Below are 53872 nucleotides of genomic sequence, written 5' to 3' on the forward strand. Positions count from 1 at the left end.
CCGCCTCATCTCCGGCGCCCTCATCGGCCGGCAGGACAAGCTTGCCGTCCTTCGCCATGCGCCGCCACGCCGACAGCTGGTTCGGCTGGATACCGAACCGCGTTGCAACATCGTTCACCGTCATTCCCGGCTGGAGCGTCTCGGCGACTGCCTGCGCCTTCGCCTCATCCGGCCAGCGCCGGTGTCCGGACGCGTAGATCTCCACACCGAGCGATCTGAGAAACGCATTTGTAGCGCACATTGCGAACCGCACTCCCTAACTCACGATAAGGATGCTCTCGCATTCGCCGAAACATCGCGGAAGGTGACCGCGGGACAGCGCTTACATCCGTTTCTGGCTTGCGACAACGCCAGCTCTGCCGGAACCCGCAGCCAAGGCAGCACGGGCGAAAGCAGGGGAGCGCTACGAGGCGTTTATCTCGGCTCTCGGTCGGCGCCTGGCCCAGGGGCCGAAGCTGCGGCAGGAGGTGTCGGAGGATGTGGATGAGGTCGGTGCGTGAGTCCAAAGTGGCTTTCCATACGCACGCTTGGACGAACCGGTGCTCCACAAGTGCAAAAGGCATATGGCTTCATGGATCCGAGGGATTTATAGCCGTGAGGTAGCCAACTTGTAACTGGCGAAGCAGAAAAACACTCCCAGACCAGCCTCGATCCAACGGCGGGCGGCATTGAAGATTCTGACAACTGGCTGTGTCGAGAACGCGAGGGCGTAGGTGAGATGCCCGGTTAGAGAGATGAGGAATGTGCCAGCGACTATCACCCCACCGATCCACCAAGGGGAGTTGGCATCGAGGCCGAGTGATATTGTTGCGGTCCAGGTGAGCGCTGCTTTGGGGTTTGTCATCTGGATCAACAAGCCGCGGCGAACATAGTCAAAATTGTTGTTCGAGCCAGCAAGGGGCTTCGCGGTGATTTCGCCCACAGATAGAGCGGAACGGAAAGACTTAATTGCAAGCCAAAGAAGATAGCCTGCCCCGATGAATTTGATCAACGTCATAAGAGATGCGTAGGCAATCAGAAGCGTCGTCAGTCCCGCCCACGCAAGAACACCCCATAGAAATGAACCTGATGCGATACCAATGGCAAGTGACCGGCCTTGGTCACGCCCGACAGTCATGGACGTGCCGATGATAGAGAGAATATTTGGACCTGGGCTGAACATCCCAAGCACGAACACGCCGTAGGCAAGCAGTATGCCGTGCCATGAATGGGACAGTGCTTCAATCATCTACGTTTCTCCAAGTCTGCGTCATCATTGCAAGTATCTAGCCTCTTGATAGCGCTTAAGTCTTGTTCGACATAGAGGCTAGATCACAAGCTGGCCAATCAACGGTACAATCAACGAAACCTATCGTATGGCATAATTCAGGGGGTCTAGAAGCGAGATGGCGCGGTTGACCACGGAACCGCTGAAGGAATTCCTGCCGCGGTTAATGCCTGTGTTGCCATATGCCGACGCATTCCGAATCACCATGTTTGAACGGCTCGGCGCACGGCCACACCTTCCACGGCATTGAGTTTCCCTATTATCCACGAGAAAAAGCAAGACGCGCCTCAAACTTGCGTTCGAGGGCTTTTTGGACATTGCGGACCTCAGACAATCCCGTGCTTCTTCAGCAGTTCCTGTTCGTCGCCAGATACCCAACCAAAGACTTTCGCGGTGCCGTTCAAGACTTGAACGAGATAGTGGACATCGAAGTCGATGTCTGTCTCGGGCAAATCGTCTCGGGAATAGGTTGCGGTCCAGGAGACGCGGGCCACGCAATGAAGGTCGTCTATTGGAGACAGCCGAATATCGCGTTTTCGCATCTGCCGAGTGCCGATTTCTCTATAGTTCTGATAACCTTGAATCATTGCTTGAACGAGTGTTTCGTCATTCTTCCCTGCCATAACACCGGCAGGAGTAGCCGCGATAAATTCAGAAGCGTAGAGTTCTGAGACCTCTTCCTTGTCGAAGTCGTCAGCCAGAGAACGCTTGAAGAATTCCTCGTATCTCTCGAACAGCTCATGCACTTCTTGTTCCACAGACTTGGTCCTCAACGGCAGAATGGTCCGGTGAACATCGCACCGATCGCGTCATCAAACAACGACTTCGAAGGGCTCTCAGCGGATCTTCGCAGTGACGGGGTCATGGCCACCGAAGGCCCCACGACGGTGTGCGTCTCATCTGCCGGCCGACGGCTCCGCAGAGCAGGCCTCGCATCTGATCCACAACCGGGATCGGCCTCCATACGGTCGTGGTTTTTGATGTTGAAAGGCCCGATGAAGACTTCCGCTTCCGCACTTTGTTCTCCGGAGTCCTGTGGTTCCACCGCCAGATGATCTCGTCCAGGTATCGCTGTAGGTGCTTCCGTCCGAGACGGTGATACACGCCGATCAGAGCGCGCTGGACGACCGCGTTCACGGCTTCGACTGTGTTGATATGCGCTCCGGTTTTCGTGTTGGCATACTGGCGCTTGTTGTGCTGGATCGTATGGTGACTTGCAAAAGCTGCCCCGATCTTTCCGTAGCTCGGGTTCTTATCGGTGATCAGCGCCGACGCCGGGTCAATCCAGCCCTCGATGATGGGCTTCATCGTTCGCCCTTGAGCATTCGGGATGAGCACGGCTCGAGCCTGTCCGTTTCGCGCCGCAGCAACGAGCACGATCGGTTTGCCTGTTCCTCGCCCCCGCTTGTTCTTGACGCCATGGCGGAACTTTGGCTTGCCACCGACGAAGGCCTCGTCGACCTCGACCACTCCCGACAGTCGACCGGCAATGCCCTGCCGATCATCCATCAACTCGCGGATTGCATGGCCAAGCTTCCAGGCGGTCTTCTGGTTCACGCCCAAAATGCGCGACATCACGACAGAAGATATGCCTTTGGAGGAGGTCAGCACGAGAAACATTGCGGCGATCCAGGTCCGGAGATGCAGCTTCGTCGCGTGGAGCGGCGTCTTGGTCGTGACGGTGAACTGGCTGCGGCATTCCTTTTCGATGCATTGATACAGACCGGGACGCACGGATACACCCCGCAACGGGCGCGAACTCAAGCTGCCGCAATGTGGACAAAACCGATCATCGCCCCAGATGGCGTTTTCAAGGAAGAGCCGCGCGTGACGTTCGGTCGGCATCTTCTTCCAGACATCGCGGACAGACTTCAGTTCGGTTATCATGTAGCAGCCTCGCTTTTGGGGGACCCAGAAGATTGGCTGATTTCTCCGAACCGGAAGCGACTACGTTATGGCGTAGCCTGGGCCTTTGCGAGGCAAGCAAGCAGAGCATTGCCGAATGCTCTGCTTTTTCTGGTGGATAATAGGGTTGAGTTTTTTTGAGGCGAGTTCAATTCCGCCGATCACCTGTCTTTACACGACACACTACGACGACCCTTGGAACCCTGTTGAGCCCTAGGCATTTTCGCCTTTCTTAATCGACCCCGATCCAGGGCGGCCTGTTGGAGGCGCCCGTAAGGGAACGGGGCCGGCATGGCGAAGTCCGATCAGAGACCAGAAGTGATCCGGAGAGGCGCGCGGATGCTGCGCACCGCGCTCGGGCCGGCGATCGCCGGGTTTCTGGACGACCCCATGACCGTCGAGGTGATGCTCAACCCCGATGGGCGGCTCTGGATCGACCGACTTTCCGAGGGTCTGGCCGACAGCGGCAAGACGCTCAGCGCAGCGGACGGCGAGCGTATCGTTCGACTGGTCGCGCACCATGTTGGCGTTGAAGTTCATGGCCTGTCTCCACGCGTCTCTGCGGAGCTCCCGGAAACCGGTGAGCGTTTCGAGGGGCTGCTTCCTCCCGTGGTAGCGGCTCCGGCCTTCGCCATTCGCAAGCCCGCTGTCGCCGTCTTCACACTCGAGGACTACGTCGAAGCCGGGATCATGAACTTGATGCAAGCCAAGGCGCTCCGCCAGGCGGTTGCGACCCGTGCCAATATCCTGGTGGCGGGGGGCACCTCGACCGGCAAGACCACGCTGACCAATGCGCTGCTCGCCGAAGTGGCCAAGACCTCCGATCGCGTCGTGATCATCGAGGACACCCGGGAACTGCAATGCGCCGCGCCGAACCTCGTGGCGATGCGCACCAAGGACGGTGTTGCCAGCCTGTCCGACCTGGTTCGCTCTTCGCTGCGTCTGCGCCCCGATCGTATTCCGATCGGTGAGGTGCGTGGCGCCGAGGCGCTTGACCTGCTCAAAGCCTGGGGCACCGGACATCCGGGCGGCATCGGCACCATCCATGCCGGTTCCGGGGGCGGTGCGCTGCGTCGTCTCGAACAACTCATCCAGGAAGCCGTCGTTACCGTGCCCCGCGCCATGATCGCGGAGACCATCGACCTCGTGGCGGTCCTGGCCGGGCGAGGGTCCGCGCGTCGTCTGGTCGAACTCGCCTGCGTCGAGGGCCTCGGGCCGGAGGGCGACTACCGGATTTCACCTGTCATTTCTGAACCCGCCATCCCTCACGAACCAGGAGATCCCAAATGATCCGTCACGCCCTGCGCATCCGCCAGCACATCGCCACCGCGGCCGCCGCCACCTATGTCAGCCTGTTCATCGCTCCGGCTGCGCATGCCTCCGGCTCTTCCATGCCCTGGGAAGCGCCTCTGCAATCCATCCTCGACTCCGTTGAAGGGCCGGTGGCCAAGATCGTGGCGGTGATCATCATCATCGTCACCGGTCTTACGCTGGCCTTCGGCGATACCGGCGGTGGCTTCCGGCGGCTGATCCAGATCGTCTTCGGGATTTCCATCGCCTTTGCGGCCTCGTCGTTCTTCCTCAGCTTCTTCAGCTTCGGTGGCGGGGCACTGATCTGATGTCGGTGAGTTTCGAGGCCCTCGACGCGGTGCCGGGGTTCAGCGTGCCGGTTCATCGCGCGCTGACCGAGCCGATCCTGCTCGGCGGCGCACCACGCTCGGTCGCCATTCTGAATGGCACGCTCGCAGGTGCGGTCGGCCTCGGGCTTCAGCTCTGGCTGGTCGGGATCCTGATCTGGGCCATCGGCCACATCGCAGCTGTCTGGGCGGCCAGGCGCGATCCGCTCTTCGTCGAGGTCGCGCGCCGCCATCTGCGCGTTCCCGGTCATCTCTCGGTGTGAACCCCCATGATGAATCTTGCTGAATACCGTCGCACCGCTTCGCGCCTCGCCGACTACCTGCCCTGGGTGGCGCTGGTCGGGGAGGGCGTGGTCCTCAACAAAGACGGCTCGTTTCAGAGGACGGCGAAATTTCGGGGTCCCGATCTCGACAGTGCCGTCGCGGCCGAACTGGTCGCAGTCGCCGGGCGGCTGAACAACGCTTTCCGCCGCCTCGGTTCCGGGTGGGCAATCTTCGTGGAAGCGCAGCGCTCCGAGGCCTCGACCTATCCGCTGAGCACCTTCCCGGATGCGGCTTCCGCGCTGGTCGATGCCGAGCGCAAGGCCGATTTCGAAGAGGAGGGGAGCCACTTTGTATCCGGTTATTTCCTGACGCTCCTCTGGCTTCCGCCTGCCGAGGACGCGGCGCGTTCGGAGTCCTGGCTCTACGAGGGACGCGAAACCTCGGGTGTGAATCCCTGGGAACAGGTGCGCAGCTTCATCGATCGAACGGATCGTGTGCTGGCACTGCTCGACGGTTTCATGCCGGACTGCCACTGGCTCGATGACGCCGCTACGCTGACCTACCTGCACTCGACGATTTCGACCAACCGGCATCGCGTGCGCGTGCCCGAGGTGCCGGTCTATCTCGACGCGCTCTTGCCCGACCAGCCGCTGGCCGGCGGGCTGGAACCGCGCCTGGGCAATCAGTATCTCCGCGTCCTGACGATCACCGGCTTTCCCGGCGCCACGACCCCTGGCCTGCTCGACGAGTTGAACCGGCTGGCCTTTCCCTATCGTTGGTCGACCCGGGCCATCCTCATGGACAAGCTGGATGCAACCAAGCTGCTGACCCGGATACGCCGTCAGTGGTTTGCCAAACGCAAGAGCATCGCCGCGATCCTCAAGGAGGTGATGACCAACGAGCAATCCGCACTGGTCGATACCGATGCTGCGAACAAGGCCGCCGACGCGGACATGGCCCTGCAGGAACTCGGCGCTGATGTGGCCGGCATGGCCTATGTCACGGCCACGATCACGGTCTGGGACGAGGACGTCCGCCGCGCTGACGAGAAGCTGCGGCTGGTCGAGAAGATCGTCCAGTCCCGCGATTTCACTGTCATGGTCGAGACGGTCAATGCCGTCGATGCCTGGCTCGGCAGCTTGCCCGGACATGCCTATGCCAATGTCCGCCAGCCACCGATCAGCACATTGAATCTCGCCCATATGATCCCGCTTTCGGCGGTCTGGGCGGGGCCGGAACAGGATGAGCATTTCGGCGACGCTCCATTGCTCTACGCCAGGACCGAAGGCTCCACCCCGTTCCGGTTTTCTCTTCATGTCGGGGATGTCGGTCACATCCTCGTCGTCGGCCCGACCGGCGCGGGCAAATCCGTGTTGCTGGCGCTGATGGCGCTTCAGTTCCGGCGGTACTCCCGCAGCCAGGTCTTCGCCTTCGACTTCGGCGGCTCGATCCGCGCCGCTTCGCTCGCCATGGGCGGCGACTGGCATGACCTCGGCGGAGAGCTGACCGACGCGGACGAGAACTCCGTCTCGCTGCAACCGCTGGCCCGCATTCACGAGACGTCGGAGCGCGCCTGGGCGGCTAACTGGATCGTCGCCATCCTGACGCGCGAGAACATCCAGATCACCCCGGATGTGAAGGAACATATCTGGACGGCACTGACCTCGCTGGCCTCGGCCCCTGTGGGCGAGCGGACCATGACCGGCCTCGCGGTCCTGCTGCAGTCCAACGACCTCAAGCAGGCGCTCCGCGCATACTGCGTGGGTGGGCCCTATGGCCGGCTGCTCGATGCCGAAGCCGAACAGCTGGGATCGGCGGATGTGCAGGCCTTCGAGATCGAGGGACTGGTGGGAACCGGCGCGGCGCCCGCCGTCCTCTCATACCTGTTCCACCGGATCGGCGATCGGCTCGACGGGCGACCCACGCTGCTCATCATCGACGAGGGCTGGCTCGCGCTCGATGACGATGCCTTCGCGGAGCAACTCCGCGAGTGGCTGAAGACGCTGAGGAAAAAGAACGCCTCGGTGATCTTCGCGACGCAGAGCCTCAGCGACATTGATGGCAGCGCCATCGCGCCTGCGATCATCGAAAGTTGCCCGACACGGCTCCTGCTGCCGAACGAGCGGGCCATCGAGCCGCAGATTACGGCCATCTATCGCCGCTTCGGCCTAAATGACCGGCAGATCGAGATCCTCGCGCGGGCCACGCCCAAACGCGACTACTACTGCCAGTCGCGGCGCGGCAACCGGCTGTTCGAGCTGGGTCTCAGCGATGTCGGACTCGCACTCTGCGCGGCGTCGTCCAAATCGGATCAGGCGCTGATTGCCGAGATCTGCGCCGGGCAAGGCCGAGACGGGTTTCTCTCCGCCTGGCTGACGGCGCATGGCCTCGATTGGGCCGCCGAGCTGATCCCCGACCTCACCAATCTTGCCATAGACGCTGACGGGGCCTTTCCGGCTACCGCTGTTGTCGAGGACGTCGAACCTGTCCTGAAAGAAGAGGAGATCACATCATGAATCGCAAGATCACGCACCTGTTCGCCGGCCCGTCGCTGCTCGCCCTCGCGCTGGCGATGCCCATGGCCATGTCGCCCATCGCAGCGCCGCCCGCACACGCGCTCTTCGGTATCGGCGGGGGGCCTTTCATCGTCTACGACCCGACCAACCACGCCGAAAATCTCCTGACCGCGGCGCGCACTCTGGAGCAGATCAACAACCAGATCGCACAGCTCCAGAACGAAGCGCAGATGCTGATCAACCAGGCGCGCAATCTCGCCAACCTGCCGTATTCCGCGCTCCAGCAGATCCAGCAGAACGTCAGCCGCACGCAGCAACTCCTGGCCCAGGCGCAGAACATCGCCTTCGACGTGCAGAGCATCGACCAGATGTTCCAGCAGGACTATGGCAACCTTTCCCTGACGGCGACCGACCGGCAGCTGATCGCCGAGGCTCGGTCCCGTTGGGAGAACACCGTCGGTGGCCTGCAGGATGCCATGCGCGTGCAGGCCGGTGTCGTCGGCAATATCGATACCAACCGCGCCGAGATGTCCGCGCTCGTGGGGAAGAGCCAGAACGCGGTCGGTGCTCTTCAGGCCACGCAGGCGGGCAACCAGATCCTCGCACTGCAATCGCAGCAGCTCTCGGACCTGATAGCGGTGATCTCGGCCAACGGTCGCGCCAACGCGCTGACCGAGGCCGAGCGCGCCACCGCTGCAGAACAGGGCCGCATCCAGCGCGAGCGCTTCCTGACGCCGGGCGCGGGCTACCAGCCCGGCAACGCGCAAATGTTCAACTGAGGCCGGGAGGGAAGACGATGGAGGGGAAGGTGCTGGCCCGGATCGCGGCCATCGTGTTCGTGGCGATCGCGATCACAGCCACGGTGACCGAAATGACACGCGAGGAAGCTCCCGCGCCGGCCAGCACCGCGCCCGCGCTCCAGCCGTCTGCCGATCCTCTCCCCGCGACGCTGCGCCGGTGCCAGCAGCTTGGCGAGGCCGCTTCCAGCAATGCCGATTGTCTCGCCGCCTGGGCAGAGAACCGTGACCGGTTCCTCGGCCGGACGTCTGCACCCGAAGTACCACAGCGGTCGGGAGACCAATGAGACATGGGTGGAACCGGCGTCATCGACAACTTCCTGGGCATCTTCACCAGCTATATCGACAGCGGGTTCGGGCTGCTTGGTGGGGAGGTGGCTTTCATTGCGACCACGCTGATCGTGATCGACGTGACGCTGGCGGCTCTGTTCTGGGCCTGGGGCGTCGATGACGACATTATCGCCCGGCTGGTGAAGAAGACGATCTTTGTCGGGGTCTTCGCCTATATCATCTCAAACTGGAACAACCTCGCCCGGATCGTCTTCGAGAGCTTCGCAGGCCTCGGTCTGATGGCCTCGGGCACCGGGTTTTCCGCCGCCGATCTTCTGCGCCCCGGCCGCGTGGCCCAGACCGGACTCGAGGCCGGACGGCCGCTGCTCGAAAGCATCTCCGATCTGATGGGCTGGGTCGCGGTCTTCGAGAACCTCGTCCAGATCCTCTGCCTGTTCTTCGCCTGGGTGTTGGTGATCCTCGCCTTCTTCATCCTCGCGGTTCAGCTCTTCGTCACCCTGATAGAGTTCAAACTCACGACCCTCGCGGGCTTCGTGCTGATCCCCTTCGGCCTCTTCGGCAAGACCGCTTTCATGGCCGAGCGCGTGCTGGGCAACGTCATCTCGTCCGGCATCAAGGTTCTCGTCCTCGCCGTGATCATCGGCATCGGATCGACGCTCTTCGGTCAGTTCACCGCAGGCTTCGGAGGCCTGACGCCGACCATCGATGACGCCATGGCGATTGTGCTGGCCGCCCTGTCTCTGCTGGGCCTCGGTATCTTCGGCCCCGGCATCGCCTCGGGTCTGGTGTCCGGCGGACCCCAACTCAGCGCGGGAGCGGCCATAGGTACAGGCCTTGCCGTTGGTGGTGCTGCGATCGGGGCCGGAGGGGCGACCATGCTGGCTGCACGCGGAGCCGGATCAGTGCTCTCCGGTGGCGCCGCTCTGGCACGCGGCGGTGCCACCGCGGCGGGCGCTGCCTCGAGCGCCTACACGCTCGGCTCGATGGGCGGAGGAGGTCTCCCCGGCGGGATGGCTGGTGTAGCGCGCGCCGGGGCCGCTGCCGCGGCATCACCCCTCAAGAAGGCGTCCTCTCGCGCTGCTGGCGGGATTCAGTCCAGCTACGCCGAGGGCGTCAAGGGCGGTGTTGCGGCGACGGGCGGAACCTCCTCGATGGGTTCGGTCGGCGGCACGCCGCCCGAGCCTTCTTCCGGCCCGTCCGCCTCCGATGGCCCGCCAGCCTGGGCAAAGCGCATGCGCCATAGCCAAGCCGTGAGCCATGGCGTGCGCGCTGCCGCCCATGCCGTCCGGTCGGGCGACAGCCACGGCTCGGGCTCCTCCGTCAATCTCTCCGAAAGGGACCGCTCATGAACCTCTTCAGGCGTTCCGCCACGCATTATGGCAAGTCACCTCAACCAGAGACGCCCTACCAGAGGGCCGCGCAGGTCTGGGACGAGCGCATCGGCTCCGCCCGTGTCCAGGCCCGCAACTGGCGCTACATGGCCTTCGGCATCCTGATCCTGGCGGCGGGATTTGCTGTCGCCCTGGTCTGGCAATCCGCGCGTGGCACCATCGTGCCCTGGGTCGTTCAGGTCGACGCGCTCGGCGAGGCCCAGGCTGTCGCTCCGGCTTCCGCCGACTACGAACCGACCGATCCCCAGATCGCCTTCCATCTTGGCCGTTTCATCGAACAGGTACGGTCGATTCCGGCCGACCCGATCATCGTGCGGCAGAACTGGCTGCGCGCCTATGAGTTCACCACGGATCGTGGGGCGGCGGCTCTGAACGACTTTGCTCGCGCCAATGACCCGTTCACCCGCGTCGGTCGCCAACAGATCGCTGTCGAGGTGTCCTCCGTCATCCGGGCCTCACCGGGATCGTTCCGCGTCGCCTGGACCGAGCGCCACTACGAGAACGGTCAGCTTTCCACGACCGAGCGCTGGACCGCGATCCTGACCGTCGTGATCCAGACGCCGCGCAGCGCCGAGCGCCTGCGCGCCAATCCCCTCGGAATCTATATCAATGCGATCTCCTGGTCGCGGGAGATGAGCCAATGACTGAACAGCATCTTCATGCAACCAGGTCTCCGGGCGTCAGGACGCCGATGTTGGTGGCCTTGCTGCTATCCGCATCCGTACTGGCGGGATGTGCCAGAAACCCGGTGCCGGAATTCAGCTACGACGAGTCCGTGCCGCCACTGCCCACTCCTCCCGCCTCGGCTGCCGAGGAGCGCCCTCGGCCGTTGTACACGCCGCCGGTCTGGACAGTGGCGCATGGCGGAGCGGCGGCGGGCACACCAACCGGTCGTGTCGAAAACGCCAATGCCGCCGCCCGGGTCGAACCGCGCCGCGAGGGCTATTACAATGCGATCCAGATTTATCCCTGGTCGGAAGGCGCCCTCTATCAGGTCTATGCCGCGCCGGGTCAGATCACCAACATCGCACTTGAGCCGGGCGAGCGTCTGACCGGCGCAGGCCCGATCGCCGCGGGAGATACCACGCGCTGGATCATCGGCGACACGGAGAGCGGGACCGGATCCAACGCCCGCGTCCACATCCTCGTCAAACCGACGCGGGACGACATCTCGACCAATCTGGTGATCAGCACTGACAGGCGGGTGTATACGATCGAGCTGCGTGCCCGCGAGTCGCTCTACATGCCCTCCGTCGCCTGGGCCTATCCGGCAGCGCCCCGTGGTGGGCGACAGGCTGTGGGAACCGCGCCGGCCATTCCGGCGCCCTCTGCCCGCATACATCGCTACGGCTTGCAGATCCAGGGCGAAAGCCCGCCCTGGCGTCCTGTCTCGGTCTTCGACGATGGCCGTCGTGTTTATGTCGTCTTCCCGGCTGGCATCGCCCAGGGCGAAATGCCGCCGCTCTTCGTGCTCGGTGCCGATGGAGAACCGCAGATCGTGAACAGCCGCATTCACCGGAACGTGCTGATCGTGGATCGCCTCTTCGGTGCGGCGGAGCTCCGGCTGGGCGCAGGAGACCGCCAGCAGGTGGTCCGGATCGTGCGCATGGAGGAGCGCGAGGCGGATGCGCGAACGGAAGGGGATGCGCGAAGGGGAGGGGCGTCATGAGTGACACCGATACCGCAGCTCCGATGCGTCTGCGCCCCGATCCTCCGCGCGTGACCCGGTTGTCGCGCAAGGTTCTGGCCGGTGTCGGGGCGGTCGCCCTGTTCGGAATTGGGGGTGCGCTGATCTATGCGCTCCAGACCCGTGAGGCAGGGCCGGGAGGTGGAGAACTTTATTCCATCGACAACAGACCGGCAGCGGATGGTCTGGAAGGGCTGCCGTCCGACTATACTGGACCGGTTCTGGGGCCTGCGCTGCCCGGTGACCTCGGGCGGCCGATCCTCGACGCGCAGGAGCGGGGAGTGCCCGTAGGCCCTCCGCCGATTGTGGGCCCGACCGTCGATCCGGAAGCGGAGCGCCGCAGGGCAGAGGAGGAAACCGCGCGTCTGAGCGGTGTCTTCTTTCAGACGGCGTCTGGCAGGGCGACGACGGCCGGGGTCGGCGTGAACCTTCCGGGCCTAGGGGACGCTGACCAACCTGAGGGGAGCCGGCATACGGCTTTCCTCAACGGTCCGGTGGACCGGCAGACCGTCGCATCCGATCGCATTCAGCCGCCAGCCTCACCGTACATCCTTCAGGCGGGAGCGGTGATCCCGGCCGCGCTGATCACAGGCATTCGCTCCGATCTCCCGGGGCAGATCACCGCACAGGTCACCGAGAATGTCTATGACAGCCCGACCGGATCGCTGCTATTGATCCCGCAGGGAACCCGGATCATCGGCCAATACAATGACGGCGTGACGTTCGGCCAACGCCGCGTTCTGCTGGTCTGGAACCGCCTGATCCTGCCCGGAGGCCAGTCCATCGTTCTCGAACGTCTGCCAGGCGCGGATGCGAGCGGCTATGCCGGCCTCGAAGATGGCGTTGACTATCACTGGTGGAACCTGATGCGCGCGGCGGGCCTGTCCACGCTGCTCGCGATCGGCGCGGACCTCGCCACCGATGACGAGGACCGCCTGGTCAAGGCGATACGCGATGGCGCTGTGGACACGATCAACCAGGCCGGTCAGCAGATCGTCCAGCGTCAGCTGCAGGTGGCACCCACGCTGACCATCCGTCCGGGGTTCCCGGTCAGGATCATCGTCACCCGCGATCTGGTATTCGAACCGGCAGGAGGTTGATTATGTCGAAACTGAAGCTTGGGCCGTTGCCCGAAGACAAGCCGGTCAAGGTGACAGTGGAATTGCCCGCGTCCGTTCATCGCGATCTTGTCGCTTATGCAGAGGTGTTAGGGCGGGAGACAGGGCAAGCTGTTGCCGATCCTGTCCGGCTGATCGTGCCGATGCTGGAGCGGTTCATGGCGACGGATCGCGGGTTTGCGAAGGCGCGGCGGGAAGACGTCGGTACCACCTGACCGACTCGTCGAGGATTGCTTGAGCAAGGCGGCAAGGACTATATACCTTCTTCTTTTTCGTCCCCTCGACTGGGGAGACGTGAAGTGAGGTTTTGTCGTTCAACGCGCGAGGGAGCGTAGTTCTGTGTGCAGACCTTCTTGACGGTCCCGGTCACGATTTTCTAACGTGAACAGTGCGGGTTTGCGACTGGAACTGAAGTGGGTCATTATGTGCATTAAGCTCTCACATCGTCCAGAATATCGGACAGGTTTTTCCGACTGTCCCAGACACGACCTGACCACTTGGCCGCTATTGCAGCTTTGACATTTTCAAGCGTGTCGTCGATCAGAATATGCTCGTGAGCTGGTTGTTGCGTCTTAGTCATTGCCGCGGTGAAGAAAGCCGGATCGGGTTTTGCGACCCCTATCTCCGCAGAATAGACGATACCGTCCACGTAGTCGGCCAGCTTCAGGGTGCTCATGATGTAATTTGCACGCTGGTGTTCCTGATTTGTTGCAAGAACAATCTTCAACCCTCGGTCTCTCAACGCCACGCAATCTGCTAGGACGCTTTCATCCAGACGTGCGTCATTCTTGAACCAGTACTGCATAAACTGCTCTGTTGTGATCCCATCGCCCAGCCTTGGAAGGCATTGATCAAGTACGTCGCGTATATCGAGTTGACCGGTTACGACCTGTTTCCAGAAGGGTTTGAAGAAATGTTGCTGCAAGCCGGTGGGGTCCACACCCAGATCCTCTCGCAGAGATGTGGCCCATGAGGCGCCATCCCTAGGGCGGCCGTTGATCAGGACGCCATCGACATCAAGCATTATGCAGCTAGGCATTCTCAGAGTCCCTTTGAGTGTCAGGCCAGTTCCGCTTTCAGCCATGAGATGAGGCGATCCACAGCGGCGTAATCCGAGCGCCGGGTGCCCCTGAAGACGGAAATCTCGTTTGGCCTGTCGACATACAGATCGCAAGCGGGTCGTAATTTGCCGTCGTCTATCATGTCACTGACCGTTCTTTTCCATCCCAAGGCAACCCCCTGGCCGGCAACCGCCGCCTGCAGCACGAGGGGGTAGCTGTCGAACGATACCATCCGCAAGCGGGACGGACGGGGAAGGCCGGTGGCGGCGAACCATTCCGGCCAGTCAAACCAGTCCTGCGGCGTGATACGATGCGACAGGAGAGGGAGGTTGCCCAAAGTGTCCGGCGCGCCCGGAGCGGTGTAATCCGCGAGCAGGGAGGGCGCGCAGACCGGAAAGATACTGTCCGCCGCGGTAAACAGCAGCCGGGCCGAGCCCGAGGCGCGGCCGGTGGTCTGCAGGGCGATGTCGAAGGGTTCGGTGGCCTCCGTAAGGGGGGCAAGCGCACTGACCAGTTGAAGCTGCACCTCGGGATGGCTGGCATGGAAATCCGAAAGACGCGGCATCAGCCAGTAGAAGGCCTCGCAGAGCTGGCAGCGCAGCACGACGGTACCGGGGTCGTGGCTGCCGCGAAGGGCGGCGACCTCGGCCCGGATCGCTGCCAGAGCGTCGCCAGCGACCTGTCCCAACCGGCGACCTTCCTCGGTCAGGAACACCGCGCGGTTCCTGCGTTCAAACAGACGCAGGCCCAGCTCTTCCTCAAGCTGGCTAATCTGGCGGCTGACGGCGGTTTGCGTCAACCCAAGCTCCTCGGCGGCGCGGGTGAAACTCTCAAGCCGGGCCGCGGCCTCGAACGGGCGCAGCCGAGCAAGTTGGATGTCGTCTGTTTGCATGACTAGAGCTCATGTATTTTTTCCCTTTTATCATTTTAATTATAACCTTGTGAATGATTGCATTCACCCATGACATCTTTCCGAAACATTGGGCATCAGGGGCCGAGCCTCGGTTCGGGGATCGTCGCGATCACGGCGGGCGTCTTGCTGCTTTCGCTGTCCGACGCGCTGGTGAAACTCAACAACGAGGGTCTATCACTCGGGCAGGTTCTTACAGTCCGATCCGGCATTGCCGTGCTGTGTCTCGGGGCGGTCTTGCGGCTGACCACACCTATGAGCATTGGCCTGGTCAGTGTCTCTGGCTGGGTGTGGTTGCGCAGCCTTTGTCTCGCCCTGATGTGGGGCTGCTATTACGCCGGGCTGCCCGAGTTGTCGTTCTCCATCGCGGCTGCCTGTTATTATACTTCGCCGATGTGGATGGCTTTCCTGTCTTCAACGCTGCTCGGAACGCGCATCGGGGTGCGCGGGGGTGTTGCGATCCTTTTGGGTCTTGCCGGCGTGATGACGATCCTGCGTCCGGGCTTGGACGAGGTATCGCCGATGATCGGGTTACCGTTGCTTGCCGGGTTCTTCTACGCACTCGCGGCCGTGATCACGCAGGGGCGTTGCCGCGCCGTGCCGGCGATGTCGATGGCAATGAACCTCAACCTTGTTCTGTTGCTGGGCGGCCTGGGGCTGGTCGCCGGCCTGTGGAAGAGCGGACAGGGCAACGACGCGGGCTTCCTGCTGTCGGTCTGGCCTGCGCTGAAGCTGGCGGATCTGGGGTTGCTGGCCGGATTGGGCGTGCTGCTCGCTGTCATTACCGCCTTGGTCGCCTATGCGTATCAAAGGGCCTCCGCACCGGTCATCGGCTTGTTCGATAATGGGTATCTTGTCTTCGCCCTGTTCTGGAGCGTCTTGATCTTTGGCGATCGACCGGGCTTCATTGATCTTCTGGGTATTGTGCTGATTGGAAGCGGGGCACTTCTTGCCTCCACTGCGTCGGCCAATCGTGGCCCGGACCAAAGCGAAGAGGATTGATCATGTCGCTGGACACCTGGATTGCCTACACCATTGCCTGCGTTGTCCTGACGGTGATCCCCGGACCGAGCGTCCTGCTCGTGATCGCGCAGTCGCTGACGCGGGGCAGGGTGGCTGCGGCGATGTGCATTCTCGGCGATGTCGTGGGGAGCATCGTGCTTGTCGGGCTGTCCTTCGCCGGGGTCGGGGCGATCCTCGCCGCCTCCGCGATCCTCTTCCAGATCGTGAAATGGGCCGGGGTGCTTTACCTGGCGTGGCTGGGCATCGGCCAGATCATGCAGGCGCGGCGCGATGCACCGGAGAGGGTCACCCATGAAGGTGGGGCTTCTTCCTGGAGCAGCTTTTGGGCCGGAACCGTGACCGCCGTGCTGAACCCCAAGGCGATCGTTTTCTACATGGCATTCCTTGCCCAGTTCATCGACCCGCAAGGCGATTTGCCCGTGCAGCTTGCGGTGCTGACGGTGACCTCCAGCCTTGTTGTCGTGGTGCTGTTGGCCGGGTATGCGCTGATCGCGGAGCGGGCGGGGCGGCTCTTTGATAGTCATCGCGCGCGTCGCCGCATGGGCTATGCCGGCGGCGGGTTCATGATCGGCGGAAGCGCGGTCATGGCGGTGACGCGTTAGAGCTTATCGGGAAGGTTGAACGTTGGATCATATTTGTCTTGGTCTGCAGAGATGACAGCCACATCGACCAAACTGGTCGAGAGTTTCTACAACGACGTGTGGAACAAGCGCGACTTCCGAGTGGCGCATGAGATAATTTCAACTGATTTCAGGTTTCGAGGTTCGCTTGGACCTGAAAAGCGTGGTATCGACGGCTTTCTTGAATACGTTGAAGCCGTCCACAAAGCACTTGGAAACTATACTTGCATAATCGAGGACTTAGTTTGCAGTGATGACAGGGCGGCTGCCCGTATGATTTTTCGAGGAACACATCAGTCTGAATTTTTCGGAGTTAGTTGTACCGGCAAAGACATTGAATGGGCGGGCGCCGCTTTCTTTGGAATATCGCACGGCAAGCTCTCCAAGCTTTGGGTGCTTGGCGACCTGGACGCTGTAAAGCAGCAATTGGGTGCGCCAACAGTCGGCCGGTTCTGACGTTCTTTGTCCGCTTTGTCACGCTCTTTGCCAAGTCGCAGTCGTCACCGCGAAGTCATCCAAGCAGGACTGCCCCGGTGGCAGCATCTCGAACACGGTTGCCTGCTCGCCAATTGACGTTTCAGGTGTCCTCGTCCGTTTTCCGGGACCGTTCCGCCATCAGGTTTGCCATGGTGGGCTTCCCGGTAGCCCTGAGCCCGGCAACCGCGCCAAGATAGTCTCGCTCTTCGCGGTTCTGGCTGATCTTCGATTTTGCGAGTGTCCGGCTTGCCGTTATTCGGAACGCGACGATGCTTTCCAGCATCCCCTGCATGTAGTCTTGTGGCGCATCTGCCATACGCCAAGCATTCTCGCCGTTCAGCTTTCGCTCGTGCGTGCGCGTCAGAAGACCTACGGCTGCACGTTTGGCCTGTTCGTCGTGCTGGAACGAAATGGTCCCGTAGATATGTACCGCCTGATAGTTCCAGGTCGGAACGTGGCGGTGGTGGTCAGCCTTGCTTGGAAAGAAGTTCGGTGAGATGTAGGCGTCTGGACCACGGAATATGGCCAGAACCTCTTGCTCCTCGGCGATCAGCCGGTGCATGGCATTTGCCTGTGCGACATGGCCGACCAGTGATCCGTCCGGGGCCCGGAGCAACGGGATGTGGTTTGCCAACAATCCTTCTCCCGTCTGCGCCACGATACAGGCCAGTGGCGCTGTATCGAGTATCTCACGGATCGCCGCAGGATCGGTCTCTTCAAAATGCGATGGTGTGTACATTCCCGGCCCCTGTTGCGGTTGAAGTATCGTGCCGCGCGGACGCAATGATGCCCCAACGCTTTTGTATCAAGAAGCGCACCGGCCGGTGCGCGCTTCGATAGCCTGGACCACTGCGATCATGTCATCCTCATCGCGGCCCATGGCTTCGGTTTCCGCATAGAGCGCTTCACAGACGTTCATCAGCGGGGAGGCAGTGTCGGCGGCTCTCGCAGCTTCTAAGACTAGACGGCTGTTTTTCAGCACGTCAGAGATGCCGGCCTGGCGACTGAAATCACGGTTGCGCAGCTTGTCGATCTTCACGCGGGAGACATCGCTGGCCATCGGCCCGGCGTTGAGGATGTCGGCGAAGCTGTCCATGTCGAGCCCGTGGCGCGCCGCGAAATGCGCAGCTTCGGCAAGGCCGGTGACCATGGTGATCAGGAAGGTATTGACCGCGAGTTTCATTTGCAGGGCGCCGGGCACGGTGCCGCAGTCGAAAAGCTGTTTGCAGATCGGCGAGAGCAGGGGACGCAGGCGTTCGATCTCCTCGGGAGGTCCGGCCAGCATGCCGATAAGTTGGCCTGCCTCCGCCGGCTTTCGAGAACCAGAGACCGGCGCCTCGACAAAGCGTCCGTTGGCGGCGGCGATATCCTGTGACAAGCCTTGGGAGTATTTCGCGGAGGTCGTGCCCATTGACACGATGCAATGCCCGGCGACGCGGCGCATGAAGGCCTCGGTGCCGCGGCCCAGCACGGCATCTGTCGCCCCTTCGTTTTCCAGCATAAGAAGCATGGTGTTGCACTGCTCGAAGACCTCGCCCACATCGGCGGCGACCACGGCCCCGGCCTCTCTCAAGGGCGCGGTACGCTCCGGCGTCCGGTTCCAGACCATCAGGGGGCGTCCGGCGTGGCGCAGGTTTAAGGCCATAGGTTGGCCCATGGTTCCCAGCCCGATGAAACCGATCTGTTCTCCTGTTTGCATGACTGTCTCCCGTGTCTGCGGGACGCAGGCTAGCTGACCTAAACAATTTAGAATAACGAATTGATCAAAAGTCTGCGTTCTATAAAGCGGGTAAGTTTTCCTGGCGTCGATATTGACATTGGTGCGATTGCCACGCAGCTTGTCGCCACTCACCCGGGGGGTCTCGACAAGAGGCTGAGATACTGCTGGCACCCGTGCAGCGCAGTGACCCGATGAACCTGATCCAGTTCACACTGGCGTAGGGATGGTGCACTGGCCGCGCGGGCCCCGATCACGTGACGCACGTGGGGGCGAAAACCACACCGGCAATCCCATTCGAACGCGGAACTGGGTCTCCAACGCATATAGCCATGGAGGCTCCGACCGATGAAAGACCAGACCCCAACCGTCACAACGGGCCCGCTACCCGCCTCCCGCCGCGTCTGGCGCGCGGGCGAGCGCCACCCCGATATCCGCGTGCCGATGCGCGAGATCGACCTGCACCCAACGGCGGGCGAGCCGCCTGTCACCGTCTACGACAGCTCCGGCCCCTACACGGACCCGGATGCGGAGATCGTCATCGACCGTGGCCTGCCGCGCCTGCGCGAGGCTTGGATAACGGCGCGCGGAGATACCGAGGCCTACAAGGGGCGGGACATCTCCCCTGCCGACAACGGCTTTGCCGAAGGCGCGCGGCTGGTGCCCGAATTCCCCGTGGGCCATGCGCCGCGCCGCGCCACCAAGGGCCGCGCCGTGACCCAGATGGCCTATGCCCGCGCCGGGATCGTGACGCCGGAGATGGAATTCGTGGCGATCCGCGAGAACCTCGGCCGCAAGGCGCAGGCCAAAGCGCTGGCGCGGGACGGCGAAGGCTTTGGCGCGGCGATCCCGGATTTCATCACACCGGAATTCGTGCGCGACGAGATCGCCGAAGGCCGCGCGATCATCCCCGCCAACATCAACCACCCCGAGGCCGAGCCGATGGCCATCGGGCGCAATTTCCTCGTCAAGATCAATGCCAATATCGGCAATTCGGCGGTGACTTCTTCGATGGCCGAGGAAGTCGAAAAGATGGTCTGGGCCACGAGGTGGGGGGCGGATACCGTCATGGACCTGTCGACGGGCCGCAACATCCACAACATTCGCGACTGGATCATCCGCAACAGCCCGGTGCCCATCGGCACCGTGCCCCTCTATCAAGCGCTGGAGAAGGTGAACGGCATCGCCGAAGATCTGACATGGGAGGTCTACCGCGACACGCTGATCGAACAGGCCGAGCAGGGGGTGGATTACTTCACCATCCACGCAGGGGTGCGGCTGCACATGATCCCGATGACGGTGGACCGGGTCACGGGGATCGTGTCGCGCGGCGGGTCAATCATGGCCAAGTGGTGCCTGCACCATCACCGCGAGAGCTTCCTTTACGAGCATTTCGACGAGATCTGCGACATCGCGCGCGTCTATGACGTGTCGTTCTCTCTGGGCGACGGACTGCGGCCGGGCTCCATTGCCGATGCCAATGACGAGGCGCAGTTTGCCGAGCTGGAGACGCTGGGCGAGCTGACGCAGGTCGCCTGGGCGAAGGATTGTCAGGTCATGATCGAGGGGCCGGGCCATGTGCCCATGCACAAGATCAAGGCCAATATGGACAAGCAGCTTGCCACCTGCGGCGAGGCGCCGTTCTACACGCTCGGGCCGCTCACGACCGATATCGCGCCGGGCTATGACCATATCACCAGCGGCATCGGCGCGGCGATGATCGGCTGGTTCGGCTGCGCGATGCTTTGCTACGTCACGCCCAAGGAGCATCTGGGCCTGCCCGACCGCGACGATGTGAAGACCGGTGTCATCACCTACAAGATCGCCGCCCATGCCGCCGATCTGGCCAAGGGGCATCCGGCGGCGCAGGCCCGCGACGATGCGCTGTCGCGCGCAAGGTTCGAGTTCCGGTGGGAAGATCAGTTCAACCTATCGCTCGACCCTGAAACGGCGCGGTCGATGCATGACGAGACCCTGCCCAAGGAAGCCCACAAGGTCGCGCATTTCTGTTCGATGTGCGGGCCGAAATTCTGCTCGATGCGGATCAGCCACGATATCCGCGCCGAGGCCCAGAAAGAGGGGATGGAGAAGATGGCCGAGAAGTTCCGCGACGGCGGAGACCTTTATATCCCGCTGGAGGACGTGAAATGAGCCAGTCACCTCAGGAATTGCTGACCGCCCTGCGCGCCGCGCCGCCGCTGGTGCAATGCATCACCAACTATGTCGCCATGAACATCGCCGCCAATGTGCTGCTGGCCGCCGGGGCGTCCCCCGCGATGGTCTCGGATGCCGAGGAAGCCGGAGAATTCGCCCGCATCGCCGGTGCGCTGACGGTGAATATCGGCACGCTGTCCTCGCCCTTCCTGTCGGGGATGCGCGCGGCGATCGAGGGGGCTCAGGCCGCCGGGAAGCCGTGGGTTCTGGACCCCGTCGCCTGTCAGGCCACGGCGCTGCGGCGCCGGACGGCGGCGGATCTGGTGGCGCTGAAACCGACGATCATCCGGGGCAACGCGTCCGAGATCCTGTCGCTGGCGGGCGAGGCCAGTCAGGGGCAGGGCGTCGACGGGCGCGACAGCGTGAGCCTCGCGGAAGACGCGGCGCGCTGGCTTGCCGTGCAGACCGGCGGCGTGGTCGCGGTGACGGGCGAGAGCGATTTCGTCACCGACGGCACGCGCGCAGCACGGATCGCGGGCGGCTCGCCCTTCATGCCGATGAACACCGCCTTGGGCTGTTCCCTGACCGGGTTGTGCGGCGCTTACGCGGCGGTTGCGGATGATCCGTTCGATGCCACTCTTGCGGCGCTTGCGCATTTCGCCGTTGCGGGGCGTCGCGCGCATGAGGGGGCGCAGGGGCCGGGCAGTTTTGCGCCGCGTTTCCTCGACGCGCTGCATGCCGTGACCCCCGAAGCGCTGGGGGCCGAGGCTGAAATCCGCGCGCTGGAAAGCGTCGGGGCATGAAGCCGTCTTTCGACCTGTCGCTGTATCTCGTGCTCGATCCCGGCCTTTGCGCCGGGATCGGGATGGTCGAAACTGCGCGCCGGGCGGTCGCGGGCGGCGCGACGATGGTCCAGCTGCGCGACAAGACGGGCGGCACGGCGGCGATGATCGAAACCGGCCGTGCCCTGAAACGCGCGCTTGCGGGAAGCGGGGCGCGTCTGATCGTCAACGACGATGTCGAGGCCGCGGTCGCGATCGGCGCGGATGGCCTGCATATCGGGCAGGGCGACATGCCCGTGGCCGAGGCCCGCGCACGGATCGGAGAGGCGATGCTTCTGGGCCTGTCGGTGGAAAGCCCCGCGCTGGCTGCGGCGGTCGATCCGCATCTGGTCGATTACATCGGCGCCGGGCCGGTCTTTGCCACGCCCACCAAACAGGACCACAAGCGCCCGGTTGGCTTTGACGGATTGGCGGCGCAGGTCGCGGCCAGCCCGGTCCCGGCGGTCGCCATCGGCGGGCTGAAACGCCAACACATCGCACAGGCCTTCGCCGCCGGTGCGCAGGGCATCGCGGTGGTGTCTGCGATTTGCGGCCAGCCCGATCCAGAAAAAGCGGCGCGGCGATTGCGGTGCGCAACCGATGGGGCGAGGAACTGAGGCCTCAGAAGATAGAGGTCTTCAGGGGTAGCCGCACGATGCTCTCAAAGCCGCGCGACCAGTCGTGCCAGAATCTCCCGCGCAGGACGGCAGGAAAGACATGGGCTTCGGGCAAGTCGTCCTCGGCGAACCATCCCGCGTCGCTGATGTTTTCCCGTGGGTCCGGGTTCCGGGACAGCGCCATGCTGCCGGACACCAATCGCGCGGTGAACCAGAATTTCACCATCCTGCCTGAGCTATCAATCAACTCGTCCATATAGGCGAGCTGTTGCGTCTCGATCCGCAGGCCGGTTTCCTCGAAGGTTTCGCGTCGGGCGGTTTCTTCAAGCTCTTCCCCGCCCTCAACGCCGCCGCCGGGCGGTGCCCAGAAGTCGTATTCGCCCTGACGGAAATGGCGTAGCAGCAGGAGCCTGCCCTGGTTGACGACAAGCGCTCCGGCCGAAATGCGGTGCGGCAAGGTCATTCTGGCGCTTCGGCCTCAGCGGGCCAGAGTGCGTGGAAATGGTGCACCGGCCCGTGGCCTTGGCCCACGTCCAGCGCGTCGCTTTGGGCAAGCGCGGCATGCAGATAGGCCTTGGCGCGCGCCACGGCCTCGGGCATGTCGTGATTTGGCAAAAGCGCCGCGATGGCCGAGGAGAGGGTGCAGCCGGTGCCGTGATCGTTGGTCGTGGCGAGGCGCGGAGCGGAAAAGGTCTGCGTCGCTTCAGGACCGGCCAGCAGGTCGGTGCTGTCCGCGCCCGCCAGATGCCCGCCCTTGAGCAGCACGTAATCGGAGCCGAGTGCCAGGAGGTCGGGCAGGGCGGTCTGCATCGTCTCGGCGGTCCAGTCGTCTTCTCGGGCCAGCAGCACGGCGGCCTCTGGCAGGTTCGGGGTGATGACGCGGGCCAGCGGCACCAGCGCCTCGCGCACGGCCGAAACCGCTTCGGGGTCGAGCAGCGCATGGCCGCTTTTCGCGACCATCACCGGGTCGAGCACGATGTTGCGGATGCCGTGATGACGCAGCCGGTCGGCCACGGCGCGGGCGATGCCCGCGTTGGCGATCATGCCGATCTTCACCGCGTCAATGCGCACATCCTCCAGCACCGCGTCGATCTGGTCGGCGACGAAACTGGGGTCGAGCGCCTGGAAAGACCGGACGCCGCAGGTGTTCTGCGCCACCACCGCGGTGATGGCGGAACAGGCATAGGCTCCAAGCGCGGACATGGCCTTGATGTCGGCCTGGATGCCCGCGCCGCCCGAAGGGTCGGTGCCCGCGATGGTCAGGACATTGGCGATCATGCCAGCACCTCCGCCATCAAGGCGGCCTCGTGCGCGACCTCGGCCACATCGAGGCTCAGCGCGAGGCTGGTGTCATTCAGCGCGCCTAGTTCGAACCATCGCGCCTCGAGCGCGTCATCTCCAGCGACCGGTTCTCCGGCGGTCCATCGGAACAGCACAGCGATCAGGATGAAATGATGGCGCACGTTACCGGTGGTGTCGTGGTCAAAGGCGTCAACTGACGTGAATACGCGGAGCGGCTCGGCGGAAACGCCGGTTTCCTCCGCCAGTTCTCTTGTTGCGGCTTCGAACAGTGTTTCGCCGTGCTTGATCTTTCCGCCCGGAAATCCCCATCGTCCCGCGTCGGGCGGATTCGCGCGGCGAACGAGAAGGACCTGGTTGTCGCGTATGACGGCGGCGATGGTCGCCGAAATCGGGCGGGGGGCTGTTGATGGTGATAGCAAGGCGGCCTCGTTATGCTGAGGCCGGCAAGGGCAAGAGGGCGCTGCGATCCTGTCCCTTCGCCGGCATGATCCGGATCAGGTTCAAAGGGTCACCGCGCTGCTCAAAGATCCTGCGATCGATACGCCAGCGATATCTCAGCCCCTTGTCGGGACACCCCTAGGTGGTTAGCAGCCTATCAGGATGGTGCACGAGATCAACGCCTCGCGCGCTGCGGATTGCCGGGTCCAGATGCCTGAGGGCCTCTTCCCGCAGCACTTGCGCAAGTCTTTCGGCAAAGCGCGACAGGTTCGGCGCCCGCAGCAGACGCACCTCGATGTTCGGCAAGTTCGGCAGGCCAAGCTCTGCGCCGACACAGGCGATATCCTCCGGTCTGCCGTGATCCGTGCGCACGGCGATACCCAGACCACTGCGCAGCCCGGCCCAGACAGCGGGCAGACTGGGCGTGGTGAGCGCTGCGCGCCAGCGCGTCTGGCTGTGATCCAGCGCGGCAAGCATGGCCTGCCGAAACAGGCAGGGGTGGTTGAACATGATGAGGGGGAGGGGATCGGCGACGGTCTTGTCCAGCAGATCGACATGCGCCAGCCAGTGCATGGGGCATTCGCAAAGCGTTTCGCCTTCGGTCGGGCTGCCGGGCCGGAAGAAGGCAATCGCGGCGTCGATGCGCCCGGCACGGACCTCTTCGGCGAGCCTGTGGTTTTCCCCGGCCTGTACGTCGACATGCACGTTTTCCACGTCCTGTCCGAACCTGCCGAGTGTCGCAGGCATCACGTCATCGAAGAAATCCTGCGGCAGGCCGAGCCGCACGGAGGCCTTGCCTGCCGCCGCGCCGACCGAGAGCGCGGCTTCGTCGTTCAGCGCGACGATACGCCGGGCATAGGCGATGAAAGCCTCGCCCGCTTCGGTTGGCACGAGGCCGCGTCCCTTGCGAACGAACAGCGTTGTGCCCGCCTGCTGTTCCAGCTTCTTGAGGTGCATGCTGACGGCGGATTGCGAGCGGCCGAGTTGCACGGCAGCGCGCGCGAAGCTTCCCAGATCCGAGCCAACGACGACCGTACGGAGCGCGTCCATGTCAAAGCTTGGCATTGGTTCCGATTCTCGAATTATTGGGTTTCGATCTATTTGATTTTCTTAAGTCATAGCCTTGGATACCGTGCCGTTCAAGAGGATGCTCTCCGGCAGGCCGCGATTTTGCGGCAGTCGAAGGAGAGCTTAAGGGCCAGAACCAAGATGATCGGAAATACCCTGATACTCATCGCGGCCGCCCTGCCGCTCATGGGCAGCCCGGGGCCGGCCACGATCAGCTTGGCGAGTCTGGGCGCTGCATTCGGGTTTCGGAACGCTCTGCCGTATCTCATGGGCATAATACTTGGAACCATCGTGGTGCTGGCGATCATCGCGACCGGCGTGACCGGGGTCATGTCTTCCGAGGCCTGGTTGCTGGTGGTCCTCCGCATTGCTGCGGTGGCCTATATTCTTTACCTGGCGTGGAAGATTGCGACGGCGCCTGTCGGGCGAACGCCAACTGGCGCTGAAGGTCGTTCAGGCGTTGTTATAGGGTCGTTTCTACCGGGCCTCGGCCTTTCCGTCGCCAACCCCAAAGCCTACGCGGCGATCGGCGCCGTGTACGCCGGATATTCGATCACGCCCGAGCACCTCTTGCTTGACACGCTCCTGAAATTTGCCGCATTGGCCTTTGTGGCTGCGGCCGTGAATACCGCTTGGCTTGCGTTCGGAAGCACATTCGCCCGCTTTCTGGAAGATCCGAGCGTGGGGCGCGCAATCAATATCGCATTCGCTATCATGCTCATATTGTCGGTCGGCGTTGCGTTGGCCCTCGGTTGAACACGATGACGCAGAGAGTTGGAAATGCGGAGAGCAACGAGAAGGAAGCGTCTATTGAGAGTCTCCATTTGGCAAGCGACTTATCCCGCCTCTCACTGAACCAGCTCGTTTACTTTATTGCGGCTTGCAATGCTGGGAGTTTCCGAAGAGCTGCGATCGAATTGAACATACAACAGTCCACGGTCAGTCGCGCCGTTCGAGAACTAGAAGATTCTCTTGGTGCATCTCTGTTGCACCGTCTTAGTCACGGAGTCCGTCCTACTGAGGCTGGTAAGCGATTTCACAAGCGTGCTCGGGCGATCGTACGGGACGTACAACTGGCTTGCCGCGAGGTCTCTGCCATAGGGCGGTCAGAGTGCGGCACTGTCAGGGTGGGGTTTTTCTCATCTCTGGCGTCAGGATTTCTTGCCGACCTGTTGAAAGTCTATGACTTCGCCCACAAAGGCGTGAGGATTGATCTGCTCAATGGGAATCCCCAAGATCATGTGGTTGCCATTCGTCAGATGTCGATGGATGTCGCCTTTGTTTCAGGCGAGCGACTTTGGGATGGTTGTGAGGCTTGCCCTCTATGGTCAGAACGCGTGTACCTTGTCTTGCCCACATCTCATGAACTCGCAGAGAAGTGCGAAATCTCATGGTCGGATGTCACCGATGAGCGCTTTATTGTAAGTGACAGTGCACCCGGCCCGGAAATAACTGACTATCTTGTGCAACGCCTCGCTGGATTTAGCCATCATCCCGAGGTTGATACACTTTGCGTCGGTCGTGACGACCTTTTCGCTCTTGTTGCTGTGGGGCGTGGTCTGACAGTTACCAGCGAAGCAATGACGGTTGCAAAGCTCCCTGGTCTTACCTACCGCCCAATAACAGGTGAGCGAGTTCCATTCTGTGCTGTGTGGTTACGGGAAAATGACAATCCCGCCTTGCGCAAATTTCTTAGTGTGGCTCGCTCGATGGCAAGGACTGCCGAAGCGGCGCATGACCCGGTCTAATTGTTTTCAGTAGCCCTCCGATCCAGCGATCAAAATCTCGATCCGTCTCTTGGTGCTGGGCTCTCCCGGCGCGATCAACGATAAAGACTTGGCTGCTGCCGATGCCAATGGTTTGCAGGGCCAGTTCACCTGGCGGAGATAGGGCGTGGCAAAATCGGGCTGCGCCTGGGGGCCGTCAAAGCGCCCGCCGGCGGCCATGATGCAAATCGCCGAGCGATCTGCGAGCACCCCGATTTTGCCCTTCGCGGTGACGCGGAACGTTCGGTTCGGCCGGAGAACCAGATCCAGCCAGGCCTTCAGGCTGGACGGCAACGCGAAGTTGTACATCGGAACGTCGATAACAAGCAGGTCAGAGACCTCCAGCTCGGCGATCAGGCTCTCGGACAGGGCGAGGGCTGCGCGATCGTCCGCATCCCGGTCCAAGGGAGGGCGCAGGCTGGCCTCGACAAAAGCTTCGTCGGGGTGCGGCAGGAACGGTTGTGTCAGGTCGCGGCGGCAAAGCTTCAACGCGGGATGCGCCCCGCAGATCCGTTCGCTGGCGCGTTGTCCCAATCGCCGACTGCGGGAGTTCGCCGTCCGCGAGCTGGCGCTGGTGTGGAGAAGCGTGCTCATTCCACGCCGGTCAAGGGGATATTGAACCGCAAAGCGCTGGCAAGCATCCCTTGGTGGAAATAGAAACGATGGCCCAAGGCGTTCGACAACGGGGTGTCGAGGCTCAGCCGGACACAGCCCGCCGCCCGGCCGATCTCCTGTACATGTTCCAGCAGGCGCTGACCAAGACCGCGGCTGCGACGGCCCTGGTCCGTCACCAGATCGTCGAGGTAGATATGCCGCCCGTGTACCAGGTTCTCCTGAAGCCGGTATCCGGCCAGCGCCTCGGGCTTGCCGCCTTCGTGGATCACAAGCAGCCGGTAGCCGTCGGCGCTCTGGCTTTGCCAACGGGCCACGAATTCGGCGGCGCTTCCAAGATGCGGACGGAGCTGCCGCATGAGTACGAAACAGGTGGCGACGGTGGCGGCATCCTCGACCGGAACGATCTTGCTCATCAGGCCTCCGCCGGGGTCCGGGTGGGAAAATGCAGCGCCCCGGCAATGCGGTTCCAGGCGTTGATATTGGCAATCGCGACGGTCAGGTTGACCTGTTCGGACGCGTCGAAGACCGTATCGAGCGCGGTGCGGGTCTCGGCGGGCAAGGCGGCTGTCGGCGTCAGGGTGACATGTTCGGCCCAGGCGAGCGCGGCGCGGTCCCGGGCGCTGTAAGCGGCGCTGTCGTGCCAGGCCGGCAGCAGGTCGAGCTTTGCTTCATCGACGCCCGCGCGCCGCGCCATGCTCAGGTGCAGTTCAATACAGAAGGCGCAGGCGTTGATCTGGGAAACGCGCAGTTTCACCAGTTCGGTCAGGGCCTTCTCGAGCCCGGAGGCATCGACCGCCTTGCTCATGGCAAGGAGCGCAGCCAGCGCTGCGGGGTGGTCCCGCTCGAAATCCGAATAGGTCATGTTCCGGTCGGTTTTCATCTTGGACAAGATCCTCGTTAATCCTATTATCAGAGCCCTGACAATAATATCAGAGTTCTGACAATGAGCAAGGCGGCGAAGGTTCTTCCTGACGAAGGTACGGGCAAGCGCGGACCGGATGGCTACTTGGGCTATCTTCTGCGCCAGGCGGCGAACGGTTATCGGCACCGAGTGGAAACCTCTCTGCGCGAGACCGGGCTGACGCAGCCGCAGTTCGCCGCACTGACCATGTTGGACGCCTATCCCGAGCATTCCAGCGCCGATCTGGCGCGGATCGCGCTGCTGACCCCGCAGACGATGAGCACAATCATGCAGAACCTCGAAAATGCGGCGCTCATCCGGCGCCACCCGCATCAGGAGCATGGGCGCAAGCGGCGGATCGAGCTGACAGATGCAGGGCGACAGGTGCTTGTCCGGGCAAAAAGGCTGGTATACGCGCTCGAAACCGACCTGGCGGAGGGGTTCTCCGAGGAGGAGCAACGCACGGTCCGCCGTTGGCTGGTCGCGGCGGGAGGGCGAAGCCTTGAGGGAGGTGCCGCCAAACCATGACCTTTGCATGCCGGAATGGCGTCGTAGAGTTTGGAATGTGAAGGTGCCTTGTGGGAAGAGGCCGCGACTGTGCGGCGAATGTGCACCTTGTCCGGGGATGGATCGAGCCAGACTGAACACCAGACCTGCGAAGTTCAGATAAGGGTTTAGCGGAATTGAGGTTCTAGCATGGTTTCCGGCCCCAGTTTCGGGGTCCAACCCCATCGTGACCGGGCAGTGCTGCTATCGTATACCCTGTCGATTGTTTCCGGGAGTGACCAGCCAAGCATGTCGAAACGTCGCGCCAGATCGGGGCAGCGGTTGCGGATGACTCTCGCGGCATGGTGGCCGAGCCCGCCACAGTCAGATCGCTGGAAAGGCGTTGAATAGCTTACGATGAGCGGCTCCGGATCCCGTTTCGTAAAGCGGGCGGCACGCAGATGCGCCATGGCGGCGTCACGGGGATCAATGCCGCGCGACAAACGATGTATCGCCATGATATCGCGCGGTTCCTCGAAACAGCGCCCGACACGCAATATCGATGCCGAGAGCGACGCACCACATGCTGATCGGATGAGGTGCTCTGCCGCTATCTTTGTCTCGTGATAGATGCTGCGCGGTCGCGGCTGGGTCGCATCATCGATCCAGCGTGCAGGTTCACCCGCGCGCGCGCCGCCACCAAGCAGGGCCGTGGTGCTGGTGAACACAAGCGAGCGGACCCCAACCTGCCGCATGGCTTGCAGAACGGTTGCGGTCCCGTCGACGTTAATGTCACGGAACTCAGCGTCCGGCCTGACGCCGACATGGGGCGCATGCAGCCCGGCGCAATGGATTACGCAATCCGCGCCGTCGAACAGCGAGGCAAGCCGATGCAGATCGCGGATGTCCGCAGTCACCACGTTCGGCGCCGGAACGCGATCACAGGAGACGACATGCGCACCAGCCCGTCGGGCGGCCGTGGCGATTGTTTTGCCCAGACGCCCGCTGGCACCGGTCACAACGATCCGTTCGGGTTGCCGGGTCATTCCAGACATGCGTTCAACTCTTCGCGCAGCCAGTCGAGGAACCGCTGCACGGGCTTAGATCTGGTGTGCTGCGCGTTTTCGACGAACCAGTAGGCAGAGCTGGTACGAAATCGTCCCGGCAGGGCGTGCAGCCGCCCCATGCGAAGCGCGTCGTGCGACAGGGTTTCCCAGGATAGAAAGACGCCCTGGCCGGCAATGGCGGCATCCAGGCAGAGCGATGCATCCGAATAGCATGGTCCGTCCGGTAGTTGCGCGGCGTCCATGTCGTTTGGTCGCAGCCAGTGGTTCCAGTCAAAGCCCGAGCCTGCGTCACGGATTATCGGAATGTTCAGCAGGTCCGCAGGGGTACGAATTCGGTTCGCAAACTCGGGGGCGAAAACAGGAAAGACGCGAATGTCGGCCAGGTGTACCGCCCTCGTTCCGGCCCAATCGCCCCTGCCGACGCGAATGCAGGCGTCGATCCGGTTGTCGTCGAGATCCGCGAAATCCGTCGTGGCCTCAATCGAGATTTTCAGCTTGCTTTGAGCCTCGGTGAAACGATGCAGGCGCCACACGAGCCATTTAGCGGCAAAAACGGGTGGCGCTGAGACAGCAACACTGTTGGGGTGTGGCGGCTCTACGAGCGCAACGGCGCGGGCAATGTCCCGGAAGCCCGTATGAAGATGCTCCGCCAGCCTTCGCGCCGTTTCCGTCGGTACGAGCCCTTGGGGAGTCCGCCGGAAAAGCTTGATCCCCAGATACGTCTCGACCTTGATCAGCTGTTGGCTGACGGCACCCGGCGTGACGCAAAGCTCGTCTGCCGCGGCGTTCAGGCTACCCAACCTCAAAACAGCTTCGACAGCGCGCAGGCCAACAAGAGGCAGGCGGCCACCGTGAGGGCTATAGTTTTTCTTCACGAGCTTCGTTCAAACCTCGATTGCTGCGAGGCCTCGGTCACTGGATGCTATCGGCATGTTCAAACCGTTCGCCAGAATGTTGCGCCGCTGGCGCCGCGCTCGTGCCTTGCGCCATATCCGTAATGCGCGTCTTGAGGGGGAGGCCCTTCGCCGCCAATGGGACGAAGATCCTTTGTCGCATCCGGTCATCAGGAAGATGAGCCGTCGCGAACTCGCGGACTTGCCAATGACGCGAAACCGAGTTCCGCCCAGTTAGATGCGATCTGGTCACCAAGGTGGGCACAGAGTTGTTGCGGCGGGGCATTGCGCTACTCGCCAAGGTGAAATCGGTGAGCATAGAGATGTCCTCTGCCTCAAGGTTTTCTACACACGCTAAGGCTCGGGGCGGCGGTCGAAAAACGAATAATTCGAAAGTGCGGATTTCAGAAAACGGTATCCGTCAGGTCTTTTGGGATCGACCCGAGTGAACGTGGTCTGCGCAATAGAGCTCCGAGGCGAACATGTTGGCCCAGTGTTCCTGCATCGCGGTTCATTTCCTGATGGGGGCGACGCTCCGGTCCCGGCGATGGAGGCGAGGGTCGAGCCCGGCGTGGGCGCACGCGCGCTTATCTCCTTTCACGAGGACATAATCTTTCATGTTTCCTGGGGCGGAGTATTCGTCCCGGTCGGCGAACTGCTGAACGAGGCCGCTTCCGGCGCGCCTGCAAACAGGGTTTCGGCCATGAAGTCGACGAAGACCCGCAGTTTCGGCGAGATATGCCGGCTCGACGGCCAGTAAACGCGAAACTCCGCATTTCCTTTCGCCGCATCCTCCAGCACCGCAACAAGCCGCCCGTTTGCGCAATGGGCGCGCACCGCGAAATCGGGCAGACAGGCGATGCCCCGGCCATGCTCGGCCATGTCGAGCAGCGGCTCGATGGCGCTGGAGATGGCCGTGCGGGGCAGGGCGCCCTCCGCCAGCCCCTCGATGTGCCAGGGCTCCAGCCTGCCGGTGCTGGGGTAGCGGTGATGCAGGCAGCGGTGCTGCGCAAGCTCTGCCGTGCTCTGGGGCGTCCCATGCCGTTCAAAATAGGCGGGCGCCCCGACGATGCGAAAGCCGGAACTGCCGAGGCGCCGTGTCATCAGGCGTGAGTCCGTGGGCTCGCCCGAACGGATCACCGCGTCAAAACCTTCTTCGATCACATCGACCAGCCGGTCGCTGAAATCGAGATCCAGCTCGATCTCGGGCCAGGCCTCCATAAATGCGTTCAGCGTTGGCATCATCAGCATTCCGACCAGCGGCAGGCTGACGCGCAGCTGTCCGGAGGGGCGCACGCGGGTTTGTGCCAGCTCCAGCTCCGCCGCCTCCAACTCGCCCAGAACGCGGCGGCACCGTTCGAGGAACATCTGCCCTTCCGCTGTCAGGGTGATCGCGCGTGTCGACCGATGAAACAGCCGCACGCCCATGCGGTCCTCGAGCCGCGCAATGGCCTTGCCCACCGCCGAGGACGACACGCCGAGCTGCCGCCCGGTGACGGTGAAGCTGCGCGTTTCCGCCGCTTGAACGAAGACATTCAGAGCGCCGAGGCTGTCCGTGGAGATCGACATGGAGGACATTTTAGTCCGGAGTTATCGGAATTGAAGCCTGTTTTTCTGCAATGGCATAGCCCGCACAATCCCTCAGAGATTTCAACCGACTGAGGACACAAGATGATCTGCACGACACGATCGGTTCTGGCGGCAGGCTGCCCCCGGCCCGAAGGGCGCCCCGCTCCACAGGCGCGGGAGACCGGCCATGAGTGATATACATAGACCTACTTCGGTTCACAGCGCCGAGGCTCCGTTTCCCTGGGCGGCGCTGCTGGCGCTCTCCATGGCGGCTTTCATCACCATCCTGACCGAAGCCCTCCCCGCCGGTTTGCTGCCCGCCATTGGGCAGGGGCTGGGCGTGTCGGAGGCCGGGGCCGGGCAGTTGGTGACGGTCTACGCCATCGGCTCGTTGGTGGCCGCGATCCCGCTGACGACCCTGACGCAGGGTCTGCGCCGAAAGCCGCTGCTGATGACCGCGATCGTGGGCTTCCTGATTGCGAACACGGTCACGGCGCTGTCGACCAGCTACGCCCTGACACTGTCGGCCCGCTTCGTCGCCGGGGTCGCGGCGGGGCTGCTCTGGGCGCTGGCGGCGGGCTACGCCGCGCGCATGGCGCCCGATCATCTGAAGGGGCGGGCGATTGCCGTCGCCATGGCAGGCACGCCGCTCGCCCTGTCTCTCGGCGTGCCCGCTGGTACCTTCCTCGGGGCCGTCCTCGGCTGGCGCGCCTGTTTCGGGCTGATGAGCCTCCTGACCGTCGGTCTGATCGTCTGGGTTCTGGCCAAGGTGCCGGATTTCGCTGGTGAACCCGCAGGTCAGCGTCGTACCCTGCGCGGCGTACTGACGCTTCCGGGCATCCGCCCGGTGCTTGGGGTGGTGTTTAGCTTCGTGCTTGCCCACAACATCCTATACACCTACATCGCGCCTTTCCTGGCGGGGGCGGGGATGGTCGGGCGCACGGATGCTGTGCTGCTGGTCTTCGGCCTCGCCTCGCTGGTCAGCATCTGGATCGTCGGTGTGCTGATCGACACGCGCCTGAGAGTACTCACTCTCATCAGTATCACGCTCTTCGCCTTGGCGGCGGCCATGTTTTGGATCTGGCGCGACACGCCGACGACCATCTATGCGGCCAGCGCGATCTGGGGGCTCGCCTTCGGTGGATGCGCGACCCTCTTCCAGACCGCCAGCGCCAAGGCGGCCGGACCCGCGGCGGATCTGGCGCAATCAATGCTCGTGACCATGTGGAACACCGCGATTGCCGGCGGCGGCTTGGTGGGCGGGCTGCTTCTGGAGAGGTTCGGGCCTGAGAGCCTTGCGCCAGGCCTGCTGCTGCTGATCGCGCTGGCGGGAGTGATGACCTTTGCCGCCCGAGATCACGGGTTTCCGGCCGGTCAAAGGGAGGATTAGGTGTCGGTCAGGCCTTTTCCCGGTCGTTGCATGTACCAGTCGGGGTGCTTCAACGAGTAGAAGCCAGCCTTCGCGTAAACGCCATGCGCGTCCTCCGTCGCCAGCATCCAGTTCTGCACTGTTTGCAGGCGGGGGTGCGCCAGCGCGGTCTCAGTCATCCACAGACCGAGGCCGCGCCCCCGGTACGCCTCGTCCACGAACACATCCCTCAGATAGGCAAATAGGGCGTAGTCGGTGACGATCCGGGCAAAGCCGATCTGCCGTCCGGTCCTCTCATAGAGGCCGAGAACTTCGGAATTGCGCAGCGCCGAGCGGATAAGGTCTGGGTCGATACCCCGGGACCAGTAGGCGGTGGTCGTCAGGAAATCGACGACATAGGCCCCGTCGATCAGCTCGGGATCGGTCGAGATAGTGAACCCGTCCTTCCGTATTGTCAGGTGGCGGCTGTCATCGGATCTCTGCGTCATGTCGGCTGTCTTTCGGGCATTGGGTTTGTGAACTGCGGAGGCTCACTTCGAGCGGAAATTACGCAGAATGTTCCCTGCCGAAAAACGCATGTTTCGAAAATTACGATTGCGAAAACCGGAATGAAAGCCGACGCGGCGTGGCCCGGATGTCTGGTGCCTTGCGCGGCGGGGCATATGCCATCTGCTCTAGGGTGGGCTACGTGCGCAGCGCGCTGGAGCTGGCCGAGCTGATGCTGAGGACCTCATGAACTACGGTGGTCATGCCGCTTGCGGTGGCATATCCGGCGACATGAGCCAGGTGTTGCCAGCGACGGAGCGATGGCCAGGACAAGCCTTAGCTCACGCATCTAGGTGAGCCGGTTTCGACCAAGATCCCGAACCACGAGTCTTTGGGGGCTAGGCCGCGACCGTACGAGTACTTTCTATGGCACATTTTTTTGACGAGGGCGGTGTCCGCGACGGATGTGAAAAAAACTGTTTTCACCGGGCGTAAACTTGGCGCAAATAAGTGCGGCCATCATCAGTCGAGCTAAGTGCCGCCGTACCTCAAGAAGAGAGTTCCTTGATCATTGGAGAGTCTGAAAAACCTCGCGCCTTGGCCGGGTTGAGGTAGACTGGGCGAGACGAAGAAGGATGCCCACCGATGCCCAAGCAACCTGCGTTTCCCGGTCTCCGCCACGCGATGAAGAAGAAGCAGACCCGGCGTGAGAAGTTTCTCGCGGAGATGGACGCGGTGGTGCCTTGGATGCGTCTGCTGGCGCTGATCGAGCCTCATTATCCGAAGGTCGGGCCGAAGGGCGGTCGGCCGCCGATGCCACTGGAGACGATGCTGCGGGTGTATTTCCTGCAGCAATGGTATGCGCTGAGCGATCCCATGGCTGAGGAGATGCTCTACGACAGCGAGTCCATGCGCCGGTTCGCAGGCATCGAACTCGGTGATGATCGTGTCCCGGATGAGACGACGATCCTGAACTTCAGACACCTGCTGGAGAAGCACGCGCTGACGGAGCGTTTGTTCGTTGAAGTGAACAAACATCTGGCCGATCAGGGCATCACGCTGCGCTCGGGCACACTGGTCGATGCGACGATCATCGACGCGCCGTCCTCGACCAAGAACGAAGCCGGGGCGCGCGATCCGGAGATGTCGTCAACGAAGAAGGGCAATGACTGGTTCTTCGGGATGAAGGCGCACGTTGGCGTCGATGCCGAGAGCGGCATCGTGCATAGCCTCGAGACCACCACGGCGAAGGTGCATGACAGCCAGGTCTGGGATGAGCTCCTCCATGGCGAGGAGACGTCGGTGTGGGCGGACAAGGGCTATGTCAGCGCTGCGCGCGAGGCCCATTTCTCCGGCCCGGACAAGTTCTGGGGCGTCATGCGGAAGGCGCCGAAGGGCGCTGCGCTGGACCCCATCGACGAGCACATCAATCGGATTATCGCGATGGTGCGGGCGCGGGTGGAGCATCCATTCCGCGTGCTCAAGCGCCAATTCGGGTATCTGAAGACCCGCTACCGTGGCCTCGCGAAGAACCGCGCGCAACTCTTCACGCTGTTCGCCCTCGGCAACCTGTTCCTCGTACGAAGAAAGCTGATGCCATGAGCCGGACTCTGTCCGAGGACCCCGTTTCGGGGCCTCAACAATGCCAAATCCGGCGAAATCAAATGCGCCTCGGGCTCACGCACCGATTTCACAGCCCGGATGGCCGGATGTCGGCGAAGCCGAAGCCGTAGTTCAGACCTTCCNNNNCATCGGCGCGCTGAGCGCGCGTGACCACGCCGACCGGCTGGCGGGGCTGCGCGACACCATCGGCGCGCGCTATCCCGGCATCACGCTCTGTCCCGAGATCTGCGGCTACGATCGCGCCGAGCTGCTGGAGGAACGGCTGCGCGCGGCGCTGGCCGAGGACCCCGGCATCAGCGGCATCTACAGCGCGGGCGCCGGCAACGCGGGGCTGGTGCGGGCGCTGCGCGCGCAGGGGTCCGCGCGGCCCGTCGTCGTGCTGCACGAGCTGGTCGCGCACAGCCGCCGGGCGCTTGCCGAGGGCGTCGTCGACGTGGTGATCGACCAGCGCCCGCACGAGGAGGTGGACCTCGCGCTCGGCCTTCTGCGGCGCATCGCCGACCGCCAGCCGTCCGGGCCGGTGCCGCCCGTGGTGCCTGCCATCCATGTACCCGAGAACCTGCCGCCCGATCCCGGCGCGGCCGACGACATCCAAGGAGGAGACCCCCGATGACCGATTTCTTCGCAGACATCGCCCCGCTGCGCCACGATCCCGAGGGCGAGGGCATCTGCTTTCGCCACTACGACCCCGACGAGATGGTCATGGGCAAGCGCATGGAGGACCACCTGCGCTTTGCCGTGGCCTACTGGCACAGCTTCGCCTGGCCGGGGGGCGACCCCTTCGGCGGGCAGACCTTCCAGCGGCCCTGGTTCACCGACGACATGGCGGGCGCGCGGCTGAAGGCGGAGGCGGCCTTCGAGCTTTTCGAGATCCTGGGCGTGCCGTTTTTCTGCTTCCACGACGCGGACATCCGCCCCGAGGGCGCGAGCTTTGCCGAGAGCCGGCGGAACTTCGAGGAGATCGTCGACATCTTCGGGCAGAAGATGGAGCGCTCGAAGGTGCGGCTGCTCTGGGGGACGGCGAACATGTTCTCGCACCGGCGCTTCATGTCGGGGGCGGCGACGAACCCCGATCCCGACGTCTTTGCCTGGTGCGCGGCGACGGTGAAGACCTGCATGGACGCGACCCACAAGCTGAAGGGGCAGAACTACGTGCTCTGGGGCGGCCGCGAGGGCTATGAGACGCTGCTCAACACCGACATGGGGGCCGAGCTGGACCACATGGGGCGCTTCCTGTCGATGGTGGTGGACTACAAGCACAAGATCGGCTTCGAGGGCACCATCCTGATCGAGCCCAAGCCGCAGGAGCCCACCAAGCACCAGTACGACTACGACGTGGCGACGGTCTACGGCTTCCTGCAGCGCTTCGGGCTGGAGAAGGAGGTCAAGGTCAACATCGAGCAGGGGCACGCGATCCTGGCCGGGCACAGCTTCGAGCACGAGCTGGCGCTGGCGCGCGAGCTGGGGGTGCTGGGCTCGATCGACATGAACCGCAACGACTACCAGTCGGGCTGGGACACCGACCAGTTCCCGAACAACGTGCCCGAGGTGGCGCTGGCCTACTACGAGATCCTGCGGGCCGGGGGCTTCGACACCGGGGGGACGAACTTCGACGCCAAGCTGCGGCGCCAGTCGCTGGACGCCGAGGACCTCGTGGCGGCGCACGCGGGGGCGATGGACGTCTGCGCGCGGGGCCTGAAGGCCGCGGCGCGGATGCTGGAGGACGATGCGCTCGAGGCGCCCCGCCGCGCGCGCTACGCCGGCTGGGAGACGCCCGAGGCGCAGGCCATGCTGGGCTCGGACCTGGACAGCATCGCGGCGCGGGTCGAGGCCGAGGGCATCAACCCCGAGCCCCGCTCGGGCCGTCAGGAGATCCTGGAGAACGTGGTGAACCGCTACGTGTGAGGCCGGGTTTGGAGGGGTGCCCCGCCCCCGAGTGGGGGCGGGTAGCAAAACACGGCGCTTAATCCCCCAAAAGCAAGAGTAGTCCGTCATAAAATTTCTGCAGGCTTGGCGAAGTATTTTCATTAATAGCAATTTGCAAACCAATTTCGCGAGCGGCCTCGATTTTTCTCAATCCGGACGAGAAAAAGCCGGCCTTTTTACATTCGCGCTCGAATGCCTCCCAGGTGCCTCCTGAAATGTTATCGCTATTTCTGTATTTGGCTTTTTTTGCGACAGTGGAGGGCAGCCGGCTATAAGCGCGGCATGCCGCTTTCCAATTCCCAAAGTACCATGCTTCCAGCTCTTCGATTGAAATTCTTGTCAATCCTGAAAATGAAATTCCATCTGGATTTGTTTTCGTTGGAATGCCGGCGTCAAGAAAGCTTCTCTCCAAAGTCGATTTTAGGGCGTTAAGGAGAGTCTGAAAAACCTCGCGCTTTGGCCGGGTTGAGATAAACTGGGCGAGACGAAGAAGGATGCCCACCAATGCCCAAGCAACCTGCGTTTCCCGGTCTCCGCCACGCGATGAAGAAGAAGCAGACCCGGCGTGAGAAGTTTCTCGCGGAGATGGACTCGGTGGTGCCCTGGACGCGCCTTCTGGCGCTGATTGAGCCGCATTATCCGAAGGTTGGGCCGAAGGGTGGTCGGCCGCCGATGCCACTGGAGACGATGCTGCGGGTGTATTTCCTGCAGCAATGGTATGCGCTGAGCGATCCCATGGCTGAGGAGATGCTCTACGACAGCGAGTCCATGCGCCGGTTCGCAGGCATCGAACTCGGTGATGATCGTGTCCCGGATGAGACGACGATCCTGAACTTCAGACACCTGCTGGAGAAGCACGCGCTGACGGAGCGTTTGTTCGTTGAAGTGAACAAACATCTGGCCGATCAGGGCATCACGCTGCGCTCGGGCACACTGGTCGATGCGACGATCATCGACGCGCCGTCCTCGACCAAGAACGAAGCCGGGGCGCGCGATCCGGAGATGTCGTCAACGAAGAAGGGCAATGACTGGTTCTTCGGGATGAAGGCGCACGTTGGCGTCGATGCCGAGAGCGGCATCGTGCATAGCCTCGAGACCACCACGGCGAAGGTGCATGACAGCCAGGTCTGGGATGAGCTCCTCCATGGCGAGGAGACGTCGGTGTGGGCGGACAAGGGCTATGTCAGCGCTGCGCGCGAGGCCCATTTCTCCGGCCCGGACAAGTTCTGGGGCGTCATGCGGAAGGCGCCGAAGGGCGCTGCGCTGGACCCCATCGACGAGCACATCAATCGGATTATCGCGATGGTGCGGGCGCGGGTGGAGCATCCATTCCGCGTGCTCAAGCGCCAATTCGGGTATCTGAAGACCCGCTACCGTGGCCTCGCGAAGAACCGCGCGCAACTCTTCACGCTGTTCGCCCTCGGCAACCTGTTCCTCGTACGAAGAAAGCTGATGCCATGAGCCGGACTCTGTCCGAGGACCCCGTTTCGGGGCCTCAACAATGCCAAATCCGGCGAAATCAAATGCGCCTCGGGCTCACGCACCGATTTCACAGCCCGGATGGCCGGATGTCGGCGAAGCCGAAGCCGTAGTTCAGACCTTCCCATTGTAGTCGCGCCAGAGAAACCGAATACGCGATGCAGAGGGCCAATCGAGCTGTGCGAAACGGGTTGGAAACCGGTGCGCTCATAGAGCGCACGGGCACGTGAGTTTTCATCGACTACGTCGAGCCGAATCCGTTTGAGCCCCTTCAAAAGGGCGTAGTCTTCTATCGCTGCGAGCAGTCGAGAGCCGATCCCGAGGCCTCGCGCGGTTCGGTGAACGAAAATACCGTCCATCAACAGTGTTCCGGGTTCGCAATCACGCTCAAGCAATGCAAGCAATCCACCACGCCAAACCGAGCCGACCGTGCCGTAACTGGCCCGCAGCTCTCGCATGCCACCTCCCACGAACGCGCCTTCCAGCGTCTTAAAGCCTGCAACACCCAGGAAGCGTCCACCGGCTGAAACCGCACTGATCGCATGGGCGGCATCGAGATTGCCCTCAATGAAGTTGATTGCTCTATCCGGAGGGCCAAGCGGTATGCGGAGCTTCGCGGCAAACGCGTCCCAGTAGCCTGAAGCTGCCACCACACGATGCGAATGGCGAAGTCCTTCCTCTATGTGGACGGCCTCGTCAGGTATCGGTGGATTTGGTCCCCGATGAAGGGTCATTGCGTGCTCTCCTTAACAGCAGAATTTCTATCAGACTTTTGCGGTTTCAAGTAATCGGGCTGCCATGTCAGTCGTCCGAAACAGGTCCAGAGCCTATCGCTCCATGTCCGGCACCGGCGCATGTCGCGCCAGATGTTGCGGTATTCTATGAAGTTGATGGTGACGGGATTGTTGGTGTCGATGTTCCAAGTCAGACCGTAGATCACCTTGTCTTCTTCGCGCTGGAGGGTGCCGAAGAGCTTGTCCCATAGGATCAGGACGCCGCCGTAGTTCTTGTCCAGATACTTTCGGTTCGACCCGTGATGCACGCGATGCACTGAAGGCGTGTTAAATACCTCGTCCAGCCAGCCGAACTGGCGCACGTGTTCCGTGTGGACCCAATGCTGATACTGGGCGACCAGTATGAGGCCGATGATAGCCTGAAAGGGGTTGAACCCAAGCAGGACCATGGGGATGAGGAAAAGCCATTCGAACAGGCTCTCGACCCAACTCAACCGGAAGCCGACAGTCAGGTTATAGTTCTGGGATGAGTGGTGGACGCTGTGGCTGGCCCACAGGATGCGCCGCTCGTGCTCGATGCGGTGCATCCAGTAGTAGGTCAAATCTGCCGCAAAAAAGGCGAGCACCCATGACCACCAGACCATCGGGAGTTCCCACGGCACCAGCCAGTAGACGGGCAGCAGCCCGAGAAGCCCGACTGTAGCGAATGCAGTGGTTTCCAGAACCTGGTTCACCACGAAGATAGCGCAATTGGCGGCGGTATCCTTCCAGCGTCGCTCCTTCCTTGTTGTCAGGTCCAGCAAAACCTCGGCTAGGGTCAGCCCTAGATTGATCAGGGAGATGAACCCGATGACTTGCAGGATCGACTTCGTCTCGAAGAGCGCTCTCAGGGCGTCAATGCTCATGCGGGGTTTCCTCCAGATCGGCTGTGTGCTACTAAATATTGAACGAACGTTCGTTCATTAATCGAAAGTTTCTAGCTGAGGTCAAGATGGGCGGTCCCAATATGGAAAAGGGCAAGCGGGAGCTGGCGGCTGAAGCGCGCCGGAAGTTGCTGATGGAAGCAGCGATCACCTGTTTTGCCGAGAGCGGGATCGCTCGAACGAGCATGCGCGATATCGCACGCAAGGCGGGCGTCAGTATCGGTAACCTCTACAATCACTTTCCAGGTCGCGACGATCTGATCGCAGAGATCGCAAAGATGGAAACGGCGGGGCTGACCGGGATCGTCGAGGCGGTAAAGGCCTGTGGGGAAAGCGGCGCGGCAGTGGAGACTTTCGTGATGCGCTATTTCGATCATTGCGCTGAGCCGGTATCGGCGGTCCTGACCATCGAGATTACGTCCGAGGCCCTGCGCAACCCGGAAATCGGCAGGCTCTTCAGCGGCAACCGGAGCATGTTAATCGCCTACCTGGCCGAGGCGATGGCGTTGGAAAGACCAGAGCCGACCCGTGCCGAAGAGGAAAGGCACCTGCAGACCGCTGGACTTATTCTCGATACGGTCGAAGGGTTCGCGCTGCGCGTGGGACTCGGCGGAAAGCCTGCCACCGACGCCGACAAGCTGGCGCTGATGGCCTTCATCGACCGTGCCGTGAATGGCGATGTTCCATGAAGAGGCGGTGGATCGTTTGGGTCACCCTGGGTCTTATAGCGACAGTGGCATCGCTGGCGGGCGCGTTGGTGGCGTTCTCGCGCATTGCGGATTTCGAGATCCCGGCCGTCCCGGCCACGGACATCGGATTCGAGCATGATGGAGCGACGCTGCAGGGAACGCTCCTCGCGGCTTCCGAGATCGGACCGATCCTCTTGATCGTGCATGGCGATGGTGCGCAGGATCGCTGGTCCGACACGGGTTATCTGCCTCTGATCAATGCGCTGGTTGGAGCGGGCGTTTCGGTGTTCAGTTGGGACAAGCCAGGCGTTGGTGCGTCATCCGGCAATTGGTTGTCGCAGTCGATGCATGACCGAGCGGCCGAAGCCGCCGAAGCGCTAGCCGCAATTCGTGCGCAGCCCGGCAACGAGAACCGGCCCATCGGTCTTCTGGGCTTTTCCCAAGCCGGATGGGTGTTGCCGCGTGTGCCATCACTGACGGAGCAAGCGGATTTTCTGGTCCTGATCGGGGCCGCGATCAACTGGCAGGACCAGGGGCGATACTTCACTACGGTGCAGCTCTCGCGGGAAGGCAGGTCGTTGGAGGAGATCGCGGCTGAGCTGGATCGGCAGGCAAAGAGCGACCAGCGCCGCTTCGGGCCGGGCGCGACCTATCGAGATTACGTCGCTGCGGAACGTGCCGCGGGACGGCCCGAAGGCGAAATCCTGACAAAGGATCGCTTCGGGTTCATTCGTCTCAACCATGGCGAAGACGCACGGGAGCATATTGCCCGCCTCACCCTGCCGATGTTGGTACTCATGGGGGCGGACGATCTGAACGTCGATCCGCTGGAGACGGTCTCAGTCTATCAGGAGTTGATCGGCATGGCGCATCCGCAGAACCGGATACACCTGGTCCCCGGTGCAACCCATTCGCTGCTCGATGCCCGTTACTACAATTACCAGCTGCCGGACCAATGGCCTTTCGCTGCGAAGGTCAGGTTCGCGCTGGCCGGTCGCGATGCCTATTCGCGGGACGTGATCAACATCATTGCCGGATGGATCGATGAAACAGCCGTGATAACGCAATGATCGAACGAATTCACGCAGTGCTCAGGCAGCCTTTCTGGTTGGGAAAGCAGCCCCAGATCGACCGCTTTTTCAGCCCCACGCATATCGAAGCGGACCTTGGCGCAGCTGCAGCGAATTGGTGGTTTGTCCGCATAGCCAACGCTCCTGACCGCCGTAGCGAATGTCCGCGTCGGGCCTGCCGTGCAGTCAGACGCAATGCTGCTGATCGCAGGGGCAGACCTATATCGTGCCGTTCAGGAGACCAAGGCAGATCGCCCCGGCAGCGGAGATCCTTGTCGGGGCTGAGCCTATACCGCTGCGAGCCGGGCGGCGGCCTTCGCAGGGGCAATGTGCATCCCGAGCCGGACCAGCAGATCCTGATCTTTCCACACCGCCGGATTGCCGGTGGTCAGCAGCTGGTCACCCACGAAGATCGAGTTTGCGCCCGCAAGAAAGCACAGCGTCTGCACCTCGTCGCTCATCCCCGTGCGCCCGGCGGACAGGCGCAGGACCGAGGCGGGCATCAGGATGCGGGCCAGCGCCACCATGCGCACCAGCGCGAAGGGGTCGACGGCTTGGGCGCGCGCCTGCACCGGCACGCCCTCGACCTCGTTCCACAGGTTCACCGGCACACTGTCGGGATGCGCGGGGAGGGTCGCCAGCGTCACCAGCATGGCGATGCGGTCTTCCTCGGCCTCGCCCATGCCGAGGATGCCGCCACAGCAGACCTTGATGCCGCCCTTGCGGACCTGCTCGACCGTATCGAGGCGGTCCTCCATCGTGCGGGTGCTGGCGATCTGGGCATAATACGCCGGCGAGGTGTCGATGTTGTGGTTGTAGAAATCGAGCCCCGCCGCCTTCAGCCGGGCGACCTGGGCAGGGGAGAGCATCCCCAGCGTCATGCAGGTCTCGAGTCCCAGATCGGCCACGCCCCGGACCATGTCGCAGAGCTTGTCCATGTCGCGGTCCTTGGGGCTGCGCCAGGCGGCGCCCATGCAGAACCTTTGCGCCCCGGCGGCCTTGGCGCGCCTGGCGGCTGCCAGAACCTCCTCCGGTTCCATCAGCTTGGTGGCCTTTACGCCCGTGTCGTGATGGGCGGATTGCGAGCAATAGCCGCAATCCTCCGGGCAGCCGCCGGTCTTGATGCTGAGCAGGCTCGCGGTCTCGATCGTGGTCGGGTCGAAATGGGCGCGGTGCAGCGTCTGGGCGCGGTGGAGCAGGTCGGGAAAGGGCAGGGCGTGAAGCTCCCGTGCTTCTTGCATGGTCCAGTCGGTCCGGATCATTGTCTGCGCTCCTTCAGACGGGTGATCGCCGCGTTCAGGCCGCTGGCCAGGGCGACCTTGAGCAGATCGCCGAGGATGAATGGCGTGAAGCCTGCGGCGATCAGGCCGGGAAGCGGGACGAAGGCGGTCAGCCAGAGCAGGCCGACGGCATAGACGACGGCAAGACCGGCGAGCATCGCAAGTGCCTGACCGATCCACCCCCGATTGCGGGACAGCCAGCCGATGACCAATGTCGAGAGCAGATAGCCCGCGAGGTAGCCGCCCGTCGGCCCGACGAGATAGGCAAGCCCGATGCCACGTTCCGGCGCATTGGAAAAGACCGGCAGGCCCAATGCACCAACGGCCAGATAGGTTGCCATCGCCGCGAAACCAAGCCTCGGTCCGAGCGCGGCGGCGAGAAAGAAGACGGCCAGCGTGTGAAGGGTCATCGGGACCGGCCAGAACGGGATCTGCACCTTGCCGCCAATTGTTATCAGCAGGGCGCCACCAAGTACGACGGCGATGCCGCGCCAGAGCGATGCGGGGCGGGTCCGGGATGGGTCGAGAAATGCCATGTGTCTGTCCTCCGAAGATAGGCGTGGAATCTATCTATAATTAGGAGGGTCGGATCGGGTGGAGGCAATCAGGATTATAGATAATTATCCGAGAATCTCGTAAGTCTCTCTTGAATCTGAGTTTTTTCCAACAGGTTTGCGTTTTCCAATCCAGCCGACGTGGCGTGCAAGCGTGGTGCAGGCAAGATCGGTCTGCCCTCTGCGCAGCGCGTCGAGGATGGCGCGGTGATCGTGATCGGTGCGCGCCTCCCAGTCGCGTCGCCAGGCGGCGAAAAGAAAGCGCGCGGTTGCCGCCTGAAGGTCGTCGATGGTTCGCAAGAGCCGTGGCATCCGGCAGGGGGCAAGGATCAATCGGTGGAAGTGACGGTTCGCCGCGTCCCAGTCGCGCACCGTGCTGGCGCTGTCGCCGCGCCGCGTAACTTCCTCCGCCTCCTGAAGAATCCTGCGCGTCATGTTGGGCGCGGCGTGGCGCAGCGCGAGGCTTTCGAGGCTGGAGCGCATCTCGGCCACCTCGCGCAATTCGGCGATGTCGAACTCGGTAACACGAAAGCCGCGCCTTGGTTCGCTCTCCGCCAGGCCCTGGGTCTGCAGTACGCGAAAGGCCTCGCGCACCGGGACATGGCTGGCGCCGAACTCGGTGGCGATGTGGTCCTGCCGCAACCGTGCGCCGGGCGGGATCTCGCCCGATATGATGCGGTCGGCGAGGATGCGGGCAATGCGGGTGGATTGGGTCTCTTCGGGGGCATGCTTCATGAATTATAGATAATTGATGTCCCGCGGTAAGTCGATACGCTTGGCAGGCCTGCCGCTGCGGAGTCTGTCCGGCAGCGCCGAACGCACCCCGCCCCGGGCACAAGGGCCGGGTGTGGCCGGGGCGGGAAAAGGGGGCGCTGAACGAAATCCCTTCCTCAGCCCAGCCGCTGCAGGAAGATCACGTTGTCCTCGGCCGTTTGGCCTTGCACCTCGGGCCGGGTGCTCTTGCGCGCGATGGCACAGACGCACAGCCGCCGCCAGTGGCGCGGGTCGAGGGCAAGCGAGGCCAGCGTTTCCTCGGCGCCGGGAAACACCCTATCCTCCGCCGCCTCGGAGCCCGGCGGGCGCTTGCCGTGTTCGGTGATCAGCAGTCGCCCGCCGGTGGTCACGGCCCCCGCTGCCCGGGCCAGCACCCGGGCGCGCGGCCAATCCCGCGGCGATTGCAGAAAGCTGGCGACCACGAGGTCGTGGCTGCCGTCCGGGAAGGTTTCGGCCAGATCGTGTTCTTCGAAGCGGAGGGACCCAGCCAGTCCGGCTCGGGCGGATCTTTCAGAGGCGTGGGCGAGCGCCACGGCGGACACGTCCACCGCCGTCACCTGCCAACCTTGCCGGGCCAGCCAGAGCGCATCGTCGCCCCGGCCGCAGCCCAGTTCCAGCGCCGTCCCCGGCTGCAGCGGACCGGCGAACTGGGACAGGACGAGGCCGGGTTTGCCGGAGGTCTCGCCGGTCTTTTCGCGGTAGCGGTCGTTCCAGAAGTCTCGGGTGGTTTGTTGCATGGCGATGTTCCTTCAAGCCGTTGCGGTCAGATCGGGGTCGAAGATCAGCGAGCGGTGCGCGGCGCTGCCCGCCATCACGCCCGAGGCCGCGGCGATCGTGGCGTTGGGCATGGAGCTGGCAAGGTCGCCGGCAGCGAAGACGCCGGGCTGGCTGGTGGCCTGCATCGGGTCGACGGCCACGTAGGGGCCGGTCGGGCCGTCCGTCAGTGCACAGCCAAGATCGCTTGCCAGATCGCAGGAGGGCGCGGTGTCGGGCGCCAGGAACAGGCCCGCCAGCGCAACCTCTCGCCCGTCGTCCAGGCGCACCCCGTCGAGCGCCGGGGCGGTGCCGAGCAGGTCCACGACAGGCGTTTCCTCGACCGTGACCCTCCGGTCGGCCAGGCCTTGCCGCTGATCCGCGGAGAGGGCGAGCCGGCCTTGCGTGAAGAGCGTGGTCGGCCCCCAATCCGGCAGCAGCATGGCCTGGTGCAGCGCCGCGTCGCCGCGCGCCAGAACGCCGACTGGCCTGCCGTTCAGCTCATATCCATGGCAATAGGGACAATGCAGCAAGGTTTTTCCCCAGCGTTCGGTCGCCCCCGGCAGGTCGGGCAGGCTGTCGCGGACACCGAAGGCCAGCACCAGCCGCCGCGCGGTGATGTCGCCGCCCTTCGCCAATGTCACCTGAAATCCCTCTTCGTCGCGCGCAGCCGAAACCGCCGTGCCGTCCCGGAAGGACAGAGTGGGGTAGGCCGAGAGTTCGTGTCTGAGGGTCGCGCGGATGACCTGCGGGGAGCGCCCATCCTGCCCGGGGAACCCGTGCGAGGCGGCGGCAAAGCGGTTTCGGGGGGCGCCGGTGTCGAGCACGCAGACGCGTCTGCGGGCGCGGGCAAGCTGCATTGCGGCGGCGAGCCCGGCAAAGCTTCCGCCGATGACGATGACATCATGTTCCATGGTCTTCCCTCATATGTATCATTAAGAGTTACGTGATTCGCGGCGCGCCTTCAAGACACGAAACTTTCATTGTTACTTGAGTGCTGCTAAGGAGGCTGGAAAGATCAGGAAAGGAAACCCCATGGCGCGCGATCTTCGCATGTCCCGCATGTTGCACGTGTTGATCCACATGGACCGGCACCTCGGGCGTGCCACCTCGGAACAGATCGCGCAGATGATTTCGACCAATGCCGTGGTGGTGCGCCGGATGATGGCGGGGCTGCGCGAGCGGGGAATCGTGACGTCGGAAAAGGGTCATGGCGGCGGCTGGCAACTGGCTTGCCCGCTGGCCAGGATCAGCCTGCGCGATGTCTACGAGGCGGTCGGTCACCCGCCGTTGTTCAACATCGGGCCACAGGCGGATTCCTCGTCCTGCCTCGTCGAACAGGCGGTCGACGCGCGGCTGGACGCGACGCTGTCAGAGGCCGAGGCGCGGCTGCTGGCGCAATTTTCCACGATCACGGTGGAGGAGGTCGCGCAGGATTTCGAGCGGCGGTTTGCGGAGAGCGGGCACTCGGTGCCGTTCCAGTGGCATGGTTCGACGGACGAATGATTTGGGGAGCTGTTGTTCCGAGGTCGACCGAAAGCCAAGGTCGCTTGGACATAAAGCGCCAGGCCAACTCACCAGAAGCGTTCGTAGGTGATCGCATCTTCTGGTTCAGGGGGGGCAGGCGAATTTCAAAACGCGGGCTTTTCAGGGAATCCAGTCAACGGGAGTATGTGACTTTCTGCGCGCTCGGTGTCTCGCCTACCAAGATTTGATTTCCTCATAGATGCGGAGATTGCCTTCTCCGGTCCACATGCTCCATTATCTTCGTGGGTAAAGCGAAAGCGGTCGCGCGAAGGTCAAGCTTGGGTCGCCGTATCACGCGTTGTCGATTGCGAGCTGCAGTCCAGGCCAGCTCGCATATTTGTTGCCTGTTTCCCGGATGTGCGTGTATCGCTTCAGGCTGACCCAAGACCTGTGCCCACTGACGGCTGCTACATGGGGAATGTTCCAACCCATCTCGAATAGCCGAGAAATGCCTTCGTGGCGCAGATCGTGGAAGTGCAGATCCTCGATTCCGAGCAGCTTACAGGCGCGGGTGAAGTTGGCCGTGATCGCGTCCGGAGAGTAAGGAAAAATCTCAGCCTTGCTCTTGCACATACTGTCTATGATCTGAATGGCCTCCTCGGGCAGATCGACCCAGGTATCGTTTCCGAGCTTCTCGCCGGGATGCTTCATGTCACGGACCAGGATGCGCTTGTGCTCCTTCTGGAAGTCATCCCAGGTGAGGCGGGTGATCTCTGCCTGTCGGCGCGTCGAGAAGAGAGCGAACACGATCACCTTGTGCATGGGCATGGCCTGAGGTGTTCTTTGGCGCCGATCAACGAAATGGACCAGCAACCGGTCGAGTTCATCGAGAGTGGGTCTGCGGTTCCGCTGGGCTGAGCGGGAGGCAATCCCCATACGGCGCGCAACAGTGATCGCATCTCTCATCTCCCGGTCATCCAGTCGGAAATCCCACATCGGTCGTGCTATGGCGAATATGGAGGCGAGATGGCTCGCGTAGTTCCCGACTGTTTGCGGTTGTCCGGGCAGTGACTGAAGAAACTCGATGATATCCTTCGACTTGATGGTGGAACAGGGTAGATCGGCGATCGGGTAGGTGGCGATGGTCCTGAGGACCTGCGCCTTGGTACGACCGATATCCTTCACCGTTTCTTCGGTGTAGCGCTCAATCGCTTTGGACAACGGGGGGTCAGATACGTTCAACTCCTCCAAGGCACCAGGTTTTGCTAGCTCTTTCTCGCGCTTCTTTATCCAGGCGGTTGCGGCAGGGCGTCTGTCAAAGGTCTTTGTCTCGTGATAGACGGTTCCCTCGCGCATCACTCGTACACGTGCCCTGTAACTGTGACTTCCATCCTTGCGTTTGCGTGTGGTGATCGAGCCCATGATGGTCTCCCCATTTGGTCCACGAAATTGTATTTGGTCCACGGGACCAAATCCAGTGTCAAAATCGACGAATTTGGTCCATAATGAGCGGAAACGAGACGAACTGTAGGTGCCTGTAAGTGACCGAAAAGAATAAAAAAATAGAGATTTCAACGGCCTCCCGCCTGTCCGTTGCGCCCATGATGGACTGGACTGACCGGCACTGCCGTTACCTGCACCGCCTGCTTTCGCGCGAGACGCTGCTCTATACCGAGATGGTCACCGCGCCGGCGCTGGTGCGGGGCGGGGCGTTGCATCTGCTCGCCTATGACCCCGCGGAACATCCCGTGGCCTTGCAGCTCGGCGGGTCGGATCCGCGCGAACTGGCGCAGGCAGCGCGGTTTGGGGCCGAGGCGGGATACGACGAGATCAACCTCAACTGCGGCTGCCCCTCGGACCGGGTGCAGTCGGGCACCTTCGGCGCGGTGCTGATGACGCAGCCCGACCTCGTGGCCGAGGGTGTCGCGGCGATGCGCGAGGCCGTCGATGTCGAGGTGACCGTCAAATGCCGCATCGGCATCGACGACCAGGACGCAGAGGAAGCCTTGCCGCGCTTCCTCGAGGCGATCGAACGGGCTGGCTGCCGACGGGTGACGATTCACGCGCGCAAGGCCTGGCTGAAGGGGCTCAGCCCCAAGGAAAACCGCGACGTGCCGCCGCTGGACTATCCGCTGGTGCAGCGCATGAAGGCGGCGTTCCCGGGGCTGCATGTCTCGATCAACGGCGGGATCACGAGCCTCGCGCAGGCGGAACAACTGCTGGAGGCGGGCCTCGACGGCGTGATGATCGGGCGCGCGGCGTATCACCAGCCCTGGGACATCCTGGCCGAGGCGGACGAACGGATCTTCGGCATGCCGGGCACGCCGGCTTCGCCCGAGGCGGTGGCCCGCGCCATGCTGCCCTATATCGAGGCCCATCTCTCCGAGGGCGGACGCCTGCACCAGGTCACGCGGCACATGCTGGGGCTCTTCGCGGGCCGGCCGGGCGCGCGCCAGTGGCGCCGGGTGCTGTCGGAACGGGCAACCCGCGACGGCGCGGGGCCCGAGGTGGTCGAGGCGGCGCTGGGACGGCTGGCCGAGGCCGCCTGAGGTTGCACCCGGCCGCTCCGGGGGCTAAGCGGCTGGCACCCAGACAGGAGCCACGCCCATGTTCGACCTTGCCACGCTGCTTCCCCTGATCGGTCTGCTCGCCGTGACCAGCGCCTTCGCGGGCGTCATCGCCGGGCTTCTGGGCGTTGGCGGCGGGATCGTCCTGGTGCCGGCCTTCCTCTTCACCTTCGAGACGCTGGGCTATGACAGCCCGCAGCTGATGCAGGTCTGCCTCGCAACCTCGCTCGGGACCATCGTGGTCACCTCCATTCGTTCGGTGCTGTCGCACAACAAGAAGGGCGCGGTGGAGTGGTCTATCCTGAAGACCTGGGCGCCGGGCATCGTCATCGGCGCGATTCTGGGGGTTCTGGTGGCCGCGCGGCTGCGCAGCGACGTGCTGCAGGCGCTCTTCGGGGGGCTGGCGGTGGTGATCGGCCTCTACTTCGCCTTCGGCCGGCGCGACTGGCGGCTGGCGCAGTCCATGCCCGGCGGGCTGGTGCGGGCCGCGATCTCGCCGATGGTGGGCTTTCTGTCGGTGCTCATGGGGATCGGCGGCGGCAGCTTCGGGGTGCCGCTGATGACGCTCTGCGGCGTGCCGATCCACCGCGCGGTGGCCACGGCCGCGGGCTTCGGCCTGCTGATCGCCGTGCCCTCGGTGGCGGGTTTCCTCTTGGTGCCGGTGCCCGAGGCCGTGCGGCCGCCGCTGACCTTGGGGTCGGTCAACCTCGGCGCCTTTGCCATCGCCATCTCGATGACGCTGATCACGGCGCCGATGGGCGCGAAGCTGGCGCATTCGATCGATGAAAAGACCCTGCGCCGGGCCTTCGCGGTCTTCATCCTGATCGTGGCGGCGAACATGCTGCGCAAGGCGCTGTTCTAAGGCGCACCGGGGCCTTTGCGGGTGGGACTGGCCTAGCCCCGCTGCGAACGCCGTGCGGCCCGCCCGCCGCGGCGCTTCTGCAGGAGCCCTCGGCGCGAGGGCAGCTCGTCCATCACGGTGCGCCGTGCCTCGGGTGTCATGCGCGACCACTGCGTGATCTCGTCGATCGAGCGCAGGCACCCGGCGCAGAGCCGCGCCTCGGGGTGGATCACGCAGGTCTTGATGCAGGGGCTCTCGATCTCGTCCCGCTTCCAGATCTCGTCGCTCATTGCTCGATCCTCATGTGGCGCAGCCGGTCCAGCGCGCCCTGCAGGATATAGGAAGCCGCCACGTGATCGATCAACTCCGCGCGTTTCGCGCGCGAGGTATCGGCCTCGAGCAGGGCGCGTTCGGCCGCCACGGTCGAGAGCCGTTCATCCCAGTATCCGATTGGCCCATCCCAGAGCGCTGAGAAGTTGCGCGCGAAGGCCCGCGTCGACTGGCAGCGCGGCCCCTCGGAACCGTCCATGTTGCGCGGCAGTCCCAGGATCACGCCGCCGATCTCGCGCTCGGTGAGGATCCGGCGCAGACGCTCGGCGTCGAGGGTGAATTTCTTGCGCCGGACGGTCTCGAGCGGGGTCGCGACGGTCAGCAGGCGGTCGGAGACCGCGACGCCGATGGTCTTGGTGCCGAGGTCGAGCCCGGCAATTGCCGCGTCGCGTGGCAGGGCGGCGGCGAAGTCCGCGAACTCGTCGTGGATCATTGCGTGCCTCCGGCCCGCGCGGGGGCTCTGCCCCCGCAGCCCCCGGGATATTTGCGGCCAGAAGATGCCTGCGGGGTCATTCCGCCACTCCCGCACGGCGTGCGCCCGCGCGCACGGTGTCCAGCGCCTCGGGCTGGCCGGCGAAGACGCTCTGGGCCTCGGTCCATATCTCGCCGGCGCGCTCGGTTTCGCCCAGCACACCGAGCGCGCCGAGCAGGCGCGCCCATTCGTCGGGCGTGCCGCCCTGTTCGGCCAGCCGGCCGGCGAGGCGCTCGACCATGCCCTGCACCATCTGCTGGCGCTGCTCCGGCGTCATGTCGGAAGCGGCCTCTATATCGCCGGCGGAGGGACCCGGGGCGGCGGGCCGGACCGCTTGCGGAAGCTCGTAGTCGCCGATGCCCGCGCGATAGGCCATTTCCTCGATCTGGCCGCGAACCGGGGGCACCCAGGGCGCGTCCGCGGGACTTTCGCGCAGCAGCCGGTCCCAGATCCGGAAGGCGGCATCGGGGCGGTCGTTCTGGGCCATCATGAGCCCGCGGTAATAGCGCGCGACGCCGTTCGAGGGATCGCGGCGCAGGACCTCGTCGAGCACTTCCTCGGCCTCGGGCGACACGAAGCCGCCGGCCGCAAGCACCAGCATGTCGGCGAGATCGGCGTAGTCCTTGGTGGTGGCCGCCTCGCCCTTGAGCTCGATCAGGCGGCGCTGCGCCTCGTGGGCCGCGGCATAGTTGCCGAGCGCCGCCTCGGAGCGGGCGAGCAGCACGTAGCCCTGCAGGTCGTCCGGGCGGTCGGCCACGGCCTCGCGCAGGCGCTCGACGAGCCGGAGGTAGTCCTCGGGTGCCTCGGGGTTCGGCGCGGGGGGCACGCGGGCCTCGGCATCGTCCTGCGACGGGCGATTCGCCCGCAGCTCGGCGGCATTGTCGATGCGGTCGGAGAGGGCCAGGTCGCCGTAACCCGGCGCGCCGAGTTGCAGGTAGAGCGCAACCGCGCCGCCCGCGAGCGCGACGGCGATCACTGCGGCGGTCAGGCTGCGCGGCCCGCGCCCGGTCTCGGCCGTGGCACTCTCGTGGGCCTTGGCGTCGGCGCTGAGGATGCGGCGGGAGACCTCGGTGCGCAGGCGCTCGGCCTCTTCCTCGCCGATGACGCCCCGCGCGCGGTCCCGGTCGATCTCCTTGAGCTGATCGCGGTAGACCTGCAGGTCCCAGGCCTCCGCCGGGCCGTCCTCGCGCCGGGCGCGCAGCAGCGCCAGCACCAGAAGCGCCGTTACCAGCAGCGTGATCGCCGCCGCCACGATCCAGAAGGTCAGCATGCTCTCTCCATCCCTTGCCGGGCGAGGTTTACAGGGGCAGGCCACTGGAAAAAAGGACAAACCGGCGCGGCGAATTGGCCATGTCGCAAAGGTGAGCCGATGTGACGGTTGCGGTCGCGGCAAGGCACGTGCTGTCGTCCATTCATTGTCACGGACACGGCAACCGGATTCGACGCCCATGCAACGCTATTCCGTCTTCGCAATCGCCCGCGAGGCGGCGCGCCACCACACCGGCTGGCAGCGCGCCTGGCGCGATGCGGCGCCCAAGTCGCGCTACGACGTGGTCATCGTCGGTGCCGGCGGCCACGGCCTCGCGACCGCTTTCTACCTCGGGCGCAACTTCGGGATCACCAACGTCGCGGTGATCGACAAGGGCTGGCTCGGGGGCGGCAACACCGGCCGCAACACCACGATCATCCGCTCGAACTACCTGCAGGATTCCTCGGCGGCGATCTACGAGCGCTCTCGCGATCTCTACGAGACGCTCAGCCACGAGCTGAACTACAACGTGATGTTCAGCCCGCGCGGCGTGATGATGCTGGCCCAGACAGAGCACGAATTGCGCGGCTACCAGCGCACGGCACATGCCAACGCGCTGCAGGGCGTCGAGACCGAGATCATCGGCCCCGAGCGGGTCAAGCAGCTCTGCCCGATCATGAACATCGACGGGCCGCGGTACCCGGTGCTGGGCGCGCTGTGGCAGCCGCGAGCGGGCACCGCGCGGCACGATGCGGTGGCCTGGGGGTATGCGCGGGCCTGCTCGGACATGGGCATGGACATCATCCAGAACTGCGAGGTGACGGGCATCCGCTCCGAGGGCGGGCGCGTCAGCGGCGTCTCGACCACGAAGGGCGAGATCGCCTGCGACAAGCTGGGCATGGTGGTCG

Annotated in this window: 62 protein-coding genes and 2 riboswitches (1 of these 64 cut by a window edge); of the genes, 31 read left to right on the forward strand and 31 right to left on the reverse strand. The window is 63.4% G+C overall.

Annotated elements, in window-relative coordinates; translation table 11 throughout:
* The 4 genes from SALMUC_RS29880 to SALMUC_RS13940 form a co-directional block, all read right to left on the reverse strand.
* Positions 1-205, reverse strand: a 205-nt coding sequence (locus tag SALMUC_RS29880; RefSeq protein WP_245584707.1) for a transposase, incomplete at its 3' end; no start/stop codon positions are given.
* A gap of 381 nt (positions 206-586) precedes the next feature.
* Positions 587-1228 carry a LysE family translocator gene (locus SALMUC_RS13930; protein ID WP_037372008.1) on the reverse strand — a complete coding sequence of 214 codons (642 nt, stop codon included), beginning with the start codon at positions 1226-1228 and terminating at the stop codon, positions 587-589.
* A gap of 365 nt (positions 1229-1593) precedes the next feature.
* Complete coding sequence (locus tag SALMUC_RS13935) at positions 1594-2025, reverse strand: hypothetical protein (protein WP_020042785.1); 432 nt, start codon at positions 2023-2025, stop codon at positions 1594-1596.
* Positions 2026-2128: 103 nt separating this feature from the next.
* Complete coding sequence (locus SALMUC_RS13940) at positions 2129-3154, reverse strand: IS1595 family transposase (protein WP_020042784.1); 1026 nt, start codon at positions 3152-3154, stop codon at positions 2129-2131.
* 357 nt (positions 3155-3511) lie between these two features.
* Between SALMUC_RS13940 and trbB the strand changes: the two genes are divergently transcribed.
* Genes trbB through SALMUC_RS13995 form a run of 11 tightly spaced genes read left to right on the forward strand, consistent with a single transcriptional unit; the run spans position 3512 to position 13088 of the window.
* Entirely contained in the window at positions 3512-4462 is a 951-nt protein-coding gene (gene trbB, locus SALMUC_RS13945) for a P-type conjugative transfer ATPase TrbB (protein ID WP_020042783.1), read from the forward strand.
* Positions 4459-4791, forward strand: coding sequence for a TrbC/VirB2 family type IV secretion system protein (locus tag SALMUC_RS13950; RefSeq protein WP_011747801.1), 333 nt, complete (start codon positions 4459-4461; stop codon positions 4789-4791). The genes trbB and SALMUC_RS13950 overlap by 4 nt, the downstream gene beginning before the upstream one ends.
* Entirely contained in the window at positions 4791-5072 is a 282-nt protein-coding gene (locus SALMUC_RS13955) for a VirB3 family type IV secretion system protein (RefSeq protein ID WP_020042782.1), read from the forward strand. The genes SALMUC_RS13950 and SALMUC_RS13955 overlap by 1 nt, the downstream gene beginning before the upstream one ends.
* 6 nt (positions 5073-5078) lie before the next feature.
* Positions 5079-7589 (forward strand): conjugal transfer protein TrbE, encoded by a 2511-nt coding sequence (gene trbE, locus SALMUC_RS13960; RefSeq protein WP_020042781.1) that lies wholly within the window; start codon positions 5079-5081, stop codon positions 7587-7589.
* Positions 7586-8368, forward strand: coding sequence for a P-type conjugative transfer protein TrbJ (trbJ, locus tag SALMUC_RS13965; RefSeq protein WP_020042780.1), 783 nt, complete (start codon positions 7586-7588; stop codon positions 8366-8368). The genes trbE and trbJ overlap by 4 nt, the downstream gene beginning before the upstream one ends.
* A 17-nt stretch (positions 8369-8385) precedes the next feature.
* Positions 8386-8673, forward strand: a complete 288-nt coding sequence (gene trbK-alt, locus SALMUC_RS13970) for a putative entry exclusion protein TrbK-alt (RefSeq protein ID WP_020042779.1) — start codon at positions 8386-8388, stop codon at positions 8671-8673.
* 3 nt (positions 8674-8676) lie between these two features.
* Positions 8677-10026 (forward strand): P-type conjugative transfer protein TrbL, encoded by a 1350-nt coding sequence (gene trbL, locus SALMUC_RS13975; protein ID WP_020042778.1) that lies wholly within the window; start codon positions 8677-8679, stop codon positions 10024-10026.
* Complete coding sequence (gene trbF, locus SALMUC_RS13980; protein ID WP_020042777.1) at positions 10023-10712, forward strand: conjugal transfer protein TrbF; 690 nt, start codon at positions 10023-10025, stop codon at positions 10710-10712. The genes trbL and trbF overlap by 4 nt, the downstream gene beginning before the upstream one ends.
* Positions 10709-11737 (forward strand): P-type conjugative transfer protein TrbG, encoded by a 1029-nt coding sequence (gene trbG, locus SALMUC_RS13985; protein WP_037372010.1) that lies wholly within the window; start codon positions 10709-10711, stop codon positions 11735-11737. The genes trbF and trbG overlap by 4 nt, the downstream gene beginning before the upstream one ends.
* A complete protein-coding gene (locus SALMUC_RS13990) occupies positions 11734-12855 on the forward strand; it encodes a TraB/TrbI/VirB10 family type IV secretion system protein (RefSeq protein WP_021120403.1) in 1122 nt (373 codons plus the stop codon). The genes trbG and SALMUC_RS13990 overlap by 4 nt, the downstream gene beginning before the upstream one ends.
* Positions 12856-12857: 2 nt before the next feature.
* Complete coding sequence (locus SALMUC_RS13995) at positions 12858-13088, forward strand: DUF2274 domain-containing protein (protein ID WP_020042774.1); 231 nt, start codon at positions 12858-12860, stop codon at positions 13086-13088.
* A gap of 215 nt (positions 13089-13303) precedes the next feature.
* Here the strand turns inward: SALMUC_RS13995 and SALMUC_RS14000 are convergent, their stop codons facing one another.
* Positions 13304-13897: an HAD family hydrolase gene (locus tag SALMUC_RS14000; RefSeq protein ID WP_198014592.1), complete on the reverse strand. Its 594-nt coding sequence runs from the start codon at positions 13895-13897 to the stop codon at positions 13304-13306.
* Positions 13898-13932: 35 nt separating this feature from the next.
* Positions 13933-14826: a LysR family transcriptional regulator gene (locus SALMUC_RS14005; RefSeq protein WP_020042772.1), complete on the reverse strand. Its 894-nt coding sequence runs from the start codon at positions 14824-14826 to the stop codon at positions 13933-13935.
* Between the two features lie 69 nt (positions 14827-14895).
* Here SALMUC_RS14005 and SALMUC_RS14010 point away from each other — a divergent pair, with 69 nt between their 5' ends.
* Genes SALMUC_RS14010 through SALMUC_RS28965 form a run of 3 tightly spaced genes read left to right on the forward strand, consistent with a single transcriptional unit; the run spans position 14896 to position 16943 of the window.
* Positions 14896-15846: a DMT family transporter gene (locus SALMUC_RS14010; protein WP_020042771.1), complete on the forward strand. Its 951-nt coding sequence runs from the start codon at positions 14896-14898 to the stop codon at positions 15844-15846.
* Positions 15847-15848: 2 nt separating this feature from the next.
* Positions 15849-16469, forward strand: coding sequence for a LysE family translocator (locus tag SALMUC_RS14015; protein WP_020042770.1), 621 nt, complete (start codon positions 15849-15851; stop codon positions 16467-16469).
* A 51-nt stretch (positions 16470-16520) separates the two neighbouring features.
* Positions 16521-16943: an ester cyclase gene (locus SALMUC_RS28965; RefSeq protein ID WP_084513991.1), complete on the forward strand. Its 423-nt coding sequence runs from the start codon at positions 16521-16523 to the stop codon at positions 16941-16943.
* Positions 16944-17064: 121 nt separating this feature from the next.
* On the opposite strand, the gene SALMUC_RS14020 is transcribed toward SALMUC_RS28965, so the two are convergent.
* Positions 17065-17703: an FMN-binding negative transcriptional regulator gene (locus tag SALMUC_RS14020; RefSeq protein WP_037372011.1), complete on the reverse strand. Its 639-nt coding sequence runs from the start codon at positions 17701-17703 to the stop codon at positions 17065-17067.
* Positions 17704-17769: 66 nt separating this feature from the next.
* Complete coding sequence (locus SALMUC_RS14025) at positions 17770-18663, reverse strand: NAD(P)-dependent oxidoreductase (RefSeq protein ID WP_021120405.1); 894 nt, start codon at positions 18661-18663, stop codon at positions 17770-17772.
* A gap of 144 nt (positions 18664-18807) precedes the next feature.
* Positions 18808-18926: riboswitch (TPP riboswitch) on the forward strand.
* Positions 18927-19029: 103 nt separating this feature from the next.
* On the opposite strand from SALMUC_RS14025, the gene thiC reads away from it, so the two are divergent.
* The 3 genes from thiC to thiE are packed head-to-tail and all read left to right on the forward strand — an operon-like array spanning position 19030 to position 22273.
* Positions 19030-20832, forward strand: coding sequence for a phosphomethylpyrimidine synthase ThiC (gene thiC, locus SALMUC_RS14030; protein ID WP_020042767.1), 1803 nt, complete (start codon positions 19030-19032; stop codon positions 20830-20832).
* Entirely contained in the window at positions 20829-21638 is an 810-nt protein-coding gene (gene thiM / locus SALMUC_RS14035) for a hydroxyethylthiazole kinase (protein ID WP_021120406.1), read from the forward strand. Before thiC ends, thiM begins: the two co-directional genes overlap by 4 nt.
* Positions 21635-22273, forward strand: coding sequence for a thiamine phosphate synthase (gene thiE / locus SALMUC_RS14040; protein ID WP_020042765.1), 639 nt, complete (start codon positions 21635-21637; stop codon positions 22271-22273). Before thiM ends, thiE begins: the two co-directional genes overlap by 4 nt.
* Positions 22274-22277: 4 nt before the next feature.
* Here the strand turns inward: thiE and SALMUC_RS14045 are convergent, their stop codons facing one another.
* From SALMUC_RS14045 to SALMUC_RS14060, 4 genes are all read right to left on the reverse strand, one after another.
* Positions 22278-22736 (reverse strand): NUDIX domain-containing protein, encoded by a 459-nt coding sequence (locus SALMUC_RS14045; RefSeq protein WP_020042764.1) that lies wholly within the window; start codon positions 22734-22736, stop codon positions 22278-22280.
* Positions 22733-23551: a bifunctional hydroxymethylpyrimidine kinase/phosphomethylpyrimidine kinase gene (gene thiD, locus SALMUC_RS14050; protein WP_020042763.1), complete on the reverse strand. Its 819-nt coding sequence runs from the start codon at positions 23549-23551 to the stop codon at positions 22733-22735. Before thiD ends, SALMUC_RS14045 begins: the two co-directional genes overlap by 4 nt.
* Entirely contained in the window at positions 23548-23994 is a 447-nt protein-coding gene (locus tag SALMUC_RS14055) for an NUDIX hydrolase (RefSeq protein WP_020042762.1), read from the reverse strand. The genes thiD and SALMUC_RS14055 overlap by 4 nt, the downstream gene beginning before the upstream one ends.
* 34 nt (positions 23995-24028) lie before the next feature.
* Positions 24029-24163: riboswitch (TPP riboswitch) on the reverse strand.
* Positions 24152-25078 carry a LysR substrate-binding domain-containing protein gene (locus SALMUC_RS14060; protein WP_156883515.1) on the reverse strand — a complete coding sequence of 309 codons (927 nt, stop codon included), beginning with the start codon at positions 25076-25078 and terminating at the stop codon, positions 24152-24154. It overlaps the preceding riboswitch by 12 nt.
* A 144-nt stretch (positions 25079-25222) precedes the next feature.
* Between SALMUC_RS14060 and SALMUC_RS14065 the strand changes: the two genes are divergently transcribed.
* Together SALMUC_RS14065 and SALMUC_RS31545 are read left to right on the forward strand one after the other, a co-directional pair.
* Positions 25223-25837, forward strand: coding sequence for a LysE family translocator (locus SALMUC_RS14065; protein ID WP_020042760.1), 615 nt, complete (start codon positions 25223-25225; stop codon positions 25835-25837).
* 5 nt (positions 25838-25842) lie between these two features.
* On the forward strand, positions 25843-26829 hold the full coding sequence (locus SALMUC_RS31545; protein WP_084513992.1) for a LysR family transcriptional regulator: 987 nt from the start codon (positions 25843-25845) through the stop codon (positions 26827-26829).
* Positions 26830-26835: 6 nt separating this feature from the next.
* On the opposite strand, the gene SALMUC_RS14070 is transcribed toward SALMUC_RS31545, so the two are convergent.
* The 3 genes from SALMUC_RS14070 to SALMUC_RS14080 are packed head-to-tail and all read right to left on the reverse strand — an operon-like array spanning position 26836 to position 28342.
* A complete protein-coding gene (locus SALMUC_RS14070; protein ID WP_084513993.1) occupies positions 26836-27441 on the reverse strand; it encodes an FMN-dependent NADH-azoreductase in 606 nt (201 codons plus the stop codon).
* Positions 27438-27875 carry a GNAT family N-acetyltransferase gene (locus SALMUC_RS14075; protein ID WP_020042756.1) on the reverse strand — a complete coding sequence of 146 codons (438 nt, stop codon included), beginning with the start codon at positions 27873-27875 and terminating at the stop codon, positions 27438-27440. The genes SALMUC_RS14070 and SALMUC_RS14075 overlap by 4 nt, the downstream gene beginning before the upstream one ends.
* On the reverse strand, positions 27875-28342 hold the full coding sequence (locus SALMUC_RS14080; protein WP_020042755.1) for a carboxymuconolactone decarboxylase family protein: 468 nt from the start codon (positions 28340-28342) through the stop codon (positions 27875-27877). Before SALMUC_RS14080 ends, SALMUC_RS14075 begins: the two co-directional genes overlap by 1 nt.
* A 63-nt stretch (positions 28343-28405) precedes the next feature.
* Here SALMUC_RS14080 and SALMUC_RS14085 point away from each other — a divergent pair, with 63 nt between their 5' ends.
* The gene (locus tag SALMUC_RS14085) at positions 28406-28891 is read left to right on the forward strand and encodes a MarR family winged helix-turn-helix transcriptional regulator (RefSeq protein ID WP_037372012.1); all 486 of its coding nucleotides are present in this window, start codon (positions 28406-28408) and stop codon (positions 28889-28891) included.
* A 146-nt stretch (positions 28892-29037) separates the two neighbouring features.
* Here the strand turns inward: SALMUC_RS14085 and SALMUC_RS28975 are convergent, their stop codons facing one another.
* The 3 genes from SALMUC_RS28975 to SALMUC_RS14100 form a co-directional block, all read right to left on the reverse strand.
* Positions 29038-29904: an NAD-dependent epimerase/dehydratase family protein gene (locus SALMUC_RS28975; RefSeq protein WP_084513994.1), complete on the reverse strand. Its 867-nt coding sequence runs from the start codon at positions 29902-29904 to the stop codon at positions 29038-29040.
* Entirely contained in the window at positions 29892-30791 is a 900-nt protein-coding gene (locus SALMUC_RS14090) for a LysR substrate-binding domain-containing protein (RefSeq protein WP_198014594.1), read from the reverse strand. Before SALMUC_RS14090 ends, SALMUC_RS28975 begins: the two co-directional genes overlap by 13 nt.
* Before the next feature lie 633 nt (positions 30792-31424).
* A complete protein-coding gene (locus tag SALMUC_RS14100) occupies positions 31425-32387 on the reverse strand; it encodes a LysR family transcriptional regulator (RefSeq protein ID WP_020042752.1) in 963 nt (320 codons plus the stop codon).
* Positions 32388-32565: 178 nt separating this feature from the next.
* Between SALMUC_RS14100 and SALMUC_RS14105 the strand changes: the two genes are divergently transcribed.
* Positions 32566-33768 (forward strand): MFS transporter, encoded by a 1203-nt coding sequence (locus tag SALMUC_RS14105; RefSeq protein ID WP_021120411.1) that lies wholly within the window; start codon positions 32566-32568, stop codon positions 33766-33768.
* On the opposite strand, the gene SALMUC_RS14110 is transcribed toward SALMUC_RS14105, so the two are convergent.
* Positions 33765-34235, reverse strand: coding sequence for a GNAT family N-acetyltransferase (locus tag SALMUC_RS14110; RefSeq protein ID WP_020042750.1), 471 nt, complete (start codon positions 34233-34235; stop codon positions 33765-33767). The genes SALMUC_RS14105 and SALMUC_RS14110 overlap by 4 nt on opposite strands.
* Positions 34236-34878: 643 nt before the next feature.
* Between SALMUC_RS14110 and SALMUC_RS14115 the strand changes: the two genes are divergently transcribed.
* The 3 genes from SALMUC_RS14115 (at position 34879) to xylA (ending at position 37761) form a co-directional block, all read left to right on the forward strand.
* Positions 34879-35835: an IS5 family transposase gene (locus SALMUC_RS14115; protein ID WP_021119830.1), complete on the forward strand. Its 957-nt coding sequence runs from the start codon at positions 34879-34881 to the stop codon at positions 35833-35835.
* A gap of 40 nt (positions 35836-35875) precedes the next feature.
* On the forward strand, positions 35876-36469 hold the full coding sequence (locus SALMUC_RS14120; protein WP_051155917.1) for a substrate-binding domain-containing protein: 594 nt from the start codon (positions 35876-35878) through the stop codon (positions 36467-36469).
* On the forward strand, positions 36466-37761 hold the full coding sequence (xylA, locus tag SALMUC_RS14125) for a xylose isomerase (protein WP_020042632.1): 1296 nt from the start codon (positions 36466-36468) through the stop codon (positions 37759-37761). The genes SALMUC_RS14120 and xylA overlap by 4 nt, the downstream gene beginning before the upstream one ends.
* A gap of 58 nt (positions 37762-37819) precedes the next feature.
* Here the strand turns inward: xylA and SALMUC_RS28980 are convergent, their stop codons facing one another.
* A complete protein-coding gene (locus SALMUC_RS28980) occupies positions 37820-38284 on the reverse strand; it encodes a DUF4276 family protein (RefSeq protein ID WP_245584714.1) in 465 nt (154 codons plus the stop codon).
* Between the two features lie 2 nt (positions 38285-38286).
* Here SALMUC_RS28980 and SALMUC_RS14130 point away from each other — a divergent pair, with 2 nt between their 5' ends.
* Entirely contained in the window at positions 38287-39243 is a 957-nt protein-coding gene (locus SALMUC_RS14130) for an IS5 family transposase (RefSeq protein ID WP_021120413.1), read from the forward strand.
* Here the strand turns inward: SALMUC_RS14130 and SALMUC_RS28985 are convergent.
* On the reverse strand, positions 39153-39995 hold the full coding sequence (locus tag SALMUC_RS28985; RefSeq protein ID WP_084513996.1) for a GNAT family N-acetyltransferase: 843 nt from the start codon (positions 39993-39995) through the stop codon (positions 39153-39155). The two genes, SALMUC_RS14130 and SALMUC_RS28985, sit on opposite strands and share 91 nt — an antisense overlap.
* On the reverse strand, positions 39992-40900 hold the full coding sequence (locus tag SALMUC_RS14135; protein ID WP_020042231.1) for a sterol desaturase family protein: 909 nt from the start codon (positions 40898-40900) through the stop codon (positions 39992-39994). The genes SALMUC_RS28985 and SALMUC_RS14135 overlap by 4 nt, the downstream gene beginning before the upstream one ends.
* A 38-nt stretch (positions 40901-40938) precedes the next feature.
* Here SALMUC_RS14135 and SALMUC_RS14140 point away from each other — a divergent pair, with 38 nt between their 5' ends.
* Complete coding sequence (locus SALMUC_RS14140; protein WP_156883517.1) at positions 40939-41607, forward strand: TetR/AcrR family transcriptional regulator; 669 nt, start codon at positions 40939-40941, stop codon at positions 41605-41607.
* Positions 41604-42677 (forward strand): alpha/beta hydrolase family protein, encoded by a 1074-nt coding sequence (locus SALMUC_RS14145; protein WP_020042233.1) that lies wholly within the window; start codon positions 41604-41606, stop codon positions 42675-42677. Before SALMUC_RS14140 ends, SALMUC_RS14145 begins: the two co-directional genes overlap by 4 nt.
* A gap of 287 nt (positions 42678-42964) precedes the next feature.
* On the opposite strand, the gene bioB is transcribed toward SALMUC_RS14145, so the two are convergent.
* The 5 genes from bioB to SALMUC_RS14170 all read right to left on the reverse strand — a co-directional run bounded on the left by bioB (position 42965) and on the right by SALMUC_RS14170 (position 46952).
* A complete protein-coding gene (bioB, locus tag SALMUC_RS14150) occupies positions 42965-43939 on the reverse strand; it encodes a biotin synthase BioB (protein ID WP_020042234.1) in 975 nt (324 codons plus the stop codon).
* Positions 43936-44493 (reverse strand): biotin transporter BioY, encoded by a 558-nt coding sequence (locus tag SALMUC_RS14155; RefSeq protein ID WP_020042235.1) that lies wholly within the window; start codon positions 44491-44493, stop codon positions 43936-43938. Before SALMUC_RS14155 ends, bioB begins: the two co-directional genes overlap by 4 nt.
* Before the next feature lie 84 nt (positions 44494-44577).
* Positions 44578-45246, reverse strand: a complete 669-nt coding sequence (locus SALMUC_RS14160) for a GntR family transcriptional regulator (RefSeq protein WP_020042236.1) — start codon at positions 45244-45246, stop codon at positions 44578-44580.
* A 155-nt stretch (positions 45247-45401) separates the two neighbouring features.
* Positions 45402-46022 (reverse strand): SAM-dependent methyltransferase, encoded by a 621-nt coding sequence (locus SALMUC_RS14165; protein WP_020042237.1) that lies wholly within the window; start codon positions 46020-46022, stop codon positions 45402-45404.
* 12 nt (positions 46023-46034) lie between these two features.
* The gene (locus SALMUC_RS14170) at positions 46035-46952 is read right to left on the reverse strand and encodes an NAD(P)/FAD-dependent oxidoreductase (protein WP_020042238.1); all 918 of its coding nucleotides are present in this window, start codon (positions 46950-46952) and stop codon (positions 46035-46037) included.
* Positions 46953-47073: 121 nt separating this feature from the next.
* On the opposite strand from SALMUC_RS14170, the gene SALMUC_RS14175 reads away from it, so the two are divergent.
* Complete coding sequence (locus SALMUC_RS14175; protein WP_020042239.1) at positions 47074-47544, forward strand: Rrf2 family transcriptional regulator; 471 nt, start codon at positions 47074-47076, stop codon at positions 47542-47544.
* A gap of 312 nt (positions 47545-47856) precedes the next feature.
* On the opposite strand, the gene SALMUC_RS14180 is transcribed toward SALMUC_RS14175, so the two are convergent.
* A complete protein-coding gene (locus SALMUC_RS14180; protein WP_037372014.1) occupies positions 47857-48927 on the reverse strand; it encodes a site-specific integrase in 1071 nt (356 codons plus the stop codon).
* A gap of 119 nt (positions 48928-49046) precedes the next feature.
* Here SALMUC_RS14180 and dusA point away from each other — a divergent pair, with 119 nt between their 5' ends.
* Together dusA and SALMUC_RS14190 are read left to right on the forward strand one after the other, a co-directional pair.
* Entirely contained in the window at positions 49047-50054 is a 1008-nt protein-coding gene (dusA, locus tag SALMUC_RS14185) for a tRNA dihydrouridine(20/20a) synthase DusA (RefSeq protein WP_021120417.1), read from the forward strand.
* Positions 50055-50112: 58 nt separating this feature from the next.
* A complete protein-coding gene (locus SALMUC_RS14190; RefSeq protein ID WP_020042242.1) occupies positions 50113-50934 on the forward strand; it encodes a sulfite exporter TauE/SafE family protein in 822 nt (273 codons plus the stop codon).
* Positions 50935-50966: 32 nt separating this feature from the next.
* On the opposite strand, the gene SALMUC_RS14195 is transcribed toward SALMUC_RS14190, so the two are convergent.
* The 3 genes from SALMUC_RS14195 to ccmI all read right to left on the reverse strand — a co-directional run bounded on the left by SALMUC_RS14195 (position 50967) and on the right by ccmI (position 52985).
* Positions 50967-51203 carry a DUF1289 domain-containing protein gene (locus tag SALMUC_RS14195; RefSeq protein WP_020042243.1) on the reverse strand — a complete coding sequence of 79 codons (237 nt, stop codon included), beginning with the start codon at positions 51201-51203 and terminating at the stop codon, positions 50967-50969.
* Positions 51200-51676 (reverse strand): Holliday junction resolvase RuvX, encoded by a 477-nt coding sequence (gene ruvX / locus SALMUC_RS14200; RefSeq protein WP_020042244.1) that lies wholly within the window; start codon positions 51674-51676, stop codon positions 51200-51202. The genes SALMUC_RS14195 and ruvX overlap by 4 nt, the downstream gene beginning before the upstream one ends.
* A 76-nt stretch (positions 51677-51752) precedes the next feature.
* Positions 51753-52985, reverse strand: a complete 1233-nt coding sequence (ccmI, locus tag SALMUC_RS14205; RefSeq protein WP_020042245.1) for a c-type cytochrome biogenesis protein CcmI — start codon at positions 52983-52985, stop codon at positions 51753-51755.
* 178 nt (positions 52986-53163) lie between these two features.
* On the opposite strand from ccmI, the gene SALMUC_RS14210 reads away from it, so the two are divergent.
* Positions 53164-53872, forward strand: the 5' portion of a protein-coding gene (locus SALMUC_RS14210) for a sarcosine oxidase subunit beta family protein (RefSeq protein WP_020042246.1). Its footprint extends 536 nt past the window's final position; the window shows 709 of its 1245 coding nt (coding positions 1-709); it begins with the start codon at positions 53164-53166; its stop codon lies off the right edge, out of view.

Source organism: Salipiger mucosus DSM 16094 (genome assembly GCF_000442255.1).
Lineage (GTDB): Bacteria > Pseudomonadota > Alphaproteobacteria > Rhodobacterales > Rhodobacteraceae > Salipiger > Salipiger mucosus.

Bases quoted from the DNA above. Each gene is read 5' to 3' on its own strand.
- trbB (WP_020042783.1), top strand. From the start codon at position 3,512: ATGCTGCGCACCGCGCTCGGGCCGGCGATCGCCGGGTTTCTGGACGAC.
- bioB (WP_020042234.1), bottom strand. From the start codon at position 43,939: ATGATCCGGACCGACTGGACCATGCAAGAAGCACGGGAGCTTCACGCC.
- SALMUC_RS14020 (WP_037372011.1), bottom strand. From the start codon at position 17,703: ATGTACACACCATCGCATTTTGAAGAGACCGATCCTGCGGCGATCCGT.
- SALMUC_RS13990 (WP_021120403.1), top strand. From the start codon at position 11,734: ATGAGTGACACCGATACCGCAGCTCCGATGCGTCTGCGCCCCGATCCT.
- SALMUC_RS14115 (WP_021119830.1), top strand. From the start codon at position 34,879: ATGCCCAAGCAACCTGCGTTTCCCGGTCTCCGCCACGCGATGAAGAAG.
- SALMUC_RS14145 (WP_020042233.1), top strand. From the start codon at position 41,604: ATGAAGAGGCGGTGGATCGTTTGGGTCACCCTGGGTCTTATAGCGACA.
- SALMUC_RS14170 (WP_020042238.1), bottom strand. From the start codon at position 46,952: ATGGAACATGATGTCATCGTCATCGGCGGAAGCTTTGCCGGGCTCGCC.
- SALMUC_RS28975 (WP_084513994.1), bottom strand. From the start codon at position 29,904: ATGTCTGGAATGACCCGGCAACCCGAACGGATCGTTGTGACCGGTGCC.
- trbE (WP_020042781.1), top strand. From the start codon at position 5,079: ATGATGAATCTTGCTGAATACCGTCGCACCGCTTCGCGCCTCGCCGAC.
- SALMUC_RS14015 (WP_020042770.1), top strand. From the start codon at position 15,849: ATGTCGCTGGACACCTGGATTGCCTACACCATTGCCTGCGTTGTCCTG.
- SALMUC_RS14190 (WP_020042242.1), top strand. From the start codon at position 50,113: ATGTTCGACCTTGCCACGCTGCTTCCCCTGATCGGTCTGCTCGCCGTG.
- SALMUC_RS14155 (WP_020042235.1), bottom strand. From the start codon at position 44,493: ATGGCATTTCTCGACCCATCCCGGACCCGCCCCGCATCGCTCTGGCGC.
- trbF (WP_020042777.1), top strand. From the start codon at position 10,023: ATGAACCTCTTCAGGCGTTCCGCCACGCATTATGGCAAGTCACCTCAA.
- SALMUC_RS14060 (WP_156883515.1), bottom strand. From the start codon at position 25,078: ATGCCAAGCTTTGACATGGACGCGCTCCGTACGGTCGTCGTTGGCTCG.
- SALMUC_RS14085 (WP_037372012.1), top strand. From the start codon at position 28,406: ATGAGCAAGGCGGCGAAGGTTCTTCCTGACGAAGGTACGGGCAAGCGC.
- thiC (WP_020042767.1), top strand. From the start codon at position 19,030: ATGAAAGACCAGACCCCAACCGTCACAACGGGCCCGCTACCCGCCTCC.
- trbK-alt (WP_020042779.1), top strand. From the start codon at position 8,386: ATGGAGGGGAAGGTGCTGGCCCGGATCGCGGCCATCGTGTTCGTGGCG.
- SALMUC_RS14195 (WP_020042243.1), bottom strand. From the start codon at position 51,203: ATGAGCGACGAGATCTGGAAGCGGGACGAGATCGAGAGCCCCTGCATC.
- ccmI (WP_020042245.1), bottom strand. From the start codon at position 52,985: ATGCTGACCTTCTGGATCGTGGCGGCGGCGATCACGCTGCTGGTAACG.
- SALMUC_RS14080 (WP_020042755.1), bottom strand. From the start codon at position 28,342: ATGAAAACCGACCGGAACATGACCTATTCGGATTTCGAGCGGGACCAC.
- SALMUC_RS14175 (WP_020042239.1), top strand. From the start codon at position 47,074: ATGGCGCGCGATCTTCGCATGTCCCGCATGTTGCACGTGTTGATCCAC.
- SALMUC_RS14105 (WP_021120411.1), top strand. From the start codon at position 32,566: ATGAGTGATATACATAGACCTACTTCGGTTCACAGCGCCGAGGCTCCG.
- SALMUC_RS14000 (WP_198014592.1), bottom strand. From the start codon at position 13,897: ATGCTTGATGTCGATGGCGTCCTGATCAACGGCCGCCCTAGGGATGGC.
- trbL (WP_020042778.1), top strand. From the start codon at position 8,677: ATGGGTGGAACCGGCGTCATCGACAACTTCCTGGGCATCTTCACCAGC.
- SALMUC_RS28965 (WP_084513991.1), top strand. From the start codon at position 16,521: ATGACAGCCACATCGACCAAACTGGTCGAGAGTTTCTACAACGACGTG.
- SALMUC_RS13930 (WP_037372008.1), bottom strand. From the start codon at position 1,228: ATGATTGAAGCACTGTCCCATTCATGGCACGGCATACTGCTTGCCTAC.
- xylA (WP_020042632.1), top strand. From the start codon at position 36,466: ATGACCGATTTCTTCGCAGACATCGCCCCGCTGCGCCACGATCCCGAG.
- thiD (WP_020042763.1), bottom strand. From the start codon at position 23,551: ATGATCGCCAATGTCCTGACCATCGCGGGCACCGACCCTTCGGGCGGC.
- SALMUC_RS14165 (WP_020042237.1), bottom strand. From the start codon at position 46,022: ATGCAACAAACCACCCGAGACTTCTGGAACGACCGCTACCGCGAAAAG.
- SALMUC_RS13940 (WP_020042784.1), bottom strand. From the start codon at position 3,154: ATGATAACCGAACTGAAGTCTGTCCGCGATGTCTGGAAGAAGATGCCG.
- SALMUC_RS14110 (WP_020042750.1), bottom strand. From the start codon at position 34,235: ATGACGCAGAGATCCGATGACAGCCGCCACCTGACAATACGGAAGGAC.
- SALMUC_RS14075 (WP_020042756.1), bottom strand. From the start codon at position 27,875: ATGAGCAAGATCGTTCCGGTCGAGGATGCCGCCACCGTCGCCACCTGT.
- SALMUC_RS14065 (WP_020042760.1), top strand. From the start codon at position 25,223: ATGATCGGAAATACCCTGATACTCATCGCGGCCGCCCTGCCGCTCATG.
- SALMUC_RS13950 (WP_011747801.1), top strand. From the start codon at position 4,459: ATGATCCGTCACGCCCTGCGCATCCGCCAGCACATCGCCACCGCGGCC.
- SALMUC_RS14070 (WP_084513993.1), bottom strand. From the start codon at position 27,441: ATGAGCACGCTTCTCCACACCAGCGCCAGCTCGCGGACGGCGAACTCC.
- SALMUC_RS14025 (WP_021120405.1), bottom strand. From the start codon at position 18,663: ATGCAAACAGGAGAACAGATCGGTTTCATCGGGCTGGGAACCATGGGC.
- SALMUC_RS14180 (WP_037372014.1), bottom strand. From the start codon at position 48,927: ATGGGCTCGATCACCACACGCAAACGCAAGGATGGAAGTCACAGTTAC.
- SALMUC_RS14010 (WP_020042771.1), top strand. From the start codon at position 14,896: ATGACATCTTTCCGAAACATTGGGCATCAGGGGCCGAGCCTCGGTTCG.
- thiM (WP_021120406.1), top strand. From the start codon at position 20,829: ATGAGCCAGTCACCTCAGGAATTGCTGACCGCCCTGCGCGCCGCGCCG.
- SALMUC_RS31545 (WP_084513992.1), top strand. From the start codon at position 25,843: ATGACGCAGAGAGTTGGAAATGCGGAGAGCAACGAGAAGGAAGCGTCT.
- SALMUC_RS14005 (WP_020042772.1), bottom strand. From the start codon at position 14,826: ATGCAAACAGACGACATCCAACTTGCTCGGCTGCGCCCGTTCGAGGCC.
- ruvX (WP_020042244.1), bottom strand. From the start codon at position 51,676: ATGATCCACGACGAGTTCGCGGACTTCGCCGCCGCCCTGCCACGCGAC.
- SALMUC_RS14135 (WP_020042231.1), bottom strand. From the start codon at position 40,900: ATGAGCATTGACGCCCTGAGAGCGCTCTTCGAGACGAAGTCGATCCTG.
- SALMUC_RS13995 (WP_020042774.1), top strand. From the start codon at position 12,858: ATGTCGAAACTGAAGCTTGGGCCGTTGCCCGAAGACAAGCCGGTCAAG.
- SALMUC_RS14045 (WP_020042764.1), bottom strand. From the start codon at position 22,736: ATGACCTTGCCGCACCGCATTTCGGCCGGAGCGCTTGTCGTCAACCAG.
- SALMUC_RS13955 (WP_020042782.1), top strand. From the start codon at position 4,791: ATGTCGGTGAGTTTCGAGGCCCTCGACGCGGTGCCGGGGTTCAGCGTG.
- SALMUC_RS28985 (WP_084513996.1), bottom strand. From the start codon at position 39,995: ATGACCCTTCATCGGGGACCAAATCCACCGATACCTGACGAGGCCGTC.
- SALMUC_RS14130 (WP_021120413.1), top strand. From the start codon at position 38,287: ATGCCCAAGCAACCTGCGTTTCCCGGTCTCCGCCACGCGATGAAGAAG.
- thiE (WP_020042765.1), top strand. From the start codon at position 21,635: ATGAAGCCGTCTTTCGACCTGTCGCTGTATCTCGTGCTCGATCCCGGC.
- trbG (WP_037372010.1), top strand. From the start codon at position 10,709: ATGACTGAACAGCATCTTCATGCAACCAGGTCTCCGGGCGTCAGGACG.
- SALMUC_RS14160 (WP_020042236.1), bottom strand. From the start codon at position 45,246: ATGAAGCATGCCCCCGAAGAGACCCAATCCACCCGCATTGCCCGCATC.
- SALMUC_RS14100 (WP_020042752.1), bottom strand. From the start codon at position 32,387: ATGTCCTCCATGTCGATCTCCACGGACAGCCTCGGCGCTCTGAATGTC.
- trbJ (WP_020042780.1), top strand. From the start codon at position 7,586: ATGAATCGCAAGATCACGCACCTGTTCGCCGGCCCGTCGCTGCTCGCC.